Origin of the sequence: Pseudomonas sp. PA1(2017), from assembly GCF_001945375.1 — a bacterium.
Taxonomy (GTDB): Bacteria; Pseudomonadota; Gammaproteobacteria; order Pseudomonadales; family Pseudomonadaceae; genus Aquipseudomonas.
The window spans coordinates 204202-261227 of sequence record NZ_MSXU01000014.1; the positions used below are offsets into that span (position 1 = coordinate 204202).

At 64.2% G+C, this 57026-nt stretch carries 50 protein-coding genes (2 of these 50 only partly in view); 20 read left to right on the forward strand and 30 right to left on the reverse strand.

What is annotated here, in order from left to right:
• Together BVH01_RS20280 and BVH01_RS20285 are read right to left on the reverse strand one after the other, a co-directional pair.
• Positions 1-148, reverse strand: the 5' end (the start) of a protein-coding gene (locus BVH01_RS20280; RefSeq protein WP_256562810.1) for an APC family permease. 1199 nt of this gene lie to the left of the window's left edge; 148 of the gene's 1347 nt are visible here — the first part of the coding sequence; its start codon is at positions 146-148; the stop codon falls past the left edge of the window.
• A gap of 344 nt (positions 149-492) precedes the next feature.
• Complete coding sequence (locus tag BVH01_RS20285) at positions 493-1308, reverse strand: carbon-nitrogen hydrolase family protein (protein ID WP_075932047.1); 816 nt, start codon at positions 1306-1308, stop codon at positions 493-495.
• A 139-nt stretch (positions 1309-1447) separates the two neighbouring features.
• Here BVH01_RS20285 and BVH01_RS20290 point away from each other — a divergent pair, with 139 nt between their 5' ends.
• Positions 1448-2230 (forward strand): LuxR C-terminal-related transcriptional regulator, encoded by a 783-nt coding sequence (locus tag BVH01_RS20290; RefSeq protein ID WP_075932048.1) that lies wholly within the window; start codon positions 1448-1450, stop codon positions 2228-2230.
• Positions 2231-2254: 24 nt separating this feature from the next.
• On the opposite strand, the gene BVH01_RS20295 is transcribed toward BVH01_RS20290, so the two are convergent.
• The gene (locus BVH01_RS20295; RefSeq protein WP_075932049.1) at positions 2255-2473 is read right to left on the reverse strand and encodes a hypothetical protein; all 219 of its coding nucleotides are present in this window, start codon (positions 2471-2473) and stop codon (positions 2255-2257) included.
• 194 nt (positions 2474-2667) lie between these two features.
• On the opposite strand from BVH01_RS20295, the gene BVH01_RS20300 reads away from it, so the two are divergent.
• Positions 2668-2889: a hypothetical protein gene (locus BVH01_RS20300; protein ID WP_075932051.1), complete on the forward strand. Its 222-nt coding sequence runs from the start codon at positions 2668-2670 to the stop codon at positions 2887-2889.
• Here BVH01_RS20300 and BVH01_RS20305 read toward each other — a convergent pair.
• Both BVH01_RS20305 and BVH01_RS20310 read right to left on the reverse strand, forming a co-directional pair.
• On the reverse strand, positions 2886-3350 hold the full coding sequence (locus tag BVH01_RS20305) for a hypothetical protein (RefSeq protein WP_075932052.1): 465 nt from the start codon (positions 3348-3350) through the stop codon (positions 2886-2888). The two genes, BVH01_RS20300 and BVH01_RS20305, sit on opposite strands and share 4 nt — an antisense overlap.
• Positions 3351-3471: 121 nt before the next feature.
• Positions 3472-3963 (reverse strand): ProQ/FinO family protein, encoded by a 492-nt coding sequence (locus BVH01_RS20310; RefSeq protein WP_075932053.1) that lies wholly within the window; start codon positions 3961-3963, stop codon positions 3472-3474.
• 243 nt (positions 3964-4206) lie between these two features.
• Between BVH01_RS20310 and BVH01_RS20315 the strand changes: the two genes are divergently transcribed.
• Positions 4207-5838: a hybrid sensor histidine kinase/response regulator gene (locus tag BVH01_RS20315; protein WP_075932055.1), complete on the forward strand. Its 1632-nt coding sequence runs from the start codon at positions 4207-4209 to the stop codon at positions 5836-5838.
• Here BVH01_RS20315 and BVH01_RS20320 read toward each other — a convergent pair.
• The gene (locus BVH01_RS20320; protein WP_256562811.1) at positions 5819-6730 is read right to left on the reverse strand and encodes a response regulator transcription factor; all 912 of its coding nucleotides are present in this window, start codon (positions 6728-6730) and stop codon (positions 5819-5821) included. The genes BVH01_RS20315 and BVH01_RS20320 overlap by 20 nt on opposite strands.
• Here BVH01_RS20320 and BVH01_RS20325 point away from each other — a divergent pair.
• Together BVH01_RS20325 and BVH01_RS20330 are read left to right on the forward strand one after the other, a co-directional pair.
• Positions 6720-6977, forward strand: a complete 258-nt coding sequence (locus BVH01_RS20325) for a hypothetical protein (RefSeq protein ID WP_177344621.1) — start codon at positions 6720-6722, stop codon at positions 6975-6977. The genes BVH01_RS20320 and BVH01_RS20325 overlap by 11 nt on opposite strands.
• 163 nt (positions 6978-7140) lie before the next feature.
• Positions 7141-8130, forward strand: a complete 990-nt coding sequence (locus BVH01_RS20330; RefSeq protein WP_075932125.1) for an alpha/beta fold hydrolase — start codon at positions 7141-7143, stop codon at positions 8128-8130.
• 107 nt (positions 8131-8237) lie between these two features.
• Here the strand turns inward: BVH01_RS20330 and BVH01_RS20335 are convergent, their stop codons facing one another.
• Positions 8238-9407 carry an MFS transporter gene (locus tag BVH01_RS20335; RefSeq protein WP_075932059.1) on the reverse strand — a complete coding sequence of 390 codons (1170 nt, stop codon included), beginning with the start codon at positions 9405-9407 and terminating at the stop codon, positions 8238-8240.
• Positions 9408-9501: 94 nt separating this feature from the next.
• Here BVH01_RS20335 and BVH01_RS20340 point away from each other — a divergent pair, with 94 nt between their 5' ends.
• On the forward strand, positions 9502-10395 hold the full coding sequence (locus BVH01_RS20340) for a LysR family transcriptional regulator (protein ID WP_075932061.1): 894 nt from the start codon (positions 9502-9504) through the stop codon (positions 10393-10395).
• A gap of 88 nt (positions 10396-10483) precedes the next feature.
• Here BVH01_RS20340 and BVH01_RS25040 read toward each other — a convergent pair whose 3' ends face one another.
• The 3 genes from BVH01_RS25040 to BVH01_RS20355 form a co-directional block, all read right to left on the reverse strand.
• A complete protein-coding gene (locus BVH01_RS25040) occupies positions 10484-10612 on the reverse strand; it encodes a hypothetical protein (protein WP_256562812.1) in 129 nt (42 codons plus the stop codon).
• 83 nt (positions 10613-10695) lie between these two features.
• Positions 10696-10992, reverse strand: a complete 297-nt coding sequence (locus BVH01_RS20350) for a hypothetical protein (protein ID WP_075932064.1) — start codon at positions 10990-10992, stop codon at positions 10696-10698.
• A 14-nt stretch (positions 10993-11006) separates the two neighbouring features.
• Positions 11007-11504 (reverse strand): MarR family winged helix-turn-helix transcriptional regulator, encoded by a 498-nt coding sequence (locus tag BVH01_RS20355; protein ID WP_075932066.1) that lies wholly within the window; start codon positions 11502-11504, stop codon positions 11007-11009.
• An 85-nt stretch (positions 11505-11589) separates the two neighbouring features.
• On the opposite strand from BVH01_RS20355, the gene BVH01_RS20360 reads away from it, so the two are divergent.
• The 4 genes from BVH01_RS20360 (at position 11590) to BVH01_RS20375 (ending at position 16368) form a co-directional block, all read left to right on the forward strand.
• The gene (locus BVH01_RS20360; RefSeq protein ID WP_075932068.1) at positions 11590-12492 is read left to right on the forward strand and encodes a DMT family transporter; all 903 of its coding nucleotides are present in this window, start codon (positions 11590-11592) and stop codon (positions 12490-12492) included.
• Entirely contained in the window at positions 12489-13658 is a 1170-nt protein-coding gene (locus BVH01_RS20365) for a cyanate transporter (RefSeq protein ID WP_075932069.1), read from the forward strand. Before BVH01_RS20360 ends, BVH01_RS20365 begins: the two co-directional genes overlap by 4 nt.
• 251 nt (positions 13659-13909) lie before the next feature.
• Complete coding sequence (locus BVH01_RS20370; RefSeq protein ID WP_075932070.1) at positions 13910-15211, forward strand: Nramp family divalent metal transporter; 1302 nt, start codon at positions 13910-13912, stop codon at positions 15209-15211.
• A 131-nt stretch (positions 15212-15342) separates the two neighbouring features.
• A complete protein-coding gene (locus BVH01_RS20375; RefSeq protein ID WP_075932071.1) occupies positions 15343-16368 on the forward strand; it encodes a UV damage endonuclease UvsE in 1026 nt (341 codons plus the stop codon).
• A gap of 215 nt (positions 16369-16583) precedes the next feature.
• On the opposite strand, the gene BVH01_RS20380 is transcribed toward BVH01_RS20375, so the two are convergent.
• From BVH01_RS20380 to fadD2, 6 genes are all read right to left on the reverse strand, one after another.
• On the reverse strand, positions 16584-18020 hold the full coding sequence (locus tag BVH01_RS20380) for an efflux transporter outer membrane subunit (RefSeq protein ID WP_075932072.1): 1437 nt from the start codon (positions 18018-18020) through the stop codon (positions 16584-16586).
• Position 18021: 1 nt separating this feature from the next.
• Positions 18022-19080 (reverse strand): HlyD family secretion protein, encoded by a 1059-nt coding sequence (locus BVH01_RS20385; protein WP_177344622.1) that lies wholly within the window; start codon positions 19078-19080, stop codon positions 18022-18024.
• A gap of 16 nt (positions 19081-19096) precedes the next feature.
• The gene (locus BVH01_RS20390) at positions 19097-20584 is read right to left on the reverse strand and encodes an MFS transporter (protein ID WP_371915615.1); all 1488 of its coding nucleotides are present in this window, start codon (positions 20582-20584) and stop codon (positions 19097-19099) included.
• A 202-nt stretch (positions 20585-20786) separates the two neighbouring features.
• Entirely contained in the window at positions 20787-21695 is a 909-nt protein-coding gene (locus tag BVH01_RS20395; RefSeq protein ID WP_075932074.1) for a LysR family transcriptional regulator, read from the reverse strand.
• A 176-nt stretch (positions 21696-21871) separates the two neighbouring features.
• Positions 21872-23560: a long-chain-fatty-acid--CoA ligase FadD1 gene (gene fadD1, locus BVH01_RS20400; protein ID WP_075932075.1), complete on the reverse strand. Its 1689-nt coding sequence runs from the start codon at positions 23558-23560 to the stop codon at positions 21872-21874.
• Between the two features lie 582 nt (positions 23561-24142).
• The gene (gene fadD2 / locus BVH01_RS20405; protein WP_075932076.1) at positions 24143-25852 is read right to left on the reverse strand and encodes a long-chain-fatty-acid--CoA ligase FadD2; all 1710 of its coding nucleotides are present in this window, start codon (positions 25850-25852) and stop codon (positions 24143-24145) included.
• 305 nt (positions 25853-26157) lie between these two features.
• Between fadD2 and BVH01_RS24160 the strand changes: the two genes are divergently transcribed.
• The 7 genes from BVH01_RS24160 to codA all read left to right on the forward strand — a co-directional run bounded on the left by BVH01_RS24160 (position 26158) and on the right by codA (position 33797).
• Positions 26158-27450, forward strand: a complete 1293-nt coding sequence (locus BVH01_RS24160) for a class I SAM-dependent methyltransferase (RefSeq protein WP_168172933.1) — start codon at positions 26158-26160, stop codon at positions 27448-27450.
• Between the two features lie 245 nt (positions 27451-27695).
• On the forward strand, positions 27696-28658 hold the full coding sequence (locus BVH01_RS20415) for an alpha/beta hydrolase (RefSeq protein WP_075932078.1): 963 nt from the start codon (positions 27696-27698) through the stop codon (positions 28656-28658).
• Positions 28655-29125, forward strand: coding sequence for a MaoC family dehydratase (locus tag BVH01_RS20420; protein ID WP_075932079.1), 471 nt, complete (start codon positions 28655-28657; stop codon positions 29123-29125). Before BVH01_RS20415 ends, BVH01_RS20420 begins: the two co-directional genes overlap by 4 nt.
• Positions 29126-29336: 211 nt before the next feature.
• Positions 29337-29843, forward strand: coding sequence for a DUF1993 family protein (locus BVH01_RS20425; RefSeq protein WP_070885407.1), 507 nt, complete (start codon positions 29337-29339; stop codon positions 29841-29843).
• 212 nt (positions 29844-30055) lie between these two features.
• Positions 30056-31327, forward strand: coding sequence for a cytosine permease (gene codB, locus BVH01_RS20430; protein ID WP_075932080.1), 1272 nt, complete (start codon positions 30056-30058; stop codon positions 31325-31327).
• Entirely contained in the window at positions 31324-32565 is a 1242-nt protein-coding gene (locus BVH01_RS20435) for a PucR family transcriptional regulator (protein WP_075932081.1), read from the forward strand. Before codB ends, BVH01_RS20435 begins: the two co-directional genes overlap by 4 nt.
• Positions 32562-33797: a cytosine deaminase gene (codA, locus tag BVH01_RS20440; protein ID WP_075932082.1), complete on the forward strand. Its 1236-nt coding sequence runs from the start codon at positions 32562-32564 to the stop codon at positions 33795-33797. Before BVH01_RS20435 ends, codA begins: the two co-directional genes overlap by 4 nt.
• 771 nt (positions 33798-34568) lie before the next feature.
• On the opposite strand, the gene BVH01_RS20445 is transcribed toward codA, so the two are convergent.
• From BVH01_RS20445 to BVH01_RS20465, 7 genes are all read right to left on the reverse strand, one after another.
• Complete coding sequence (locus BVH01_RS20445; protein ID WP_075932083.1) at positions 34569-35420, reverse strand: efflux RND transporter periplasmic adaptor subunit; 852 nt, start codon at positions 35418-35420, stop codon at positions 34569-34571.
• Positions 35421-35430: 10 nt separating this feature from the next.
• Complete coding sequence (locus BVH01_RS20450; protein WP_075932084.1) at positions 35431-35634, reverse strand: DUF1656 domain-containing protein; 204 nt, start codon at positions 35632-35634, stop codon at positions 35431-35433.
• A complete protein-coding gene (locus tag BVH01_RS20455; RefSeq protein WP_075932085.1) occupies positions 35621-37606 on the reverse strand; it encodes an FUSC family protein in 1986 nt (661 codons plus the stop codon). The genes BVH01_RS20450 and BVH01_RS20455 overlap by 14 nt, the downstream gene beginning before the upstream one ends.
• A gap of 203 nt (positions 37607-37809) precedes the next feature.
• Positions 37810-37926: a cytochrome c oxidase subunit CcoM gene (ccoM, locus tag BVH01_RS25095; protein ID WP_305883381.1), complete on the reverse strand. Its 117-nt coding sequence runs from the start codon at positions 37924-37926 to the stop codon at positions 37810-37812.
• 595 nt (positions 37927-38521) lie between these two features.
• Positions 38522-38680 carry a hypothetical protein gene (locus tag BVH01_RS24715; protein ID WP_168177304.1) on the reverse strand — a complete coding sequence of 53 codons (159 nt, stop codon included), beginning with the start codon at positions 38678-38680 and terminating at the stop codon, positions 38522-38524.
• Positions 38677-39294, reverse strand: a complete 618-nt coding sequence (locus tag BVH01_RS20460; RefSeq protein WP_075932086.1) for an alpha-ketoglutarate-dependent dioxygenase AlkB — start codon at positions 39292-39294, stop codon at positions 38677-38679. The genes BVH01_RS24715 and BVH01_RS20460 overlap by 4 nt, the downstream gene beginning before the upstream one ends.
• Entirely contained in the window at positions 39294-39590 is a 297-nt protein-coding gene (locus BVH01_RS20465; protein ID WP_075932087.1) for an aspartate-semialdehyde dehydrogenase, read from the reverse strand. The genes BVH01_RS20460 and BVH01_RS20465 overlap by 1 nt, the downstream gene beginning before the upstream one ends.
• A gap of 175 nt (positions 39591-39765) precedes the next feature.
• Between BVH01_RS20465 and rapA the strand changes: the two genes are divergently transcribed.
• Positions 39766-42609 carry an RNA polymerase-associated protein RapA gene (rapA, locus tag BVH01_RS20470; protein ID WP_075932088.1) on the forward strand — a complete coding sequence of 948 codons (2844 nt, stop codon included), beginning with the start codon at positions 39766-39768 and terminating at the stop codon, positions 42607-42609.
• Between the two features lie 435 nt (positions 42610-43044).
• Here the strand turns inward: rapA and BVH01_RS20475 are convergent, their stop codons facing one another.
• Entirely contained in the window at positions 43045-43866 is an 822-nt protein-coding gene (locus BVH01_RS20475) for an aldo/keto reductase (protein ID WP_075932127.1), read from the reverse strand.
• 170 nt (positions 43867-44036) lie between these two features.
• Between BVH01_RS20475 and BVH01_RS20480 the strand changes: the two genes are divergently transcribed.
• On the forward strand, positions 44037-47147 hold the full coding sequence (locus BVH01_RS20480; RefSeq protein WP_075932089.1) for a transglycosylase domain-containing protein: 3111 nt from the start codon (positions 44037-44039) through the stop codon (positions 47145-47147).
• 475 nt (positions 47148-47622) lie between these two features.
• On the opposite strand, the gene BVH01_RS20485 is transcribed toward BVH01_RS20480, so the two are convergent.
• From BVH01_RS20485 to putA, 3 genes are all read right to left on the reverse strand, one after another.
• Positions 47623-47835 (reverse strand): VF530 family DNA-binding protein, encoded by a 213-nt coding sequence (locus BVH01_RS20485; protein ID WP_075932090.1) that lies wholly within the window; start codon positions 47833-47835, stop codon positions 47623-47625.
• A 101-nt stretch (positions 47836-47936) separates the two neighbouring features.
• Positions 47937-49427 (reverse strand): sodium/proline symporter PutP, encoded by a 1491-nt coding sequence (gene putP, locus BVH01_RS20490; RefSeq protein WP_075932091.1) that lies wholly within the window; start codon positions 49425-49427, stop codon positions 47937-47939.
• A gap of 269 nt (positions 49428-49696) precedes the next feature.
• Positions 49697-52873, reverse strand: coding sequence for a bifunctional proline dehydrogenase/L-glutamate gamma-semialdehyde dehydrogenase PutA (gene putA / locus BVH01_RS20495; RefSeq protein WP_075932092.1), 3177 nt, complete (start codon positions 52871-52873; stop codon positions 49697-49699).
• Positions 52874-53328: 455 nt separating this feature from the next.
• Here putA and BVH01_RS20500 point away from each other — a divergent pair, with 455 nt between their 5' ends.
• On the forward strand, positions 53329-54240 hold the full coding sequence (locus BVH01_RS20500; RefSeq protein ID WP_075932093.1) for a pyridoxal-phosphate dependent enzyme: 912 nt from the start codon (positions 53329-53331) through the stop codon (positions 54238-54240).
• Positions 54241-54285: 45 nt separating this feature from the next.
• Here BVH01_RS20500 and BVH01_RS20505 read toward each other — a convergent pair whose 3' ends face one another.
• The 3 genes from BVH01_RS20505 to bamC form a co-directional block, all read right to left on the reverse strand.
• Positions 54286-54882: a recombinase family protein gene (locus tag BVH01_RS20505; RefSeq protein WP_075932094.1), complete on the reverse strand. Its 597-nt coding sequence runs from the start codon at positions 54880-54882 to the stop codon at positions 54286-54288.
• A 346-nt stretch (positions 54883-55228) separates the two neighbouring features.
• Positions 55229-56095 (reverse strand): phosphoribosylaminoimidazolesuccinocarboxamide synthase, encoded by an 867-nt coding sequence (locus BVH01_RS20510; RefSeq protein WP_075932095.1) that lies wholly within the window; start codon positions 56093-56095, stop codon positions 55229-55231.
• Between the two features lie 153 nt (positions 56096-56248).
• On the reverse strand, positions 56249-57026 hold the 3' portion of the coding sequence (bamC, locus tag BVH01_RS20515) for an outer membrane protein assembly factor BamC (RefSeq protein WP_075932096.1). The gene runs 341 nt beyond the window's last position; only the last 778 of its 1119 coding nucleotides appear in the window; its start codon lies beyond the right edge, outside the window; it ends in the stop codon at positions 56249-56251.

Genomic DNA, 57026 nt, shown 5'->3' on the forward strand with positions numbered 1-57026 from the left:
GCACGGCGCCGCGAGTGATCTCGGCGAGAATGCCGAAGGTGCCGAGCACGATGATCGGCGTCATGTAGGCGATGCCGAACAGCACCACCGCGCCCAGGGAAAGGGATCGTTGCAGACGAGCCTTTAGGGTCTGTTGACGTTTCAGCACGAGCCGCGTTGCCGCGAGAAATCTCGCAAGGCAAGGCGGAGGACGCAGGGAATGGCGTTCCCTTTTCAAGTCCTCCAACGACGCATGGCGAGATTTCCCGCGCAACCCGAAGGGTCGGACCCGTTTTGTCGCGATGCGGCGTTTCTCGCCGGCTCATTTAGCCCACTAAACTTCGCGGCTCGTGCCTTGCCTCGCGACAAAACGGGTTCCGGCGCGGCCGTGCGTGAAACGTCAACAGACCCTAGTAGCTACTCCAGTTTTATACGTTGTTATGGCAGAGCCGAAGTCGGCAAAAGCACGCGGCGGGGCCGCAGCGGGCGCTTCGGTGGCGCCCAGCAGGTCAATCAGGGAATCAGTAGCTCACGCAGGCCGTTGGCGTGGTCGACACGCGTGCCCGGCAGCGCCATGCGCCGCTCTTCCAAGTAGCGGTAATCGCGGCGGGCTTCGGCCAGGCGCTGGAAGTCCAGGGTGATGCTTTGTCGGCACGGCTCGCGGCCGGCTTCCAGCAGCAGGCTGCCATTGGGGTCGACCACCGCGCTGCCGCCGGCGAACACCAGGCCGCCGTCGCCCTCGCCCACACGGTTGCTCATCACCGCGTAGACCTGGTTCTCCATGGCCCGCGCCATGATCGCGGTGCGGTGCGTCGGCCCGTACGGATCCATGTTGCCGTTGGTGACGATCAGCAGTTCGGCGCCCAGCTCGCCCAGGGCACGAGCGCTTTCCGGGAACTCGATGTCGAAGCACACCAGCAGGCCGACCCACACGCCGTCGAGCAACGCCGTGGCGTAGCGATCGCCCGGGGTGAACACGCCACGGTCGGACGCCCACAGATGGGTCTTGCGGTAGCTGAGCAGCAGGTTCTGCCCGTCCAGCAGCACCGTGGTGTTGTAGAAGGTGCCACCGTCGTTCTCGGCGAAGCCGATGGCCACTGCTAGCCCGCGTGCGGCGGCGGCCTGGCCGATGGCGGTCAGGCTGGGGCCATCCAGCGGCTCGGCCAGCGCGGCGATGTTGTCTGCGGTCGGGAAACCGGTCAGGTAGGTTTCCGGGAACACCAGCAGGCGCGTACCCGCCTGGCACGAGGCGATGGCCTCCAGGGCCTGGGCGAGGTTGTGGGCCGTATCACCGTCACGTCCGGTGAGCTGAGCGAGTTCGACTTGCATGACGGGGCTCCGTTCTTGTTGTTGCATCACGCGGGGGGCGCACACAGAATGCCGACACCGATGCGCCGGGGTTCGAGTATGGAGGCTGAGCCACCCAGGCGAAATCACGCACGCGGGGTAACCCCACAGGGGTAGACAGATGACCATGACCTTGCACGACATCGCCTTCCACCGCAGCGTGGCCGAGCTCATCGAGGCGCTGCACAGCCCGCCGTTCTGGCGCACCCTGGCCCGCACCCTGGCGCAATACGTGCACCATGACAGCTGGGTGGCGCTGATCTTCAGCGAAGGCCGCCCCCAGGTACTGGCCGAAAGCCCGGGCAACGACGGCGCGCCGGATCTGCTGTTCCAGGACTACCTGCACGGTCTCTACCTGCTCGACCCCTTCTACATCGCCAGCCGCGAGAGCACGCGTGAAGGCCTGGTGCACCTGAGCGAGGTCGCACCGGAATGCTTCGAGCAGACGGACTACTACCAGCGTTACTTCAGCCTCAACGTGGTCGCCGACGAGGTGCAGTTCAACGTTGCCTTGCCCGATGCACGTACCCTGTGCCTGTCCCTGGGCTCACGGCAACGCTTCCAGCCGGAGCAGATCGCCCTGCTCTCCCTGCTGCAACCCTGGGTGGCAGCGCTGATGCGCCAGCGTCTGGGCTTCGAGCCCGAACCCAGCGAGCCCGCCGCCGCACCGCCCTGGCAGGAGCGCCTGGAGCAGATGGCACATCAGGTGGAAACGGTGCTGACCGGCCGCGAGCTGGAAGTGGTGCGCCTGATGCTCGCCGGCCATTCCAGCAAGGAGGTCGCCCGCAAGCTGGCCATCTCCTCGGAGACCGTGAAGGTGCACCGCAAGCACCTGTACAGCAAGCTGGGAATCAAATCGCAGTCGGAGCTGTTCGCCCTGTTCCTGCAGGCGCAGCGCGGCTAGCCACAGCGACCTGCAGCCAGGCGATCAGCGAGGGTGAAGCGGGCTGCTCGGCTGGCTGCTGCCCGGCACCACCACCATCCGACAGGCGGGTAGTTTGCCGCGCAGGCGCGCGGGCATTTCCACGGCGAAGGCGATGCGCCAGTGGCTGCCCTCACGAATGGAGTCGAGCCGGTAACTGCCGACGTCCTCTTCCGAGAGGCCCAGATAATCGGCGAGTTGGCGATTGGTAGGTTTGGCGCTCATAGATAACCCTTTCCATGGATTTCGACAGGCACACAAGAAGGCAAGGCCGCCACTGTTTCGCGGCGTTATTGCAGAGTGGTTCATGTTCTGGCGATATGCAAAATAAAACCGGAACCATTTGCAACAGCCCATCTCGGATTTAGATCGCGTTCACACTTTCTGTGCCTGCAGCCACTTTCACGGAAGACAAAACAATGAATCTGAGCGAACACCCCGTCCAGGATCTTTCCGCCGACATCCTCAAATGTTTGCCCATGGGCATGGCTCCGCGCCTGGAAGCCCTGGTGGCTGCACAGAACTCGACCATCACCGACGAAATCATTCGCGCCATCGAAGCGCACCTGTGCAGGCAATCCAAGGCCAACATCCTGGCCATTGCCCGCGAAGCCAACGTGCTGCTGCAACGCGAAGCCTAGTCAGCAGCGCTGCGGTCACCTGGTTCGACCCGCTGCACCACCACTTCCTGCTGGGTGTACATGTCCGTCAGCACCACGTCGCCTTCGCTGAAATCCGGGGTGATCATCACCGAGCGGATCAGCCTCACCTCCTGCCCTTCGCGCTTCTGAATGTTTTCGAACGCCACCACGATCGACTTGTTGCGCCAGTGCCCGACATCGAAGCCACCGGCGGCGATGAACTGCCCGATATCGCGCTGATCGTTGAAGGCCGCTGCCGGCAATACCAGCGGCCGATCCCCGAGGAACACCTCGAAGTACTGGTGGCTGCTCGCCGGGAAGTTACGCACGATCACATGCTCGATGCGCCAGTGATACACCGAGTTCTCGTAGACCACCTTGCGCTCCACCGGCTTGCCGGTGCACGCAGTGAGCAGCGACAGGAGCAAGGCGCCGAAACACGGGCCTAGTTTACGCAGCATGAAGGATGGCTCCTCGCAAGGCATGGCGCTTCCCTGTACGAAAGGCTGACGCCATTCGCCCTGGCAGCGGTTCGCATGTTTTCGCTAACGCGGTAACGCTGAGCGCGCGGTGGCCGCGCTGTCAGGCATCGCTCTCAGCGGTTGCAGCCGGCTCTTTCGGCTTTTGCTGAGCGCGGCGCATCTGGCTGCGCTGCCGCCTGGCCTGCTGCTTGGCATGCAGCGCCTGGGCCGCGGTCACGGTACCAGCCGGCTGGCCGTTCAGATCCAGGCGCGGAGCATCTTCGACCATGCTGGCCCAGTAGCGACCGCCCCTGCACCAGGATGCCAGGCCGAGCTTGAGCTGCTCCTGGGTGATGCCCAGCTTCTCCAGATGCTGCTCGGCATCCTTGAGAATGCCTTCCTTGAGCGGCACCTTCGGCGCAGGGTTGACCGGGAAGGCCAGCGGGAAGTGCTTCTGCAACCGCCAGATCGCCTCCAAGGCAGGATCCTGGTCCTGAGGCTTGCGTGGCGCGGCAGGCTGGCGCTTGCGCTGCTTGGTACTCTCGGTCTTCACCTGCTCTTTCTTTTCAGCTCGCAGGCGGTCGCGTAGATCAGCTAGTTGCTCAAAACCCATCGTTCAGTTCACAGCTTGGTGGTTGATTAAAGGCGCAAGCTTATCCCATGCAGCCCTTCAGGGCAGCCCACAGGGGCATTTACTGTTGGCTTCGCCGTTGGGTACCTGCCAAAGCGAGCGCTCGAAGGGTTCGCGGAACACCCGCAAGAACCCTGTTTTCAGCCTTGCCAGTCCACCTGTGGCCCCTCTCGGCAATGAATTCCGCTAAGGTCGTCCGCTCGATCAGGTTTCGGAAGCCCCTTCATGAAGTCGCTGTTTCGCTTAGAGGATTTGGAGTTCAGCCAGGCGCAACTGCGCCTGGTGGTGGTTTTCGTCGTATCGCTCTATGCCGTGATCATGTATCCACTGGGGCTGCTCGACGCCGAGCTGCTCAAGGCCGTTCTGGTTACCGGCACGCTATTCACGCTGCTGTCGGTGCTGCTGCTCGCCCATCTCTGGTTCCTGCCGCAGCCCATGGTGTGGCGACGGGTTGCCGCCATGCTGCTGGACAACCTGGGCGCCTGCGCGGTGATGATCCTCGGCCAGGAGGCGCTGCTGCCCACGTTCTGCGTGCTTTTGAGCATGACGGTCGGCAATGGCGTACGCTTCGGCCGGCCCTATCTGATTCTGGCCACCACCTTTGGCCTTGCGTCCCTCACCCTCATCGCGTTCTTCGTGCCCTTCCTGCAGGAGCATCCGGCGGTTCTGGTGATGATGGTGCTGAGCATGCTGGTGCTGCCCACCTTCAGCTATTTTCTGCTGGGGCGTTTGCAGGAGGCCATGGCGGCCGCCAAGCGCGCCGACCAGGACAAGTCGCGCTTTCTGGCGCAGGCCAGCCACGACCTGCGCCAACCCATCCACGCCATCGGCTTGTTCACCACCTGCCTTCGCGGCACTCCGCTCAATGCCGAGCAGCATCAGCTGATCGACAGCGTCGACCGCTCCCTGCTCAGCGTCGAGCAGCTCTTCCGCTCGCTGCTCGACATCTACACGCTCGACCAACAGCAGGTGATGCCGCGCAAACAGACGGTGGACCTGCATCGGCTGCTGGTCGACCTGAAGAAGCAGAACGGCGAGGCCGCGCGCTGGGCCGGGGTGGATATCCGCCTACGCGGCGCCGCCACCCTGACCTACAGCGACCCCGCGCTGCTCGGCACCCTGCTGCAGAATCTGATATCCAACGCCATCAAGTACGCGCCGGGCAGACCGTTGCTCATCGCCTGTCGCCGGCGTGGTTCGACCCTCACCGTACAACTGCATGATCGCGGCCCGGGCATTGCCGAGGAGCACCTGCCGCACCTGTTCGAAGAGTTCTATCGCGTACGCCAGGAACGTGACCGCGATGTGGAAGGCATCGGGCTGGGGCTGAGCATCGTTCGGCGCATCGCCACCCTGCTCGACCTGCAGATCAGTGTCGCGTCGAGAGTCGGCCACGGCACCTCGATCACTCTGGCAGGCCTGCCCGCAGTCACGCCCCAACGGACCGCCCAGGCACTACCGTCAGCCGAGCCTGTCGCCGATCTGCAAGGCATTCACGTGCTGCTCATCGAGGATGACCGCAGCGTGCTGGAGGCGATGGCCAAGCTACTGCGCGCCTGGGGCTGCCAGGTGACCGCCATCGACGGCCCACCCAATGCAGCGTTGCCTTGCGATGTGGTGGTGACGGATTTCGATCTGGGCCACGAGGCCACCGGCATCGAGTGCCTGGCACAACTGGAAAAATGGCATGGCCGCCCGTTACCGGCCGTGATTCTCACGGGCCACGACCCGCAGAAAATCCGCTCGGCGCTACCGGATCCACGCATACCGCTGCTCTCCAAACCTGTTCGCTCAGTCGAACTGCAACGGGTCATCGCCGAATTGGCTGGGCGCCGGGTCAGCGCTCCCCTTCACTGACCTGAGCAGTGCGACTTGCAGCGCCCAGCCCATGTCGGGCGCCTAGCGCCGCGGCTGCCGAACGCGAACTCAGTTTGAGAACGCTGAGCAGCGCCGACACGTGAATACGCACGGTAAAGGGCGAGATGCGCAGAATCTGCGCGATCTCCTTGTTGCTCAGGCCATCGGTGATCAGCTGCAGCACCTCGAATTGCCGCGCCGTGAGCGACGAGAAACAGTCGGCGGCAGCCGGCGGCTCGTACGCGGTAAAGCTGCCCTGGGACGCACAGCGCACCACAGGCTCGCCATTCAGCGCGGCCGCAAGCGCCTCCGCGACTTCGCTCGGGGGAAGCGACTTGCCGATAAAGGCGCTGGCCCCCTGGTTCATCACGCGCTCGACCACCAGCGGGTCTTCGCACATCGACACCACCACCAGCAACGAGGCGGGAAACTCCAGGCGCCAGTCGGCAATGGATGCCCACGCGTTATCGCTCGAATACATCAGATCCAGCAGGATGCCCGCCGGAGCCTGCGCTCGCGCCAGTTGCAAAGCCTCGTCCAGCGTCGCCGCTTCCCTGATCATGGCCTCCGGTCGCGCCTGCGCGAGCAACCGCACCAGCCCATCACGAAAAAGCGGGTGATCGTCGGCGACGATGAAAAGATCATGGGGCATCTGCGTTGAGCATCCGGGCGTCTGTGGTCGACACCATACTCCATCGTCGTCGGCGTCGCAGCCTGGGTGTAGCTGGCCGATTTGCAGAAAACCGGCCATCTTTCGATTCAAGCGGCAACGCTTGCCGATCACGTAAGCGTCATCTGCGTCGCCTGGTAGGAGGCTTGCGTCGTTGGGCCGCCAGCTTGCGCGCCGACACCACTTAGCTTCTGCAAAAAGAGACTTGAGAATGGCAAACAAAATGGAGCTTCATGAGCGCTTGGATGAAATCAGGGACTCGGTAACCTTCCTGGAATTCGCGCAAGCCCTTGTAAAAGACAAAGGGGCCGATAACGGTGACTGGCAGAACATCTCGATAGAAGACTTTCTTGAGAGCGCTATTGCCTGGGCCGAGGACAGCGACTTTGGTTTGAAACAAGGGCTAGCGTCATCCAATCCGTGGCAACAGTTCGCGGTCTTTCTGTACTGCGGGAAGATTTATGAGTGATGCGCTGTGCTGTGTAGCGAATTGTGCAGATCAGCATTAAGGTACGAGTCAGAGCCCATGAATCTGGTATTTCGCGTTGTAGCACCGTACATACGCGCTAGCCATAACCGAGATAAATATGCCGCGTAATAATCTCGGCCGTTGGCCAGGCCGCTGCAAACGGATGTTACTCACCCTCACGCTGCTGGCGACGGCCCTTTACGCCGGGCTCAGCAGTGCTGCTCCCTATGTAATGCGCCTGGGCCAGAACGCGCCCTATGATTTTCTCACTTACGCCAATGCCGACGTGACGAGCGCCAGCCGCGCTTCACGGGCCGTGGTGCTGGTGCACGGGGTGCGGCGCAACGCCGACGACTATTTCGAAACGGGCCTCAAACTGCTGAATAACGCAGGCCTCGATGCCAACGACAACCTTCTACTGTCGCTCAACTTCCTGACCGCCGAGGATCGCCGCGCAGGTAACGACATGCCTCTGTGGGCGCGGGACAAATGGATGCACGGCACGGCGTCGGAGCAAGGTCGGCCGGGAATCGAGGCATTTGCGGTGCTCGATGACGTGCTGGCGTACCTGGCGGATCGCAAGCGCTTCCCTGCACTGAAGGAAGTGGTGCTGATCGGCCATTCGGCCGGCGGCCAGCTGATGCAGCGCTACGCCGTGCTTGGCGAAGGCGATGGACGCCTGGCGCGCCAGGGCATTGCGGTGCGCTATGTGATTTCCAGCCCTTCGTCGTACCTATATCTCGACGGCGACCGGATGCAGGCGGGCAATATCGGGCCCGTTTCCGTCGCCGACTGCCCGGATTACAACCGCTACCGCTATGGCCTTGAGGCAGCACCGCCGTACCTGGCGCGCCAACATCTGGGTGTCGAGCAGTTGGTTCGCCGCTACGCTGCCCGCGATGTGATCTTCATGGTCGGCGAGCGTGACGACAACCCCGAACACCGCGTGCTGGATCGCTCCTGCGCCGCCGCGCTCCAAGGCCCCAATCGGCTGGAGCGCCAGCGCAATTACCTGCGCTACGAGGCGTATCTCTCGCAAAAGTGGGGCGTCGCCATCCATCATCCGCAGATAACCGTGGCTGGCGTAGGCCACGACGCGGCGAGGCTTTTAACGCGGGATAGCGTTGCCAGGCGGTTGTTTCCCGAACACTAGGCTCACAAGCCAAAACAGCGCGAACTCAGGAGCGCCAGCGGACGGTCTGCCTGCCAAGGCAAAAGACGTACTGCTTAGCCCCTACGCTCTAGCCGCCCTGCCCCCAATCAACGGCATATCGCCGCAGCCACCGCCCTGGATCGCCAGGCAAACCCCAACACCATCAGCAGCCCGAGCGCCGCCATCGCCGCGCCGGCCAGGGAAATTGCCGGGTAACCGAGACCCGCGCTGATCACCGCGCCACCCAGGGCCGCACCAACGGCGTTGCCGAGGTTGAAGGCGCCGATGTTCACGGCCGAAGCCAGGTTGGGGGCGTCCTTGGCGGCTTCCATCACGCGCATCTGCAGCGGCGGCACGATAGCGAAACTGGCGATACCCCAGATGAGGATGGCCACGGCGGCCGGCAGCGGCCAGCGCATCAGCACCGTGAAGGCCAGCAGCACCAGGATCAGCGCGCCCAACGAGGCGATCAGGGTGCGGTCGATGGAGCGATCAGCCGCCTTGCCGCCCCACATGTTGCCCAGCGTCAGGCCCACGCCGTAGAGCACCAGCATGGCGGTGATGAAGCCGGTGGAGGCATGGGTCTGGGTGCTGAGTATCGGCGCGATGTAGGTGAACACGGTGAACATCGCACTGGAGCCGACCACGGTCAGGGCCAGCGCGGCGAGTACCGGGCCACGACCCAGCACGCGGATTTCGGCGAGCACGCCATCGCTCTTCGGCAGCTCGACGTTGGGCAAGGCGAACCACAGCGCGAGCATGGTGATCAGGCCCAGGCCGGCAATGCCCCAGAACGCCGTGCGCCAGCCGAGCAGCTCGCCGAACCAGGCAGCCAGCGGCACACCGCCGATGGTCGCCAGGGTCAGGCCCATGAACATCGCAGCGACTGCGCCAGCCCGTTTGTCCGGCGCGACCAGGCTGGCGGCGACTACCGAGCCGACGCCGAAGAAGGCGCCGTGGTTGAGCGAGGTGACCACCCGGGCGATCAGCAGGCTGGTGTAGTCGGTGGCCAGGGCGGACATCAGGTTGCCAAGGGTGAAGATCGCCATCAGCCCGATCAGCAGGTAGCGCCGGGGAATCTTGCCGGTGGTAAGGGTCATCAGCGGCGCGCCGATCAGTACGCCGATGGCGTAGGCGCTGACCAGCAGGCCGGCAGCGGGAATCGACACGCCCAGATCGCTGGCGATGCCGGGCAACATGCCCATGGGGGCGAACTCGGTAACGCCGATGCCGAAAGCACCGATGGCGAGCGCGACGAGCGGTGGATTGATACGCATGAGAGGCTCCTTATCTATGCCGCAAATGCTACGATCCCGCTCTCACGGGCGGTAGACCGCATTTCTGGCAAACACCTTTGCCTTGGAGGCACAAGTGGACGTAGGCGGCCGATCAGGCGAAATGGAGGTACTGGTGCGCGTGGCGCAGGAAGGCAGCCTGTCGGCGGCGGCGCGCACACTGGGCCTGACGCCTTCGGCGGTCAGCCGCATCATCGCCCGCACCGAACAACGCCTGGGCACCCGCCTGTTGCTGCGCACCACCCGGGCGATCACTTTCACGGCCGAAGGCGAGGCTTACCTGCGTGGCGCCCGGCGCATCCTCGCCGACCTGGCGGAGGTCGAGGACGCCATCGCCGACCAGAGCGTGCCCAAAGGGCGCATCCGCGTCAGCGCTGCGCTCGGTCATGGCCGGCTGGCCATCGTGCCGCTGGTGGCAGCGTTCAGCGCGCGCTACCCGAACATCGTGGTGGACCTGACCCTGGGTGACGAAGTGGTGGATATTCTCGGCGGCGTGGCTGATGTGGCGGTGCGCTTCGGCCCGCTGCCGGACAGCCCGTTGACCGCCCGCAAGATCGGCGACACCGGCCAGGTGGTGGTGGCCTCGCCCGATTACCTGGCGCGCCACGGCACGCCCCAGGTGCCGGAAGATTTACTGCAGCACAACTGCCTGCGCTTCAACTTCCGCCGCGCCGAACCCAACTGGCCCTTCGTGCGTGAAGCCGAGGTGTTCTCCCTGAAGGTGTGCGGCAACATCGAATGCAGCAGCGGTGAGGCCCTGGCACAACTGGCCCGGGTCGGCGCCGGCATCGCCCGCATCGGCGCCTTCACGGTCAACGAGGACATCGGCCGCGGCGACCTGATACCGCTGCTCGAAACGTACAACCCCGGCGAACGGGAACCGATCCACGCCGTGTTCGTCGGCGGCCCGACCATGCCGGCGCGGGTGCGGCTGTTCGTGGATTTTCTGATCGAGCATCACCAGCTGTAGGTGACTGTCGTGCGGCAGACAATGCGCTGCTTGTTCGCCGTTGCGGTTTCGCAGTGGTCGATGGGTCAAACGCTGCTTACCCTAGATGCTAGGCGAGCAAAAAGATGCAAAGGATGGTGATCGACAGGACAGTGAAGATCACGAAGCCGATGAAAGTCGGCAGGAAATACAGGTAGCTGTTGGTGTCCTTGTAACGACCACCTGTCAGTAGCTTCAATATCCATAATCCGAATAGCCGGAAGCCGCGCTCGACTAATCCGCCAAGGTAGTTCACAACCTCATCCATGATGCCCTGCCCACTCACCGATTCAGGCACAGCACGAACAGCAAATAAAGCCCGAACCCCACCACCGGCACCAAATGCCAGAGATTGGACAGCCAGGGCGCCGAGCTCAGGTAGCCGACCACCAGTAGGCCGGCGGTAGCCAGCGAGATGCTGGGGAGCAGCAGCATCAGGGTCGCCAGCAGGCGATCCTGGAAAGGTGTCAGCTCGCTGTTGTTGGCAATGGCGGCGCCCGAGAAGACCACGATCAGGCCTTGCAGGCCGGCGAAGAACAGTTGGGCGAATACGCCAATGATCAATGTCGTGAGGGACATGGGTTCGATTCCTTTCATTCACCCGGTTGCAGGTTGGCCAGCAACTTGCCGGTGAGCGCATGCAGCTGCTGTTTTTCCTCGTCACTGAGGGCTGCGAGTAGGTGTTGCAGGTTAGCAACATGGGCGGTGAGCATGCTGTCGATCAGTTCAAAGCCCGCTGGCGTCAGCGCTACCAGTATGCCGCGGCGATCGGTGGGGTGCTTGCGCCGCTCGATCAGCCCGGCTTTCTCAAGGCGGTCGATGCGGCTGGTCATGCCCCCGGAAGAAATCATCGCGCTTTCGTACAACACCGTGGGCATCAGCGCATAGGGCTCACCAGAGCGGCGCAGGGTGGCCAGCACGTCGAACTCGCCGGCCTGCAGGCCATGGCTGGCGAAAAACGGCAGCAGGTGATCGCGGCTAAGCACCTGGGTCAGTTCGCCCAACCTGCCCATAACTGCCATGGCGAAGCCGTCCAGATCCGGGCGTTGTTCACGCCACTGCTCGGCAGCCAGTTGTGCTCGATCCTGCATATCGCCCTCGATTTATCTTGCCATCAAGATACTTTTCAAAAAGAATGTTTGCATCCTAGCGTATCCAGCCCAAGGAGGCACCTGCATGGCAGGCACGCAGCATCGACCCGTTATAGCCCTGGCCCTGCTGTTCACCGTCGGCACGCTGATGGGGCTCACCAGCATTCTGGTCAAACTGGCCGGCAGCGCCGGCTGGCAGCCGATGGCCTATCTGCTGTGGGGCCTGCTGGGCGGTGGCCTGCTGCTGTTGCTGTTCGCCTGGTGGCGGGGCGAGCGACCTGGCATGAGCCTGTCGCAACAACGCTACTACCTGGCCTCGGGCCTGCTCAGCATCGCTGTACCGAACGGCCTGCTGTTCAGCTCCATCGGCCATGTCGGCGCCGGTTTCGCCTCGATGTGCCTGGCCTTCCCGCCCCTGTTCACTTACCTGCTGGCCCTGGCGCTGCGCATGGAAGCGCTCAGCCGCATCCGCTTGCTGGGCATCTGCATCGGCTTGTCCGGCAGCCTGCTGCTGGCCCTGGGCAAACTGCACGGCGGCGACAGCCCGGCTTTGTGGGTGGTGGCGGCGCTGTGCGTGCCGGTATTCCTGGCGCTGGGCAATATCTACCGAGCCCGATACTGGCCCAGCGGCGCCACGCCGCTGTCGCTGGCGCCCGGCATGCTGCTGGGCGGCGCGCTGCTGTTGGGGCTTACGGCGCTGTTTGGCGTGGACTTCTCGCCCAACCTGAACAGCCCCTTGGCCGTCGGCCTGATACTGGTGCAGATGCTACTGTTCGCAGCGGTCTATGCGCTGTTCTTCATCCTGCAGAAGCTGGCGGGTACGGTGTTTCTCAGCCAGATCGGCTCGGTGGCGGCAATCACGGGCGCGGCCATGGCCATCGGCCTGCTCGGCGAGCAGGGCAGCCTGAGCCTCGCGCTGGCGGCGCTGTGCATTGTGGTCGGCGTACTGCTGGTGGCCTGGCGTGGTGCCCAGGAGAAAGCGCAATGAAACGGCAAACCCTGTTGCTGCTGGCGATCATTCTGCTGGGCCTGAACCTGCCACCGGTACTCGCGGCCGTGGGCCCTCTGCTCGACCGCATCCAGCTGGACACGCACCTGGGGCATGTGGGCGCCAGCCTGCTGACCAGCCTGCCGATCGTGATCATGGGCCTCGGCGCGCTGGCTGCGACCTTTCTGCGTGGATGGCTCGGCGAGCGACGCGGCATTCTGCTCGGCACCCTGCTGATCGCCCTCGCCTGCCTGGCCCGCGGCCTGCTGCCGAACGCCACGCCGCTGTTGGTCAGCGCCCTGCTGGCCGGCGCCGGCATCGCCTTCGTACAGGCGTTGCTGCCAGGCTTGATCAAGGCGCGCTTCAGTCATGATGCCGGTCGACTGATCGGTTTCTACAGTTGCGCGATCATGGGCGGCGCGGCCTTCGGTGCTGCGCTGACGCCCTGGCTCGCGCAGTGGCTGGGCTGGGCCTGGGCACTGGCGGCCTGGGCAGCACCGGCCCTCGTCGCCTGCGCGGTGTGGAAGCGCGCCGCGCCGGCGGACGAGCCAAACGCGAACAGTTCGGTGGCACCACTCAACCCCTGGCGCTCGCCGCGCGCCTGGCTGCTGATGGCGTTTTTCGGGGTCGGCACCGCGGGTTATACGCTGGTGCTCGCGTGGCTACCGCCCTACTACACCTCGCTGGGCTGGAGCGCCGAATCCAGCGGCCTGCTGCTGGCCGCCCTGACGCTCTGCGAAGTGGCGGCCGGCCTGTTGGCCTCGAGCCTGCTGGCACGCTACCCCGATCGCCGGGTGCTGCTGGGTTTCGTGCTGACGTGCCTGCTGCTCGGGCTGATCGCCCTAGTGGTCGCACCCTTGGCGCTGGTGACGGTGATCTGCGTGCTGATCGGCATCGGTATCGGCGCGCTGTTTCCGCTGTCACTGGTAGTCGCCCAGGACCATCTCGACGACCCACGCCAGACCGGCGACCTGCTGGCCTTCGTACAAGGCGGCGGTTACCTGATCGCCGCCACCTCGCCACTGCTCGCCGGCCTGCTGCGCCAATACACCAACGACCTGCGCCTGAGCTGGCTGATGATGGCCGCAGCCACACTGCTATTGATGATCATGACCGCGCGCTTCAAGCCGGGCAGCGGGCATTTCCATACGCGACTCTGCACGTGACCGGGCTCGGAAACGCCAAGACGTAAGGCGGACTCGGAAGCGTCAGCGAACAGTCCCCATTGCGACGCTAGGCGTACTGCTTCGCGGGTGCGCCGTATGGTGCGGCTTCGCGAAGTAAAGAAGCGAGCGAGTCGGCAGGCCGCCCCCGCGCACGCCCTGCAACACTTTTCATCTTCCGCTCCTGTGCAAAACGTTTCGGGCGCTATCTAAGCTCCATGAAAATGCCCTAGCGGCGCCCACAGGATGATGCCATGAACGACAACAACGAGACGCGCGCACCGTCGATGGAAGAACCCTCCCAGTCAGCCCCGCCAAGCAGCACGGCGGCGCGCTGGAAGCTCATCGGCCCGGGCATCGTGGTCGCGGTCACCGGGGTCGGCGCCGGCGATCTGGTGGCGACCCTGATCGCTGGCTCGCGCTTCGGCTATGCCTTGCTCTGGGCCGCGGTGGTGGGCTGTATCGTCAAGATCGCCCTTGCCGAGGGTTCGGCGCGCTATCACCTGGCGACCGGCTCGACGATTCTCGAAGGCTGGCGCTCGCTGGGCAAATGGACGTACTGGTACTTCGGTATCTACATCGTGATCTGGGGCTTCGTTTACGGCGGCACGGCGATGAGCGCCACGGCATTGCCGCTGGCCGCGCTGTTCCCGGACGTGATGCCGTTCTGGATGTGGGGCGCATTGTCGGGGATCGCCGGCGCGGTGTTCGTGCTGTTCAACCGCTACAGCGCCTTCGAGACGGTCATGAAGCTGTTCATCGGCATCATGTTCGTCGTAGTGGTCGGCCTCGCCATTCTGGTCATGCCCAACCTCGGCCAGGCAGTGACCGGCCTGGTGCCGAGCATTCCCGAAGGCTCGGCGATCTATACGCTGGGCCTCATCGGCGGCGTTGGCGGCACCATCACCATGGCCTCCTACGGTTATTGGGTGCAGGCCAAGGGTTGGCGCACCCCGGCCTGGATGGGCATGATGCGCCTGGACAACCGGGTGGCCTACATCGCTACCGGCATCTTCGTGATTTCGATGCTGATCGTCGGCGCCGAGCTGCTCTATACCGCCCAGGTCACTCTGGCAGGCGGTGACCGCGGCCTGCTCGACCTCGATGAAATCCTGCGCGAGCGCTTCGGCAGCGTGGTGTCCACCCTGTTCCTGATCGGCTTCGCGGCGACCACTTTTTCCTCGATCCTCGGTGTCTGGCACGGCGTGTCGCTGTTGTTCGCCGACTTCGTGCGCCAGGTGCAGGGCGGCGAGCAGGCCAAAGGTGCCCGGCAAGACCTGGAAAAAACCCCGGCATTCCGCTTCTACGTGCTCTGGCTGACCTTCCCGCCGATGCTGCTGCTCACCCTGGGGCGGCCATTCGGGCTGGTGATCGCCTACGGCGCCTTCGGCGCGTTCTTCATGCCGTTCCTGGCGCTCACGCTGATCTGGCTGCTCAATTCGCAACGGGTGCCGGCAGAGTGGCGCTCGGGCTGGCTGTCCAACGGCCTGCTGGGAATTGCCGCGGCGCTTTTCGTGGTGCTCTGCCTGAACGAGTTGGCCCGCCTGATCGGCTAGGCCCACACCAGCCGCCGCGGGGGTTGGTGGCGCCGTGTTGCAAGGGGCACCGGCTGCGCAATTAATCCGGGAGCGTCGCAGCGCTGACCGCGGTCTGAAACTCCCTGCACAGCTGATTCCGAGACTCGCCCATGTCCACACCCCGCATTGGCTTCGCCTGCCAGTACCGCCACCCCGACCGCAGCCTGTCGGCCGGCGAGCTGAAAACCATCGAGGCGGCCTTCAACCCGCGTACCACCACCCTGCGCTGGATGGACAGCGTTGCGCCGGCCGTGGCCCATGAGAAGCTCGCGGAGATCGTCGAGCACAACCTGCTGGCCCAGTTACGATTGCTCGCCTATGTGGTCACCCTGCCCAAACCGTTGCAGATGCTGCGCCTGAGCAGCGACCTGCTGCCGTTCTACAGCCACCCGAAAGTCGCCGCGTTCTACCAGCGACCCGAGATGCAGCAGCGCCTGATCGAAGGCTTCGCAGCCATCGGCGAAATGGCACGTACAGCCAACATTCGCCTGTCCATGCACCCCGGCCAGTACTGCGTGCTGGGCTCCGATCGCCCGGACGTGGTGGAGAACAGCCTCGCCGAGTTCGAATACCACGCCGACATGATCCGCATGATGGGCTACGGCCGCACCTTCCAGGACTTCAAGTGCAACCTGCATATCGCCGGCAAGCTGGGCGGCGATGGCATCCGCGCGGTGTGGCCGCGGCTGTCCCATGAAGCGCGGCAGTGCATCACCTTCGAGAACGACGAGAAGACCTACGGTGTGGATGCCTGCCTGGCGCTGGCCGATCTCGCCCCCGTGGTGCTCGACGTGCACCACTGCTGGATCCACGAGGACGATTACATCGACCCGCACAGCGAGCGCGTGGCGCGGATCATCGACAGCTGGCGCGGCGTCCGCCCGACCATGCACCTGTCGCAACCCCAGGAGCGCTTGCAGGAGCTGGGGCTGAGTGCCGAGCAAAAGCTGGAAATGCCTGAGGTGCTGAAGGTCGCGCCCAAACGTGAGCTGTACGGCCACAGCGCACGCATGTGGAACGAGTGGACGAACCGCTATGTGCTGCAGTTCCTGGACCGCTTCGACATCATGTTCGAATCCAAGGACAAGAACGTGGCGACCGTGGAGTTCTACGAGCGTTATCTGAAAAACGCCTGAGTCGACGCCAGGCGCTACTCGGCACCGCGTTACTCACCGACCGATGGGAGCCGCGGCGAATGGCTCGGGCAACCTGGATAGCAAGGTGCGTCGGCCATTCTCCCCGGGTCGGGGCTCGCACTGGTAGGCAGCGGTTTATCCGGTGCGGTCGGATCGATTCAGTTGCCCAGCAGATCGTCCTGAGTATCGTCGCGCTCGATCCGGCCTACGCCGGCTCAGGCACCCTCGCCTTGTCGTTCCCAGCCGCCACCCAGCGCACGGTACAAGCCAACCAGCGCCAGCGCGGTAGCCTGGCGGCTGTCGAGCAGTTCTTCCTCGTTGCTCAGCAGGGCCTGCTGCACGCTCAGCACGTTGAGGTAATCCACCGTGCCTTGCTGGTATTGCAGCTCGGCATTGTCGAGCGCCACCCGGCTCTGCTCGACCGCTTCGCCCAGGCGATCATGACGGCGTTGTTGGGCCTGGTAGGCGGCCATGGCGTCGTCCACTTCGTGCCAGGCGCCGAGCACGGTGCGCTGGTAGGCGATGGCCGCTTCCTGCTGCTGCGCCTCACGCAATTGCAGGGTGCCGCGCCGGCGCCCGCCATCGAACAGCGGCACGCTGATCGCCGGGCCGATGGCGAAGCGATGGGCGGACCAGCCGTCCAGATCGCTGAGCTGCAACGCCTGTAGGCCAAGATCGCCGGACAGCGTGATGCGCGGATAGAAGTCCGCCTCGGCCACGCCGATGCTGGCGGTGGCCGCGTGCAATTGAGCTTCGGCCTGACGGATGTCCGGGCGGCGGCTGGCCAGTTCGCTGGGCAGGCCGACCGGCACGCGAGGCGGCCCCTGGGGGATGTCGGCCGGCGCGCCCCACTCCGCCTGCAGGCTGCCGGGCGCCTGGCCGAGCAGCAGCGCCAGGGCATTGCCCAGCCGCCGTTCGCGCAGGCGCAGCGGCTCCAGGCGGGCCTCCAGTGACGCCACACGGGAGGCCGCCTCGGCGACTTCAAGGTGGGTAGCCACGCCATCGTCCAGGCGGGTCTGGTTGAGAGTCAGGCTGCGCTGGGCGATCTGCAGGTTCTGCTCGGTGATCAGCCGCAGTTGCTGGGTGCCGCGTAGCTGGATGTAGTCGCTGGCGGTTTCCGCCAGCACCGACAGCGCCACGCCGTCGCGCAGGGCCTGGCTACCGCCGAGTTGCGCATCGGCAGCCTCCACTTCCCGGCGCACGCGGCCCCACAGGTCCAACTCCCAGCTGGCGCCAAGGCCGGCCTGCCAGAGGTCGTAGTCGTCCTTGCCGGCGTTGCCGGACGGGTCGTTGAGGCCTACCTCGCTGTTACGGGCACGGCTGTAACCGGCCCCGCCATTCAGGCTCGGCGCCTGCGCGGCGCCGCTGCTCAGGCGTACGGCGCGGCTCTGCTGGACGCGGCTAGCGGCCAGTTGCAGGTCGAAGTTGCCGGCCACGGCGCGCTGCAGCAAAGCTGAGAGTTGCCCATCGGCGAAGCTTTCCCACCAGCGCGCCTGCATGCTGGCCGCCTCGGGCTGGCTGCGTACCGGGCCTTGCTGCAAGGCCCAGGCTTCCGGCAGATGGGCATCGGGGCTGCGAAAATCCGGGCCCAGGGTGCAGGCGCTCAGGGCGACGCTCAGGCCAAGCAGCGTCAGTCGATGAAATCCCTTCATGTCAGTGCGCCTGCGCCAGCTGTCGGTCATCGAGTTGGTGGGTGTCGATGCTCGCCTCCACCGACATGCCGACGCGCAGATAACCCACCACCGGCTGGTCGGCATCGAGCACGATCTTCACCGGGATGCGCTGCACAACCTTGGTGAAATTGCCGGTGGCGTTGTCTGGCGCCACGGCGGCGAAGGTCACCCCAGTGGCCGGCGCCAGGCTCTCGACGTGGCCGCGCAACTGCAGATCCGGGTAGCTGTCGACGCTGATGCTCACCGGCTGGCCCGGGCGCACGCGGTTGAGCTGGGTTTCCTGGAAGTTGGCGACCACGAAGGCCTGCTCCAGCGGCACAACCGCCAGCAGCTCGTTGCCGGGGCTGACGTAGGCACCGACGCGCAGGGCGCGGCGACCTACCATGCCGTCCATGGGCGCACGCAGTTCGGTGTACGACAGATCCAGTTCGGCACGCTGCAATTCGGCGGCAGCCCGCTCGACCGCCGCGGCGGCCGCATCGCGCTGGGCGATGAGGATCGCCGTCTGCTGCCGAGTGGCGGCCAGTGCCGCCTGGTTCTGCTGCTGGCGCGCCAGGGCGGTATCGAAACGGCTCTGCGCCTGCTGGGCATTCTGCAGGGTGCCGGCGCCCTGCCCGGCCAGGTGTTTGTAGCGCTGCAGTTCATGCTCGGCGAAACGCACTTCGGCCTGATCGGCCTTGACCGTGGCGGCCGCCTGGTCGATCACCGACTGCTGGCGCTGCACGCTGGCCTCGGCATTCACCCGCTGCGCCTCGGCGCTGGCCACGCCGGCCTTGGCCACATCCAGCGCGGCACGGTAATCGCGGTCGTCGATGCGCGCCAGCAGTTGCCCGGCCTTGACGCGCTGGTTGTCCTCGACCAGCACCTCGCTGACGAAACCGGCGATCTTAGGTGCCACGAGGGTGAAGTCAGCGCTGATGAAGGCGTCATTGGTGCTTTGCTGATAGTGCTCGGCGAACAGCAGTTGCCAGGCGCCCCAGAGCAGCAGGCCGGCGACGGGCAGACCGATCAGCAGAGCGGGTTTGCGCAGGGTATTCATGGTGGTGTCCATCGGTTCAGTGGGCGGCACGCGGCGGATAGATGCGCGTGGGCACGAAGGGAATGATCAGGATCAGCGCGAAGGCGACCAGCGCCACGCACAGGTAGAGGTCGGCGTAGGTCAGCACCAGGGCCTGCTGATGCAGGCGGCTGGCCAGGTGGCTCGCAGCACCGTCGGGCAGCAGCGGCTGGTTGCCGAGGCGGTCGACCAGATTGTTAGAATGCAGATGCAGGCGCGCGGTGGTCAGCAGATCGAGAACCGCGGTGGCCACCACGGCGGCCAGGCCCTTGACGGTATTGAACCAGGCCGAGGCGAACGGCCCCTGGATCGGCTGGATGCTGCCGGTGGCGAGCATCAGCAGCGGCAGAACCGACATCGGTTGGCCAAAGATCTGCAGCAGCTGGATCAGCAGGAAGTCGTCACGAATCCACGCCGAGGTCAGCTGCGAGCCGAGCACGCAGGCCAGCCCCATCATTCCCAACCCAGCCGCCAGCACGTAGCGGCAATCGACCTGACGCAGGTTGCACAGCGCCGCCACCAAGGGCAATGCGAGCAGTTGCGGCACGGCCACCCAGAGCAGCATCGGTGCGGTTTGCAGCGGCCGGTAGCCCTGGACCTGGGCCAGGTAGGACGACGGAATCAGGCTCGCGGCCAATAGCACCAGCAACACCCCGGCCAGGGTGAACAGTGCGAAGGCGAGGTTGCGCGACTTGAGCAGTTGCAGCTTGAAGAACGGCAGCGGATGGTGCCATTCGTTGAGCAGAAACAGCACCAGCAACAGGCAGCCGCCGCCGAGTAGGCTGACGATCAGCGGCGAGTGCAGCCAGTTCAGGCGCTCGCCCTGGAGTAGGCCGATGACCAGCAGATTGATCGCCGACAAGCCGAGCAGCAGGCCGCGCCAGTTGAACTGGGCGAAGCGCTCCAGGCGCAGCGGGTCCTGGGGCAGACCCCAGGCAACGGCGGCCATGGCCAGCAGACTGCCGGGGATGATCTGCCAGAACGCCCACTGCCAGCCAGCGTACTCCACCCAGAAAGCAGCCAGCGGCGTGCCCATGCTGGGGCCGAAGGTCGCCGTCAGCGCATAGGTGCCCAGGCCGTAGAGCTTGATGTTGGCCGGCAGAAAACGCAGCGCCACACTCATCAGCATTGGCGGCAGCGCCCCGCCGGCCAGCCCCTGCAGCGCGCGCAACAGCATCAGCACACGTTCGTTGGGCGCCAGCGGCGACAGCAGGCCAAGTAACATGAAGGCGCCGATGGCGCACAGGGTGAAGCGGCGGATCGACAGGGTTACCGCGAACCACGGTGCGAACGCCATGGCGCTGACCGAGGCGGCCATGTAAAGCGCCAGCAGCCAGCTACCTTCGTCATGGCCAATGCCCATGGCGCCGCGGATATCGACCAGGGCGATCTTGGTGACGTTCTCGTTGAAGCCCGAAACCAGCACCGCCAGCAGCACACCGAGCAGGCCGACGACGATGCGCAACCCGAACGGGGTCGCCTGCATCGGCGCGGCTTGAGGGCTGGGAGGCGCGGCAAGGGACGCGGGGGCGAGCGCAGGTGCGTTCATGACGATGCGCACCCGCCCGCGTGGCAGGAGCCAGGCATGCAGAAATATCCAGTAACGTGTTTAGCCCGGCAGTCTAGGGAAAACGACCATTACCGAAAATTGCAATGTTTCTAATCAATGATTGCGTGAAACGCAGCTATCAGACGCCCAGCGCATTCTCTTCGCAGCAGCGCTTGATCAACCCCCTCAGCCAGCGATGGGCCGAGTCGTTGTCGAAACGTGGGTGCCAGGACTGATGGACCCGTACCGGCGACAGCGGCAAGGGGATCTCGAAGCTGCGCAAGGCCAGGCCAAGCTGGTTGCACACGGCGACCACCGGATTGGGCATCGGCAGGATCAGGTCCGAATCGCGCAGCGCCAGAACCGCGGAGAAGAAGCTTGGCGACACGGTGACCACGCGGCGCGATAGACCCTGCTGTTCGAGCACCTTGTCGATAGGCCCGCGAGCCAGGCCACGGCGCGACACGCTGATCTGGTCGAAGGCGGCGAAGCGCTCGGCGTTGATCATCTCGTCGAAGATCGGATGATCGGCCCGCGCCAGGCCCACGAAGCGGCTCATGAACAGGCCCTGATGCTTGATTTCCGGCGGCAGTTGTAACGACGCGCCGATGGCCAGGTCGATGCGCCCGGCACGCATGGCGTCGTCGTCGCCATCGATTTCCGGCACGAAGCGTAGCATCACGTTGGGCGCCTGCTCGCGAACCAGTTCGACCAGCCGCCCGCCGTAACAGACCATGAAGATATCGTTGGTGCGGATATTGAACGCCCGATCGAGGCTGGTCAGCTCCACCTCCTGGGAACGGAATATGCCGCTGGCCTGCTCGACCAGATCGCGCACTTGCTCGCGCAGCTCCAGGGCCCGCGGCGTCGGCACCAGGCCGCGGCCGGCACGCACCAGAATCGGGTCACCCACCGCTTCGCGGATGCGCGTCAGGGTGCGACTCATGGCTGGCGGGCTGAGATGCATGCGCCGGGCGGCGCCGACCACGCTGCCCTCCTCCAGCAACACATCGAGGGCGACCAGTAGATTGAGATCGGGTAATTGCATCACAGACACGCCTCGAGTGCTGACCAGTGCACAGAGCACAATTCTAGGCATTATTGCTCGGAGGGAAGAGATTTGGGTATCGCAGGGCTCGACCCAGGCCACGGGAGTCGGAAGTTTGCTCTCCACAACGCAAAAGGCCCTGCAAAGCAGGGCCCTTCTATGCGGCGTGACGGCGGTTACTTCTTGCCGAGCTTCTTGAGCTCTTCGTCGCGCAGTTCGCGGCGCAGAATCTTGCCGACGTTGGTGGTCGGCAGGCTCTCGCGGAACTCGACCTGCTTGGGTCGTTTGTAGCCGGTGAGGTTGTCATGCATGTGCTGCATGACCTGTTCCTTGGTCAGGGTCATGCCCGGCTTGACCACCACGAACACCTTGATCGACTCGCCCGAGCGCTCGTCCGGCACGCCGATGGCCGCGCACTGCAGCACGCCCGGCAGGGTCACCAGCACTTCTTCCAGTTCGTTCGGGTAGACGTTGAAGCCGGACACCAGAATCATGTCCTTCTTGCGGTCGACGATGCGAATGTAGCCGTCGGGCTGGATGATGCCGATGTCACCCGTCTTGAACCAGCCGTTGGCATCGATCACTTCGTCGGTGGCCTCCTGGCGCTGCCAGTAGCCCTTCATCACCTGCGGGCCCTTGATGCACAGCTCGCCGGTTTCGCCCATTGCCAGGTCGTTGCCTTGGTCGTCGATGACCTTGAACTGGGTCGACGGTGCGGGAATGCCGATGGTGCCCATCTGGTTGCAGGTGACCGGGTTGACCGACGCCACCGGGCTGGTTTCGGTCAGGCCGTAACCTTCGCAGATGGCGCAGCCGGTGACTTGCTTCCAGCGCTCGGCGGCCGCCTGCTGCAGCGCCATACCGCCGGACAGGGTGACTTTGAGCTTGGAGAAGTCGAGCTTCTGGAACCCTTCGTTGTTGCTCAGCGCCACGAACAGCGTGTTGAGACCGACGAAACCGCTGAACTGGAACTTGGCCAGGTCCTTGACCATGGTCGGCAGGTCACGCGGGTTGGTGATCAGGATGTTGTGGTTGCCGCAATGCATCATCGCCATGCAGTGAAAGGTGAAGGCGTAGATGTGGTAGAGCGGCAGCGGCGCGACGATGATCTCGCAGCCCTCGCCCAGGTTCGAGCCCATCAGCTCGCGGCACTGCAGCATGTTGGCGATCAGGTTGCGGTGCGTGAGCATAGCGCCCTTGGCCACGCCAGTGGTGCCACCGGTGTACTGCAGCACGGCGACGTCCTGGGAGGCGGGGCTGGCTTCGCTGACCGCCTTGCCGCGGCCCTGGCCCAGGGCGTCGGTGAACTTGACGGAGCCCGGCAGGTTGTAGGCCGGCACCATCTTCTTCACGTACTTGACTACGGCGTTGACTAGCAGGCGCTTGAGCGGCGGCAGCATGTCGCCGACTTCGGTGACGATCACCGTCTTCACGCCGGTCTTGGGCACCACCTGCTCGGCCAGGTGCGCCATGTTGGCCAGGCACACCAGCGCCTTGGCGCCGGAATCGTTGAACTGGTGTTCCATTTCCCGCGCGGTGTACAGCGGGTTGGTGTTGACCACCACCAGGCCGGCACGCATCGCGCCGAATACCGCCACCGGGTACTGCAGAACGTTGGGCAGTTGCACGGCGATGCGGTCGCCGGGCTTGAGATCGGTGTGCTGCTGCAGGTACGCAGCGAAGTGACCGGACAGCTCGTACAGCTGGCCGTAGGTAATCGTCTTGCCCAGATTGGTGAAAGCGGGCTTGTCGGCATAACGCTGGCAGGACTGCTTCAGCACCGCCTGAACGTTGGGGTACTGGTCGGGATCGATCTCGGCCGCGACCCCCTCGGGATACTTGTCCGTCCAGAAGTTTTCGGTCATGGACACCCACTCCTAAGCAACAGCTTGTCGTCACCGCCGAGGCGGTTGTTTGTTGTATGTATGCCTGGCTGTTCGCCCCTGTGGGGCGCAAAGCGGGCCGAGATTAGCAGAGTTGCCGGATACCGACCAGAGCCATAAAAGGCCGATCGGTATCAGAAATGACCACATCAAAAAAATTGGTCACGAGGCAGTTGCGTGTAAAACCGGCTGACAGAGATTGCCAATCGGCAGGCAATGCCCATGATAGACGCCTGCGGCCTTTTTTGCCGGGCCCGATCGGCAATTGGAGAAGGTGATGCTAGCCGGCGCCTGGCGACGCCGGTACGCGCTTGCAGCCTGGGTCGAGCAAAGCGACACCCGGGAAACAGCTCTAAGAAACTGTCCAAAGTCTTTTATGCGCATGAAGGCAACTACGAGGCAAAAAGCGGACATCGTTGCTTTACCTATGGGAACGGGCGGCAAAAGCATGCTGCAAGCAAGTCACGGCGTACTGCCTTCGGCAAGTACGCCAGACGGTAAGTGCAAATACGCGCACGTTCAAAGACGTGATGCAGAGCCCTTGGGGCCGAATCACGCCGCGGGCTAGGCTTTGCCAGCCGCCTTCAACGCTTCGTCGCGCAGTTCGCGGCGCAGAATCTTGCCGACGTTGGTCATGGGCAGCGACTCCCTGAACACGATCTGCCGCGGCACCTTGTAGGCGGTGAAGTTTTCCTTGCAGTAGGCCTTGAGTTCCTCGACGGTGAGGCTGTCGTCGCGCTTGACCACGAACAGCTTGACCGCCTCCCCGGACTTCTCGTCCGGCACGCCGATGGCCGCGCAGCTGGCCACCTTGCTGTGGGCCATCACCACGTCCTCGATCTCGTTGGGGTACACGTTGAAGCCGGAGACGATGATCATGTCCTTCTTGCGGTCGACGATGCGCACGAAGCCCTCCTCATCGATCACCGCGATATCGCCGGATTTGAACCAGCCTTCGGCATCCAGCACTTCAGCGGTGGCTTCCGGGCGATTCCAGTAGCCCTTCATCACCTGTGGGCCCTTGATGCACAGCTCGCCCCGCTCGCCCAGCGGCAGCTCGTTGCCGTCATCATCGATGACCTTGAACGCCGTGCCCGGCACCGGAACGCCGACGGTGCCCAGGCGAGCCAGGTCGCCACTGGGGTTGGCGCTGGCGATCGGCGAGGTTTCGGTCAGCCCGTAGCCCTCCACCACCGTACAGCCGGTCAGTTGCTTCCAGCGCTCGGCAGTGGCCTTGACCAGCGCCGTGCCGCCCGAATTGGTGACCTTGAGGTGGCTGAAATCGAGCTTGGCGAAATCCGGGTGATCCATCAGCGCCACGAACAGGGTGTTGAGTCCCAGCAGCGCGGAAAACTCCCATTTGCCCAGTTCCTTGACGAAACCAGGAATGTCCCGCGGGTTGGTGATCAGCACGTTGTGGTTGCCGTTGACCATCATGCACATGCAATTCATGGTGAAGGCGTAGATGTGGTACAGCGGCAGCGGCGCGATCATCACCTCCTGGCCGCGCTTCATCAGCGGCGTGCCATCGGGGCCGTGCTGCGACATGCAGGCATTGGCCTGCAGCATGTTGGCGATCAGGTTGGCATGGGTAAGCATGGTGCCCTTGGCCACGCCCGTGGTGCCACCGGTGTACTGCAACACGGCGATGTCGCCTTGCGATGCGCTGACCGGCCGCACGTCGAGCCGCGCACCGTCGGCCAATACCTGCTTGAACGACATCGCCTGGGGCAGATGGTAGGCAGGCACCATCTTCTTGACCTTCTTGACCACCGTGTTGACCAGCCAGCCCTTGAGCGTGGGCAACAGATCGCCCATGCGCGCCTCGATCAGGTACTCGATCTCGCTGTCGGGCAACACCTCCTGCACCAGCTTGCCAAACATGTTCAGGTACACCAAAGCGCGCACGCCGGCGTCCTTGAACTGGTGGCGCATCTCGCGGGCGGTGTACAGCGGGTTGGTGTTGACCACGATCAGCCCGGCGCGCATCGCGCCGAACACGGCGATCGGGTACTGCAGCAGGTTGGGCATCTGCACTGCGATGCGGTCGCCGGGTTGCAGATCGGTGTGCTGCTGAAGGTAGGCGGCAAAGGCGGCGGACAGCCTGTCCAGCTCTCCGTAGGTCAGGGTTCGGCCCAGATTGCTGAAGGCGGGGCGGTCGGTGAACGTCTTGCAGGAGCGTTCGAACACCTCGACCACCGACTGAAAGGCGTCCATGTCGATGTCGCTGGCCACGCCGGGGGCACGTTTATCGTTCCAGAAATCGGGCTGCATTGTTGTTATCCCTTGTTTTCCGAAGATGCGTGATGTCACCGAATGAACTTAGCAGCCGGCCACGGCCCGGCAAAGCCACAATCAATACCGTGAATTTCAGTACGTGCGAATGCCCTGGCAAGGCCCATGACAGGCCGGATATCTGGGGGCTCGACGCTGGGTGTGCGGGAACCGACAGGCCAAGACACACCACTCAACCCGTGGCGCCCGACTCTTTGAACGCCTGCCGTCAGCAGAGCGCGCCGCCCCTGCGTCTTATCGTTCCGGTCGCCAGACCGCCCCGGCCAGCCCGCGAGGACAGCCCCATGCAACCTGTTGCACCCGCCTCAAGATCCGCACAGTTTTCGCAGATTCAAGCCGACTCCAATACCGCATCCGCCGCCCCGGGTAGTGCCGCTGGAGGCAGGGCCGCCTCGCTACCGGAATTCATCCGTATCGGTGACATGGTCGTCGGCCTTGGCAGACTCAATACCAGTCTGTCCAGCGCCCAAAAGGAGCTACTTGATGCGGTATTACGAGCCGGCCCCGAGACCTTCCGCCAAGAGCTTCAAAGCGACTCGACCCCGGGTGTACACGCTCGCACCGTAGCGACGAAAGATCTGTTTCCCACTGACGCTCCAGCCCGGGATCTACCGCCGAAACTTCGCGCGTCCTTTGAGCTTCATGCTTCCCCAGGCACGCCATCCACCTCGTTGGCGCGACTGCAGATCACCGACCTGAAAAGTAACAACCTCTATTGTAATGCGGGCTTCGAGCCGGTGGCGGCAGCCGGGCAAAGGGCATCTTCCCCATCGGACAATGCCTTACCCGCGACGACCTCGGCGCGACAGCCGAACAGCGATGATACGAGCAAGCGCACGCACCTGATCAGTTCACTTCTAAGCTGCTTCGTGGGCAAGGCCGAACCATCGAACGATCAGCCAATGCGCTCGCTGCCGGCCTCGACCAATGCGCCCACGGCCACCAGCCGCTCGTCTGCAAGCGTTGTTCAAGCAACGCGGCACTTCACAACACCAACCCCTGGCATGAACTTTTTCACCAACCGTATCGGGGAACAGTATTTCGCTCAATCAGTGCCCAGGGTGGCTGTAGATCTGGGGGCGGGCGGCGGGCGCGACACACGTTACCTTGCCGGGAAAAACTGTCGAGTAAACGCGGTCGATCCCGATCCCCAGATGGAAGGCGCGTTAGCTGCCGAAGCAGGGCCTCGGTTGCGAACCATCACCAGCACGCTGCGAGGGGCAGCCTTCGAGAACGACTCGATTGACCTGATCAACGCGCAACGCGTCCTGCCCTTCATTCACGGGGAGGATCTGAAGGCCGACCTGCGCGAAAGCTTCCGTATTCTCAAACCGGGCGGCCATTTGAACGCCTCGTTTTTCGAGACCGGTCACTCTTGGAACAAGCAGAACAATCCCAAGATCCACTTCGACTCGGAGGCCACGGTTCGCTCGCTTTTGCGCGATGCAGGCTTCGAGATGGGGCCTGATGATTGCCATGTCAACAATGTCAGGAACCACAAGTCTGCCAGCGGGAAGATCGTGGAGAACTGGAAGGAAATCTGGGTCGTCGCGACCAAGCCGCAAGCGTCGTCCTGATGCGCCTCATCGACTCGGAACCTAGGCGGCGGACCTTGATTCCGGCCTCAGGTCTTCATGCGCCAGCCGGGCCTGGGCTGACTGGCGAGCAGAAAGCACCGCCGGACGATCAATGTGACGAGGCGAGAACGAACAGGGCATTACGCCCACCAGTGCCGATCTTGCGCAGCGACACTGAAGGCGGGCTGTAAAAGCCACAGACCTGCTTCTACAATGGTGCATTGGCTCAGCCCAAGGATCTCGCCATGCAGCACGACAGTCTGTGGCTCAATGGCAATGACGCCTCACCGTTTTTCGTCAATTGCTGGTCACCCGACAAGGAACCCAAAGCGGTTGTCATGCTCGCTCACGGCATGGCCGAGCACAGCGGCCGCTATGCGCGCCTGGGCGCTGCATTGGTCGCTGCAGGCCATGCGCTCTACGCGCTTGACCACCGCGGCCATGGGCAGACGGCGCAGCACGGCCTGTTCGGCCATTTCGCCGACGAAAACGGCTGGAGCCATGTGGTCGGCGACCTCTCCACGCTCAACCATCACATTCGCCACCAGTGGCCGCAGACGCCGATCATCCTGCTCGGCCACAGCATGGGCAGCTTCATCGCCACCGCCTACCTGATGCACCACAGCAGCAGCGTGCAGGGCGCCATTCTCAGCGGCTCCAACCACGGCAAGCTGGGCACCTATCGGGCTGCGGCGCTGGTCGCCCGCTTCGAGCGCTGGCGCCAGGGTGCGACCGGACGCAGCGCGCTGCTCCACCGGCTGTCGTTCGGTTCTTTCAACCAGGCCTTTGCACCTGCGCGCACGCCGTTCGACTGGCTCAGCCGTGACAACGACGAAGTCGATCGTTACATTGCCGACCCCCTGTGCGGTTTTCGCTGCACCAATGGGCTGTGGCTCGACCTGCTGGATGGCCTGCAGCGCATAACCCCGCGCGCATCGCTGAAACAGATCGCCCCGCAGTTGCCGATCCTGATCATCGGTGGCGATCAGGACCCGGTCAGCCGAGGCGGCGGCCTGCAACGCCTGGCCGATGCCTTGAGGCAAGCCGGACACAACCGCACCACATTGAAATGCTATTCACAGGCCCGCCACGAACTGCTCAACGAAACGAACCGTGACGAGGTCACCCAAGACCTGATCGACTGGCTGGAACAGACGCTCGCACAGCCCCAGCAGCGACCATTACATCCTCAGGAACCCAACCCATGACGCAAAGCAGCAACACGCCTTACGAAGCCCTCGAAGTCGGCCAGACCGCCAGCTATAGCAAGACCGTTGAAGAACGCGACATCCTGCTGTTCGCCGCAGTTTCCGGTGACCACAACCCGGTGCATCTGGACGCCGAATACGCCGCCACCACCATGTTCAAGGAGCGCATCGCCCATGGCATGTTCAGCGGCGCGTTGATCAGTGCGGCAGTGGCCTGCACCCTGCCCGGCCCCGGCACCATCTACGTGGGCCAGCAGATGAGTTTCCAGAAACCGGTGAAACTGGGCGACACCCTGACCGTACGCCTGGAAATCCTCGAGAAGCTGCCGAAATTCCGCGTGCGCATCGCCACCCGCGTGTTCAACCAGCACGACGAATTGGTGGTCGACGGCGAAGCTGAAATCATCGCGCCACGCAAAGCCGTTACCGTCGAGCTGGCCACTCTGCCGCCGATCAGCATCGGCTGACAGGCTGATGAAAAACTACCTGCGTTGCCATCACTGCGTTAAAAACAGGCTCAAAATGCTCATGTACTACTCGTACAGTCGATCGCAACCCCGGTCGCTTTCTCGCCTGTTTTTGCGGGGCCGCCATCGGTATTGCGCTGGCGGCCTCGCCTACGTTTTTCAATCGCCTGTTCGTTTCATATCTTAAGGTTTACTGCTTTCTGGAGCCTCCATGCCTCTTTCCATGCATTCCATTTCCATCCCGGTGTTCACCCGCCAGCTGACCAACCTGTCGACCATCCTCGGCATCGCTGCCGCCAACGCCGAAGCCCGCAAGATAGAGCAGAGCGTGCTGCTCGCCTCGCGTCTGGCTCCGGACATGTTCCCGCTCAGCCGCCAGGTGCAGATCGCCTGTGACACCGTCAAGGCCGGTGCAGCCCTGCTGGCCGGCGTCGAAGCGCCGAGCCATGCCGATGACGAAACCAGCTTCGCCGAGCTACAGGCACGTATCGCCAAGACCCTTGAATTCGTGCAGGGCATCAGCGCCGCACAGCTCGACGGCAGCGAAGACCGCACCGTGACTCTCAAGCGCCGTGACAAGGAAACCCACTTCCAGGGCCAGGCCTTCCTGCTCGATCATGTGCTGCCCAACCTGTATTTCCACATCACCACCACCTACGCCATCCTGCGCCACAACGGGGTGGAACTGGGCAAGCGCGACTTCCTCGGCACCCGCTGAGAACGTTCGTGACCTCTTGGTGCGTGCCCGTCCGGCAGCGCACCAAGACAGGTCAGCCATGGTGACAACTCACAAAGAAATCGCATCTATTCGCTGAAAATCCACGCCTGATTGTGCACTTCGCACAACCGATACTGTACGCGCCACCCAAACCATAGGTTGGCACGTCGCCTGCTATAGCCATGGCTTCCCTCACCCTGTGGAGCCAGGCCATGACTCATCCCACCACCGACAGCGACTACCCTTTGAGCGAAGTGCCGGCAGGCGCCCGCAAGGGGCTGTTCTCCACGTCGATCATGCTGTTCTCCTTTACCTTCTTCACCGCCACCATGTTCGCCGGCGGCAAGATCGGCATGGCCTTCGACTTCACTACGCTGATCTGGGCCGCGGTGATCGGCAACCTGCTGCTCGGTGCCTATGCCGCGATCCTCGGCCTGATCGCCTGTCGCAGCGGCCTCAATTCGGTATTGATGGGCCGCTTCTGCTTTGGCGAGGCCGGCAGCAAACTCTCCGACGTGCTGCTCGGTTTCACCCAGATCGGCTGGTACGCCTGGGGCACCGCCACGGTAGCCATCGTGCTGGTGAAAATTCTCGGCCTGCCGCAAGGCCTGACCATTCCCCTGATGGTGCTGTTCGGCTTCGCCTTCTGCATCACCGCGTTCATCGGCTACAAGGGGCTGGACATCCTGTCGCGCATTTCCGTGCCGGCGATGCTCGCCCTGCTGGTCTGCTCGCTGTGGATCGCCACCGACGACATCGGCGGCCTGAGCGCGCTGATGGCCATCGAGCCGACCCAGAGCATGACCCTGAGCGTGGCCATCACCATGGTCTTCGGCACCTTCGTCAGCGGCGCGACGCAAGCCACCAACTGGACGCGCTTCGCCCGCACCGGACGCATCGCGGTGATCGCCAGCATGGTCGGTTTCTTTCTTGGCAACGGCCTGATGATCGTCGCCGGGGCTTACGGCGCCATCGTCTACCAGCAGCCGGACATCGTCGAAGTACTGGTGCTGCAGGGTCTGTCCATGGCCGCGGTGGTGATGCTGTTCCTCAACCTGTGGACGACCCAGGACAACACCATCTACAACTTCGCCGCCGCCGGCTGCAACCTGCTGCGCACCGGCCGGCGCAAGACGGTGACCGTGGTCGGCGCCGGCATCGGCACGCTGCTGGCCATCGGCGGTATGTACGAGATGCTGATTCCGTTCCTGATCCTGCTCGGCTCGATCATCCCGCCGATCGGTGGTGTGATCATGGCCGACTATTTCTACGGCCATAAGAGCCGCTACCCGCTGCTCGCCGAGGCGCGCATCCCCGCTTTCAACTGGGTCGGCCTGGGCGCTTACGGCGTCGGTTCGCTGTGCGCCTACTTCTCGCCCTGGGTCGCGCCACTGGTGGGCATTGTCGTCGCCGCCGTGGTGTACATCGTGCTGTTCGAAGCGAAGAAGCTCTTCGCCGCCGGCGACGTGGTCGTCCGCGCATGAGCCTGAGCGTCGCCGATGTCCTGGTCCTGCCCGGCCTGCACGAGCTGCGCCTGCGCGCTGGTCGGGCAGCGCTAGGCAATCCGGTGCGCTGGCCGTACGTGGCCGAGAACGAGGACATCGCCGCCTGGGTGATGGGCGGCGAGCTGGTGTTCGTCACCGGCATCAACCACCCGCGCGACGAAGCCAACCTGCTGCTTCTGGTGCGCCAGGCAGTCGAGCGGGCCACCGCGGGGCTGGTTATTCTCACCGGCGCCGAATACATCCAGGCGATTCCGCCGGCGGTGATCGCCGAGGCCGAGCGCCTGGGCCTGCCGCTGCTGGAACAGCCCTACGGATTGAAGATGGTTGTGGTCACCCAGGCGATCGGCACGGCGCTGGTGCAGCAGCAGATGCTCGGCAGCTCGCGCCAGCATGTGTTGGAGCAACTGCTGGAAGGCGATTACCAGTCCCTCGACGTGCTGCTGCAACGTGCTGCCAGCCTCGACCTCCCGCTAAGCGTGCCGCGCCAGGTCGCCCTGTTGCGCCTGCAGAACAGCGAGCAGCTGTTCGACGGCGAGGCAGCGGCCAGCGGCGAACGCCTGCTGCGCGACAACCGCCAATGCCTGCAGCAGTACCTCGAGCAATGTCTGCAACAGTTGGGCGCAGCCCTGCCGCTGATCAGCCAGGGCGAGCACTGGATCGCCCTGCTGCCCTGCACCGGTAGCCACGACGAGCAGCGCAACCGTCGGACATTGATGGATTTACTCGGCGAGCTCGACGAACGTCTGCAACCGCAGCGCCTGTTTATCGGCCTGAGTAGCGGCAATCACCACCCCGAACATTTCGCCAGGGCGCTCGGCCAGGCCCGCCAGGCGCTGGTCGCCGCCCAGGCCTTTCCAGAACGCCTGGGGCTGTGCAGCTTCAGCGAGCTGGGGGTAATCGAACTGCTCGCCGCGATCCGCGACCGCAGCCTGCTCGAGCGTTTCGTCGAGCGCACCTTGGGGCCGCTGATCGGCGATGATTCACGCCACGAGCCAGTGCTGATGCCGACCCTGGAAGCCTGGTTCTTCGAGAACGCCAACCTCGCCCTGGCCGCGCAACGCCTGGGCGTACACCGCAACACCCTGAGCTACCGTGTACAACGTATCGAAGCGCTGACCGGCTGCTCGTTCGATGACCCTCACGACCGGCTGAACATCAGCATCGCCCTGCTGATCCGTCGCCTGTCGTCTCATAGCCTGCCAAGGAGTACCCCATGAACATCGTCAACGCCCGCCTGCGTGGCCGCGAAGGTCTTTTCCACATCGCACTGGACGGCTCGCAAATTGCCGCCATCACCGCACAATCCACAGAGGTCAGCGCCAGCGAAGGCGATCTCGACGCCGCCAATAACCTGGTGGTCGCGCCCTTCGTCGAGCCACACATTCACCTCGATGCCACCCTGACCGCCGGCGAGCCGAACTGGAACATGAGCGGCACGCTGTTCGAGGGTATCGAGCGCTGGGCCGAGCGCAAGGCGCTGGTCACTCACGAAGACACCAAGACCCGCGCCAAGAAGACCATCGACATGCTGGTCGACCATGGCATCCAGCACGTGCGCACCCACGTCGACGTCACCGACCCGACCCTGGCCGCCCTCAAGGCGATGCTCGAAGTACGCGAGGAAACCCGCCACCTGATCGACCTGCAGATCGTCGCCTTTCCCCAGGAGGGCATCGAGTCCTACGCGGGTGGCCGTGCGCTGATGGAACAGGCGGTGGAACTGGGCGCCGACGTGGTGGGCGGCATTCCACATTTCGAGAACACCCGCGACCAAGGCGTGTCGTCGATCAAGTTCTTGATGGACTTGGCCGAACGCACCGGCTGCCTGGTGGACGTGCACTGCGACGAGACCGACGACCCGCAATCGCGCTTTCTCGAAGTGCTGGCCGAAGAGGCCCGGGTGCGCGGCATGGGCGCGCGGGTCACCGCCAGCCATACGGTGGCCATGGGCTCCTACGATAACGCCTACTGCTCCAAGCTGTTTCGCCTGCTGAAAATGAGCGGCATCAACTTCGTTTCCTGCCCCACCGAGAGCATTCACCTGCAGGGACGCTTCGACAGCTACCCGAAACGCCGCGGCCTGACCCGCGTGGCCGAGATCGATCGCGCCGGCATGAACGTCTGCTTCGGCCAGGATTCCATCGTCGATCCCTGGTACCCGCTGGGCAACGGCAACATCCTGCGCATTCTCGAGGCCGGCCTGCACATCTGCCACATGCTCGGTTACGAAGACCTCAAACGCAGCCTCGACCTGATCACCGACAACAGCGCCCGCACCCTGCACCTGGGTGAGCGCTATGGCCTGGAAGTGGGCCGCCCGGCCAACCTGCTGATTCTTTCGGCGCCCGACGATTACGAGATGATCCGCACCCAGGGCCATGCGCTGGTTTCGGTGCGCCACGGCGAAGTGCTGATGCGTCGCACCCCGGCGAGCGTACAGCGCGGTTGAGCCGACTGCACCGGCAAATGGCTGCTCAGGCGTAGGAGCCCCGAGCCGGGGCGAATTCGAGGGTGGCCTTGCGGCAAAACCGCCGTCGTACCCACGATTCGCCGCGGGTCGCGGCTCCTACAATAATCGCAGGCAACCGCCTGTCTGTGTGGGAGCGCCGACCCGGCGCGAAATGATCGCGGCCTTGCTGCAAAACCGGCGTCGTACACAGGATTCGCCGCGGGTCGCGGCTCCTACAATAATCGCAGGCAGCCCACTGTCTGTGTGGGAGCGCCGACCCGGCGCGAAATGATTGCGGCCTTGCTGCAAAACCGGCGTCGTACCCACGATTCGCCGCGGGTCGCGTCTCCCACAATGATCGCAGGCAGCCCACTGTCTGTGTGGGAGCGCCGACCCGGCGCGAAATGATTGCGGCCTTGCTGCAAAACCGCCGTCGTACCCACGATTCGCCGCGGGTCGCGGGTCCTACAATAATCGCAGGCAGCCCACTGTCTGTGTGGGAGCGCCGACCCGGCGCGAAATGATTGCGGCCTTGCTGCAAAACCGGCGTCGTACCCACGATTCGCCGCGGGTCGCGACCACACAGGGCGGAACACCATGCGTGTGCGGTCGAACCTCATCGATAGCCTGGCGTTACGCGAAGCGGCCTCCTGGGAATGTCCCGGGTGTCGCTACGCTCGACCTGGGCTACGAAATCGTGGCAGGGGCTTTAGCCCCGATACGCCGTGAAGCGCTCGGGGCTAAAGCCCCTCCCACAATTAAGAAAGCGCCCTACTTCACCCGCACGCTGGCAGTCATGCCGGCGCTCAGTTGCACGTTCTCCGGCACCGCATCGAGCTTGATGCGCACCGGGATGCGCTGGGCCAGGCGCACCCAGTTGAAGGTCGGCTCGACGTTGGCCAGCAGTTGGCCGTCCGGGCTGGCGTTGCGGTCGGTGATGCCGCGACTGATACCTTCCACTTCGCCGCGGATCTCCTGTTCGCCACCCATCAACCAGATTTCCACCGGTGCACCGACCTTTATGCGCGGCAGTTTGGTTTCCTCGAAATACGCCTGCACATAGAACGAGCCGGTATCGACCAGAGCCATCACCGCTTGCCCGGCCGTCACGTAGTTGCCCTGGGCCAGCCTCAGGTTGGTGACCTGGCCGTCGCGCGGCGCGCGCACTTCGCTGCGCTCCAGATTAAGCTGGGCGATACGCAGGTCGGCCTGGGCCTCGCGGTATTCACTGCGAGCCATCTCGGCGTTGATCTGCGCGTTCTCACGCAGCTCGGCGCTGATCGCCTGACTGCCCAGGCGCGCACGACGGGAAGCTTCGTGCTCGCGAAGGCTGAGCTGCTGCTTGCGGATGTCGACCACGGCCTGGGCCTTTTCCAGCGCGGCCTGGTAGCGGTCCCGGTCGATGGTCATCAACAGGTCGCCAGCCTTGACCTGCTGGTTGTCGTGCACCTTGAGGTCGAGCACCCAGCCGGACACGTCCGGCGCGATGGTCACCACATCGGCGCGCACCCGGGCATCCCGGGTCCAGGGCGAATACATGTAGTGCTGCCAGATCCACGAGCCGGCGAGAACCGCCACCGCCACCATGGCCAGGGTGATGCCGACGCGAATGGTCGAACGCATGCTTTTCTCCTCAAGTCGCCAGGACGGCAATCACCGCCGCCAGGACGCAAACAAACAGGGCGCAGTCGAACAGCGCTTCATGCCAGATCCACTGTGCCAATCCAACGCGCTGCAGCCCCAGGCGGATCACGCCGGTGAGCAGCAGCGCCAATACCGCGTAGGCCGCCATGGGACTCAGCAATACGCCGCCCAGCGACCATTCATGTAAACCCATTAGCCTCTCCTCTGAGCTGGCACCAGTGGCGCCAGCCGTTCTGCAACTGCAACAGCGCCGCTTCGGCGAGGCGCTTGTCGATGCTCGGCGTGCAGGCACGCAGGGCTTGCTGCAACTCGGCCACCGGGGCGTTCAGGTCATCCTCGCGGCCCGGCGCCGGGCCGCGCTCCAGCGCATCGTCGAGGCGCTCCAGAAACCGTCGCTGCGAGCGCGCCAGGCCGGCATCGGCCTTGGCCAGACAGGCGCGCAGGTGCAGCAGCTCGTCACCCAGGTCCAGGCCAGCAACGCCTTCGTCCCAGCGGCTGCGCGCCTGATCCGGACGCGCCGGGTAGTGCCGCGCCAGCTGCAGCAAGCGGTCGGCCATGCGACCACCAAACCAGTTTTCCGCACGGCCCAGGTCACGGCGTGTCAGCCGGCCAAGGTCGACCAGCACGGCATGCACCAAGCGCCGGCCATGCCACACCGGGTTGCGCAACACGATCACGCGAAACGCCATGACCGCCACGGCCACGCCCATGAGCATGCCCGGCGCCTCGTTGAGGAAGAATTCGACGTTGTAGCCAACCCCCGGCGCGGGCAGGCACAGCACGATGAAGTGCAGGCAGAAGGCCGTCGAGGTTGCGGCCACCGCCGGCTTGGCCATACCCAGCACGCCAAAGAACAGTGGTACGCCGAGCACCATGCAGAGCATCACGAAACCGTCGATCTGCGGCATCAGAATCTGCCCGACGAAAAACGCCACCGGCAGCGCGTAGAGAATACCGCGCAAAAACATCATGCCGATCTGCGGCGCCGCCTCCAGTCGCGCGAACAGGCTGCACACCACGCAGGCCAACAGCATGGCGCCGGTGGCGTGGGTCCAGCCGGTGGCCAGCCAGAAGCTCGCCAGGGTCAGAAACGCCAGGGCGCTGCGTGAACCGAACACCAGCGCGCTCTGCCAGTCGTAGTGCCAGGACAACGCCCGCGGCGCATCGGCCGGCGCCCGCCCCCGTTCGACGGCCTGCAGCGCGCGGCTGGCGTCCTCGATACGCATCAGCAGCACGGCCATGCGCTCCAGGCACAGTTGCTGGCCGCCATTGAGTTCATCGTCCGCGGCGGCCTGGCGCAGGCGCTCGATCAACTGGGTTCTGTCCTCGGCATCGTCCTGCAGGCGCTCGTCCACTTCCTGCAGCCAGGGCGCCACGGCCTCGGCCTCGCGGCTGTTCAATTGCCGCCACTGGCGTGCCACGCCACGCGCTAGGCGCAGCACGCCCAGCAGGTCGCGACTGAGCACGCGCAAGGCGATGGCCCGCTGGCGACCGCGCTCGCCTTCGAACCAGGCGTGTTCTCGCTGGGCGTCCACGGCGACGATTCTCGACAGCGCTTCGAGCAGGCCCTTACGCGCCTCCTCCTCGCCGGTCAGCGCCTGGCGTGCGGCCTTGAGGCCGGTCTGCCAGGCATCGCGGGCCTGCTGCGCCAATTGGCGCTCGACCCGCTGCGGCCACAGCAGCGCGCTGCTCAACGTGGCGCAGACGATGCCCAGGCAGATTTCCGTGGAGCGGGCGATGGCTTCATCGAAGACCACCTGAGGTTTGCCGATGGCCGGCAGGCCAATGATCGCCACCGTGTAACCGGCCAGCACGAAGGCGTAAGACCAGGCACTGCGCAACATGGTCGACGCGGCCGTGCACAGGCCCAGCCACAGGGCGAAGGCCAGCACGAAGAGCAGTGGCATCTGCGCGAACAGCGCCATCATCACCACGGCCATGAAGGTGCCGACCAGGGTGCCTAGCAAGCGCGCCAGCCCTTTCTGCACCACCATGCCGGACAGCGGCTGCGCGACGATGAAGGCGGTCATCAGCGCCCATTGCGGCTGTTCCAGCCCCAGACGCAGGGCGAGCCAGAGCGCCAGACCGCCGCCGAGCAGGGTCTTGATCGCGAACTGGAGGGCTTGGGTGCTTGGCGCGACGAACGCCAGCAGGGAATCACGCACGGTGCTTACCTAAAAGGGTCTCAGCTCTGAACATAGCCGTAGCCAAAGGGTTCCGCCTCCGTGCAGAAGGCAAATTATTAGCTAGCTAAGTATATGCTGTCCAGAGGGTCGCGACCTTTAAGTGTTTCCGTGGCTGGAACGGGGAACGAAAAAAAGGGCGACCGAAGTCGCCCCAATGCCTTGCGTGCTCGTAAATCCGGATTTCAGTGCGGTTTTTTCTTGTTCGCATCCTTCCAGACGAAATACGTAAACCCGGCGCCAAACAGAATCATCAGTCCAACGGTGCCGATACCGGCGAGAACCACCACATCTAAGAACATGCTGCCTCCTTGCACCTGCTGCTCGGGTATGGCGCTACGTTAACAGCCACACGCCGCCCGCCATTGACCCAGGTCAACGGCCAAGCACACACGAGCGTCAGCGCCAGACAGCGACTGATCTGCGTCAATTTAGACAGGCTTGGGCAACGCGGACGGATACGCAGCGAAGCCGCGTTGGCGTCTGTTCGCAGTCTTTTATAAGTGCGTAAACAGCAGAAATGGCAGGTGGGCAGAGCGCGTTATGGGTAGGAGAGGCTTTAACCACGAGCTATTTTTAGGAGCAAGAGGCTCACGGCCAAAACGGAGCGCGGCCCGCCCCTGCTACAAGATCGTGACCGAATCGCAGGCTCCTAGAGCCTGTTCAAAGTCTTATCTGCGTATGAAGAGGCAACTACAAGGCAGGAGCAGACACTCAAACCAACCTGTGGGAGCCCCGACCTCGGGGCGAAACGATTGCAGCCTGACTGCCTATTTCGGCGGTGCCTGAGCGATTCGCCGCGAGGTCGCGGCTCCCACAATGGATCGGATAACGGCCGCTACCGCCACTTAGCCGCCAAAGTCGCCGAACCTGGGCTTAAAGATCATGAACAGGTTCTTAGCGTTTCTTCGGCTTGTTCTTGGACTTCTTGCCCTTGGGCAGCGGCAGGGCCTGTTCGAAGGCATTGCGCATCTCTTCGAGCTTCTTGTCGCGCAGGTCGTGGATGCGTTTGTCGCGCTCGGCGGCGAAGTCGATCAGTTTCACATCATTGCTCATAGCGGCGTCCGGATCAGACGAAACGTCAGGTTCAGTCGGGGGGCACAAGGCTTGCGCGTCTTGGCCACCTGGTGCTGCCAATGATGCTGCGTCTGGCCGCCCATGACCAGTAGCGAACCATGGGCGAGTTGCAGCGAATGCTCGATGCGCGTGGCGCCCTTGCGGCGCAGGTCGAAGCGCCGCTCGCCGCCCAGGCTCAACGACGCCACCAGCGGCTCGAGGCCCAGTTCACGCTCGTCGTCGCTGTGCCAGCCCATGGAGTCCTGGCCATCGCGATAGTAGTTGAGCAGCACGCCATTGAGCGGCTGGCCAAGGCTGTCGACCAGGCGCTGGCGAATCTCGGCCAGCAGTGGCGTCCAGGGCAGCGGCTGATGGGTCATGCCGGAATAGCGGTAACTGGCTTCGCGATCCCCATACCAGGCCAGCAGGCGCGGCACCGGATGATGACGGCCGAACAGCAGCACCTCGGGTTGCTGCCAGGGCGTCTGTTCGACCAGCCGCCGCAGCCAGTCATCGGCCGTCACGGCGTCGAGCCAGTGGGGCTGATAGGTGAGCTCGGCATCGGCAAGCTGCAGCGCGCCGCCGTCGAACAAGCCACCCTGAGCGCCGGGCATCAAACCTCCACGTCCACCCAGAGGCCTTGGCGCGGAAGCTGGTCGATGGCCGGCTCATCCGCCTCGTCGATTTCACCCTCGGCCAGCTCGGCCGCCGTGTAGCCACGTCGCTGCCGACGGCGCTGCTCTTCGCGCAAGCGCTCTTCCACCTCCTGGGGGTGGCGCTTGTCGAGCCCGACCGCATCCTCCTGAGCCGCCTCGGCGGTCGGCGTCACCGGCGCGATGTCCGGACGCGGCTTGACCACGTCCTGCTGGGCGGTGACGGGAATCAGGCTGTGAGGAATCGGCGGCAGCATGGATGACCTCTCTTTGCAGCGTTATCGGCCATACGGCGGGCGACTTTATGGCTGCGTTACTACACTGTCTGACCGGACGCGTGTCGGTAAGTGCCAAAACAGGCGTGATGCGCCTTTGGTCAAGCCTGGCACTGCGGTAACATAGCCGGCTTTTTCACAGGTGGAGACAGGCAGCATGGCGGAGTATCAACCGGGGCAACGCTGGATCAGCGACAGCGAAGCGGAACTGGGCTTGGGCACCATCCTGATGCAGGATGGCCGCATGCTCACCGTGCTCTACCCTGCCACCGGCGAAACCCGTCAGTACGCGGCCCGCAATGCGCCGCTGACCCGCGTGCGCTTCTCGCCGGGCGACGAGATCACCCATTTCGAAGGCTGGAAGCTGACCGTGCGCGAAGTCGACGACGTCGATGGCCTGCTGGTCTATCACGGCCTCGATGGCAAGAACCAGGCCGTCACCCTGCCGGAAACCCAGCTGTCCAACTTCATCCAGTTCCGCCTGGCCAGCGACCGCCTGTTCGCCGGGCAGATCGACCCGCTGCCGTGGTTCTCGCTGCGCTACCGCACCCTGGAGTTCACCAGCAAGCAGGTGCAATCCTCGCTGTGGGGCCTGGGCGGTGTGCGTGCACAACCTATCGCTCACCAGCTACACATCGCCCGTGAAGTGGCCGACCGTATCGCCCCACGGGTATTGCTGGCCGACGAAGTGGGCCTGGGCAAAACCATCGAAGCCGGCCTGGTGATCCACCGCCAGTTGCTCTCGGGGCGCGCCAGTCGCGTGCTGATCCTGGTGCCGGAAAACCTGCAGCACCAGTGGCTGGTGGAGATGCGCCGCCGCTTCAATCTGGAAGTCGCCCTGTTCGATGCCGAGCGCTTCATCGAGAGTGACGCCAGCAACCCGTTCGAAGACGCACAACTGGCGCTGGTCGCGCTGGAGTGGCTGTGCGAGGACGAGAAGGCCCAGGACGCGCTGTTCGCTGCGGGATGGGACCTGATGGTGGTCGACGAAGCCCACCATCTGGTCTGGCACCCGGAAAAGGCCAGCCGCGAGTACAGCCTGGTCGAGCAACTGGCCGAAGTGATTCCCGGCGTGCTGCTGCTCACCGCCACCCCGGAGCAACTCGGCCAGGACAGCCACTTCGCGCGCCTGCGCCTGCTCGACCCGAACCGCTTCCATGACCTGGAAGCCTTTCGCGCCGAAAGCGCCAGCTACAAACCGGTGGCCGAGGCGGTACAGGAACTGCTCGACCAGGGCCAGCTCAGCGCCCAGGCCCGTGATGCCATCGGCAGCTTTCTCGGCGATGGCAGCCGCGAATTGCTGGATGCTGCCGACGGCGGCGACACCGACGCCCGCGCCCGCCTGGTACGCGAGCTGCTCGACCGTCATGGCACCGGCCGCCTGCTGTTTCGCAACACCCGCGCCGCGGTACAAGGCTTCCCGGAGCGCGAGCTGCATCCCTACCCGCTGCCGAGCCCGGACGAATACATGGAGCTGCCGCTTGGCGAGCACGCCGAGCTGTACCCGGAAGTCAGCTATCAGGGCCAGGCCGACATCGAGGAAGACCAGCGCTGGTGGCGCTTCGACCCGCGCGTCGAGTGGCTGATCGACACCCTGAAGATGCTCAAGAAGTTCAAGGTGCTGGTGATCTGCGCCCACGCAGAGACCGCCATGGACCTGGAAGACGCCCTGCGCGTGCGCTCCGGCATTCCGGCCACGGTGTTCCACGAGGGCATGAGCATCCTCGAGCGTGACCGCGCCGCTGCCTACTTCGCCGATGAAGAATTCGGTGCTCAGGTGCTGATCTGTTCGGAAATCGGCTCCGAAGGCCGCAACTTCCAGTTCGCCCATCACCTGGTGCTGTTCGACCTGCCGGCCCACCCGGACCTGCTCGAGCAGCGCATCGGTCGCCTCGACCGCATCGGCCAGAAGCACAAGATCCAGTTGCACGTGCCGTACATGGAAAACAGCCCCCAGGAGCGTCTGTTCCAGTGGTACCATCAGGCGCTGAACGCCTTCCTGGCCACCTGCCCGACCGGCAACGCCCTGCAGCACCAGTTCGGCAGCCGCCTGCTGCCGATGCTGGAAAACGCCGACGACGGCCAGTGGCAGACGCTGATCGACGAAGCCACTGCCGAGCGCAAGCGTCTGGAAGGCGATTTGCACGCCGGTCGCGACCGCCTGCTGGAACTCAACTCCGGCGGTGCCGGTGAAGGCGAGGCGCTGGTCGAAGCGATCCTCGAGCAGGACGATCAGTTCGCCCTGCCGATGTACATGGAGCAGCTGTTCGACGCCTTCGGCATCGACAGTGAAGACCATTCCGACAACGCCCTGATCCTGCGCCCCAGCGAGAAGATGCTCGATGCCAGCTTCCCGCTCGGCAACGACGAAGGCGTGACCATCACCTACGACCGTGATCTGGCCCTGTCCCGCGAAGACATGCAGTTCCTCACCTGGGAACACCCCATGGTGCAAGGCGGCATGGACCTGGTGCGCTCCGGTTCGATGGGCAACACCTCGGTGGCGCTGATCAAGAACAAGGCGCTCAAGCCCGGCACCGTGCTGCTGGAGCTGCTGTACGTCAGCGAAGTGGTAGCGCCACGCAAGCTGCAGCTCGGCCGCTACCTGCCGCCCGCTGCGCTGCGCTGCCTGCTCGACGGCAACGGCAACGACCTGGCATCGAAGGTCTCCTTCGATACCCTCAACGACCAGCTCGAAGCCGTGCCGCGCGCCAGCGCCAACAAGTTCGTGCAGGCCCAGCGCGATGCACTGACGCCGAAGATCGCCGCTGGCGAAGCCAAGATCTCGCCGCGCCATGTCGAGCGCGTCACCGAAGCCAAACGCCGCCTGGCTGCCGAGCTGGACGAAGAACTGGCCCGCCTGACCGCTCTGCAGGCGGTCAACCCGAGCGTACGTGACAGCGAACTGGATGCCTTGCGCGAGCAGCGCGAACAGGGCTTAGCCATGCTCGACAAGGCCGCTCTGCGCCTGGAAGCCATTCGGGTGCTGGTCGCGGGTTGAGGTCTCGCCGCACCTCCAGTGCTGGCTGTGTCATTCGCCGCGGGTCGCGGCTCCTACAGAATCGCGTGTGTCAGCAATCTGTGGGAGCCCCGACCTCGGGGCGAATCGATGATGGCCGGCGCGCGATCTGGACACCCGATCCTTCGATGGATCGCAGCCGCACCTCCAGTGCGGGCTGCGCCATTCGCCGCGGGTCGCGGCTCCTACAGGATCGTGCGTACTGGAGACCTGTGGGAGCCCCGTCCTCGGGGCGAATCGATGATGGCCAGCACGCGATCTGGACGCCCCATCCATCGATTGATCGCAGCCGCACCTCCAGTGCTGGCTGCGCCATTCGCCGCGGGTTGCGACGCCTAAAGGATCGCGTGTGTCAGCGATCTGTGGGAGCCCCGACCTCGGGGCGAATCGATCGCGGCATTCACGCCCCATCGCCCCTTACACCATCTGCAATCGCTGCTTGCGCGTCGGCGCCGGGTAGGCGCTGTCGATCGCCTGAAGATCGGCGGCGCTGAGCTGCAGCTCGGCGGCTGCGGCGTTTTCGGCCAGGTGCCGGGGATCGCTGGCCTTGGGAATCACCAGTACGTTGGGTTGACGTAACGCCCAGGCCAGAGCGACCTGGGCAGTGGTCGCACCATGCTGCTGCGCCACCTGCTGCAGCGCGGCGTCCGCCAGCAGTGCACCGCCCTGCCCCAGCGGGCAGTAGGCCATCAGCGGCATGTTCTGGCGCTGTTGCCACGGCAGCAGGTCGAACTCCACGCCCCGCGCCTCGGGGTTGTAGAGCACCTGGTTGGTCACGCAGGCCGGCTCGCCGAGCTCCTGCAGATCATCCAGATCGAAATTGGAAACGCCCCAGCGGCCGATCTTGCCCTGCTCACATAGGCGCTCGAAGGCCTCGACCGTTTCGTCCAGCGGGTACCGGCCGCGCCAGTGCAGCAGATAGAGGTCGATATGTTCGGTGCCCAGGCGCCTGAGGCTACGCTCGCACGCCGCCGCCACGCCATTGCGGCTGGCATTGTGCGGATAGACCTTGCTGACCAGAAAGACCTGATCAAGCTTGCCGGAAATAGCCTCGCCGACAACCTCTTCGGCTCCGCCTTCGCCATACATTTCGGCAGTGTCGATCAGCCGCAGGCCGCGCTCGACGCCTTCACGCAGCGCGGCGACTTCGCCTTTGCGCCGATCACGGTTTTCGCCCATACGCCAGGTGCCCTGGCCTATCACCGGTACCTGAGTGCCGGCCAATTCGAGTGTGCGCATCATGCTTCCTCCTGGTGATTGCATCCTGACCGGCTGGTATGGCTCAGGTTCAGGCCAACGACGCGGGGCTAGGTTTATGTAAAGACAGGATTTTTTTGACCGATCGGTCGGACAGCGCGTCGCTCAGCGGCTACGCTGTGAAGGAAAGGACAAGCCAGGGCCAGTTAACCATGGGCGCACTATGGCGATCCGACTCCGCACCGCCTGTACGCGAACACAAGGTCGCTACCGCGGTGCCGCGCAACCCCCAGCCCCGCAAGCACCCTGTGCGCTGGGTGGTCGGCTCGACGCTGTTGCTCGGGCTGGTCGGAGCGAGTGGATTGCTGATCTACGAACTGCGCACCGCCCATTTCCAGTCCAGCGAACTGAGCCGCTACGCCGCCACGCTCACCTATGAAATCGAAGACGGCCCCAGTGACGCCATCGTCTATCCCGATAGCGGCCCCTTCGATCAACGCCAGGGCTACAGCCGCCTGCCGACCTTCATCGAACGCCTGCAGGGCCGCGGTTTCGAGGTACTGCAGCAAGCCCGTTTCTCGGCTGCACTGACCAATTACACCGAGCACGGTTTCTTCCCGCCCTTCGCCGAGAAGGCGCAAACCGGTGTGAACATCGAGGATTGCCGCGGCACACCCTTCTACACCGTGCGTAACCCACGCCAGCGCTACACCGACTTCACCGCCATTCCACCGCTGGTGGTCGGCAGCCTGCTGTTCATCGAGGACCGCCAGTTGCTTGCTGCCGAGCCGGCCGAAGCCAACCCGGCGGTGGACTGGCCGCGCTTCGTGAAAGCGGCGCTATCCCAGGTCGGCAAGTACGTCGGTATGCAGGATCAGTCCGCCGGTGGCAGCACCCTGGCCACCCAGCTGGAGAAGTACCGCCACTCCCCGGACGGCATTACCCATGCGCCGGCCGAGAAACTGCGCCAGATGATCTCCGCCAGCGTACGCGCCTACCAGGGCGGCCCGCAGACACTCGTGGCCAGGCAGAACATCGTGCGCGACTACCTCAACAGCGTGCCGCTCTCGGCCGCCCCCGGCCATGGTGAGGTGCACGGCCTGGCCGATGGCCTGCGCATCTGGTTCGGCGTGGATTTCGTCACCACCAACCGTCTGCTCGACGCCGAGCAGGCCAGCGATGCCAACCTGGCCGAGCGGGGCCTGGCGCTGCGCCAGGTGCTATCGCTGATGATCGCCCAGCGCCGGCCCTCGTATTACCTCGCCCAGGGCCGTGCAGAACTGGCCGCGCTGGTCGACAGCCATCTGCGTCTGTTGGCCGACGGTGGCGTGCTGGACAGCAAACTGCGCGACGTGGCCCTGGCCCAGCAGGTGACTTACCGCGACTGGCAGACCGATCCCAACCTGCAGCGCATCGACAGCGACAAGGGCATCAGCATGGCGCGGGCACGATTGGCCGGCCTGCTCAATCTGTCCTACTACGAACTCGACCGCCTCGACCTGGAAGCCCGCGCCAGCCTCAACTCGGACCTGCAGCAACAGGTCAGCCTATACCTCGAACAGCTTGCCGACCCCGCCTTCGCCGAAGGCGTCGGCCTGTTCGGCGATCGCCTGCTGTCGCCCAGCAAGACCGGCGACGTGCGCTACAGCTTCACCCTGTTCGAGCGCACGCCCAATGGCAACCAGGTACGCGTGCAGACCGACAACACCCACCAGCCCTTCGATATCAACGAGAGCAGCAAGCTGGAGCTGGGCTCCACCGCCAAGCTGCGGGTCATGGCGACCTATCTGGAAGTGATCGCCGAACTGCATGGCCGGCTGGCGGGTATGAGCCCGGCGCAACTGAGCGGGCAGGACGTGGCCGATCAGGATCTGCTCAGCCGCTGGGCCATCGACTACCTGCAGGCGAACCCGGGTGCCGACCTGGCCGGCATTCTCGACGCCGCGCTGGAGCGCCGTTACTCGGCGAACCCCGGTGAGCGCTTCTTCACCGGCGGCGGCCTGCATACCTTCGGCAACTTCCGCCGTGAGGACGATGGCAGGCGCCCCACCCTGCGCGAATCGCTGCGTGAATCGATCAACCTGCCTTTCGTACGCCTGATGCGCGATCTGGTGCGCTACAGCACCTACCAGGCACCGAGCAACAGCGCTGCCCTGCTCAAGGACGATAAAGATCCACGGCGCCAGGAATACCTGAGCCGTTTCGCCGACCGCGAGGGCACCACCTTTCTGCTGCGCTTCTGGCGCAAGTACCAGGGGCAATCGGCCCAGGAGCGCCTGGACACCTTCATCGGCGGCCTGCGCCTGACCGATACGCGCCTGGCGGCCGTGCACCGCTACCTGATGCCGGAGGTCGATCAGGCCACCTTCGCCAACTTCATCCGTGCTCACTTGCCCGGCACGCGAATCAGTGACAAACGTATCGACGAGCTTTATCGGCGCTACGGCCCCGGCGCCTTCAGCCTGCCGGACCAAGGCTATATCGCCCGCGTGCACCCGCTGGAGCTTTGGCTGCTGGCCTACCTGATCGACCATCCCCAGGCCGCCTTCAATGACGCGGTGACCGCCAGCGCCGAGCAGCGCCAGGAGGTCTACGGCTGGCTGTTCAAGAGCCGCCACAAGAGCGCCCGCGACAGTCGCATTCGCATCATGCTGGAGGTCGAGGCGTTTCTGGATATTCACCAGCGCTGGCAGAACCTGGGCTACCCGTTCGAGTACCTGGTGCCGTCCCTGGCCACCGCTCTGGGCAGCTCGGGTGATCGCCCTGCGGCCCTGGCCGAGCTGATCGGCATAATCCAGAACGACGGCATCCGCTTGCCCACGGTACGCATCGACAGCCTGCATTTCGCCAGCGGCACGCCCTACGACACACGCCTGGGGCACGTGCCCGAAGCGGGCAAGCGGGTGATGGCCCCGGAGGTCGCCGCGGCGCTGCGCGAAGCCCTGTCACAGGTGGTGGATGGCGGTACCGCGCGGCGCTTGCAGGGCACTTTCACCCTGGCCGACGGCAGCCCGTTGACCCTGGGCGGCAAGACCGGCACCGGCGATAACCGCATGACCAGCGTCGGCCGCGCAGGCCAGGTGATCAGCTCACGGGTGCAGAACCGTACTGCCACCTTCGTGTTCTTTCTCGGGCCGGACCACTTCGGCACCCTAACGGCCTTCGTGCCAGGCCGCGCCGCAGAGAATTTCCGCTTCACCTCGGCACTGCCGGTGCAGGTGCTCAAGGGCATGCAGCCGATTCTGGCGCCCTACCTGCAGACCGGCACCCGCACGCAATGCGCGCCGCCACCGCAGCAGCAAACGGCGCAGGTGGTTCGCTAGAGGCGGCTGCGATTCAAGCTGTCGCTACATGGCACGAGCAGCAGGTCGACCGCTTTGGCTTTCTGGTGCTCCTCGTGCCGCAAAATTAGCAGACGATACCAATCGCCCCTTCAGGAGGCCGAACGAAATCGTTGTGGAGAGGGTTGAGCGGCATGGATGCCGCGAGAGCCGCGATGGGCCAGGGATGGCCCTTCGCGGCGTGCCCTCGGAGCAATGATGGAGCGAGGGAACCCCAGCGAAGCTGGGGCCGGATGTCGGGGCTAGACTTTTTGGTTTCTTTTGGGGCGATGCCAAAAGAAACCCGCTCGTCAGAGCGGAACCGAACGCATGAACAACGCGATAACGCTGGTAAACCACAGCTCATGTATAGCGTGTAGAACGTAAAGAGCTCGCGGCTAAAGCCCCTCCTACCAGATAAACTCTGCTTACCGTCGGCTGCGGCCTTGCTCGCGCCTTTCCCTATCGCCAGCGAACCCTAGCGCTTCTGCCTCAGATACAACGCCTCCACCTTCTCCCGCGCCCAGGGCGTTTTGCGCAGGAAAGTCAGGCTCGACTTGATGCTTGGGTCGCTCTTGAAGCAGCGAATGTCGATGCGCTGGGCCAGGCCTTCCCAGCCGAATTGCTCGACCAGTTCGGTCAGTATGGCTTGCAGGGTGATGCCGTGCAGCGGGTCTTTGGATGAGGTCATGGCGAGTTCCTGATGGCTGGGCCGCAAGCTTACCAGCAGGCACCAATGAAAAGGCCCGGACAGAGTCCGGGCCTTCGTTCGACGAAACTACGCAAGCGCGATCAGATGTGCGCGTCCTGGTATTCCTTCTCGGCTTCGTCGAAGCGCTTGACCATCGCTGGCGAGGCCGGGCGACCGATCTTGCTGAACACGACGATGGCCAGGGTGGCGAGGATGAAGCCCGGGATGATCTCGTACAGACCCAGACCGATGAACTCCTTCCAGATGACCACGGTGAACGCACCGACCACCATGCCGGCCAGGGCGCCGTTACGGGTCATGCCCTTCCACACCAGCGACAGGATCACCACCGGGCCGAAGGCCGCGCCGAAACCAGCCCAGGCGTAGGACACCAGGCCCAGCACCTTGCTTTCCGGGTTGTAGGCAATGGCGATGGCGACGATGGCGATCAGCAGCACCATCAGGCGGCCGACCCAGACCAGTTCTGTCTGGCTGGCGCCTTTGCGCAGGAAGGCCTTGTAGAAGTCTTCGGTCAGGGCGCTGGAGCACACCAGCAGCTGGCAGCTCAGGGTGCTCATTACCGCCGCCAGGATGCCCGACAACACGATACCGGCGATCCATGGGTTGAAGAGGATCTTGGTCAGTTCGATGAACACGCGTTCGCCGTTCTCACTGACCGGGCCAGCCAGGTCGGGGTTATTGGCGAAGTAGGCGATGCCGAAGAAGCCGGCCGCCACGGCACCTGCCAGGCACAGGATCATCCAGATCATACCGATACGGCGCGCCGCCGGAATCGACTTGACCGAATCGGCCGCCATGAAGCGCACCAGGATGTGCGGCTGGCCGAAATAGCCCAGGCCCCAGCCCAGCAGCGACACGATGGCGATGAAGGACAGGCCGCGGAACATGTCGAAGTTGGCCGGATTGGCCTGCTCGATGGTGGTCATCGCCGCATCGAAGTCGCCCAGGGCAAGAATCACGAACACCGGGGTGATCAGCAGCGCGAAGATCATCATGGTGGCCTGCACGGTGTCGGTCCAGCTCACCGCCAGGAAGCCGCCTACGAACACGTAGAGAATGGTGGCCGCTGCGCCAACCCACAGTGCGGACTCGTAGCTCATGCCAAAGGTGGATTCGAACAGGCGCGCACCGGCTACCACGCCCGAGGCGCAGTAGATGGTGAAGAACACCAGAATCACCAGCGCCGAGAAGATACGCAGCACCTTGCTGTTGTCTTCGAAACGGTGGGTGAAATAGTCCGGCAGGGTCAGGGCGTTGTTGTTGTGCTCGGTGTGCACGCGCAAACGACCGGCGACGAACAGCCAGTTCAGCCAGGCACCGATGATCAGGCCGATGGCAATCCAGCTTTCCGAGATACCGGCGATGAAGATGGCGCCCGGCAGGCCCATCAGCAGCCAGCCGCTCATGTCCGAGGCACCGGCGGACAGCGCCGTCACGAAGCTACCGAGGCTACGACCGCCGAGGATGTAGTCGGAGAAGTTCTTGGTCGCACGGTAGGCAACGAATCCGATCAGCACCATGGCCAGGATGTAGACCACGAAGGTGACCAGCATGGGAGTACTTGCAGTCATTGGGGAAAGCCCCTCTCGTTTGTTTTTATTCAAACCGGGGATTAGCCGGTCCAGTTGGCACATCACGACCAGGCTCTGTACGAAAAGTACCTGCGCTCGGAGACTTTTCGGACAGACCCTAAGGTCGTGCTCCAGGTACGCCACTCTCATGGCGGCGTTACCGATTCAGGGCGTTAGCCCCAATAGGGCACCTCTGAAAACTCAGTGGTTTTTCGAGGTTTCCAATAGCAAAACGGGCAGAAATCTCATCGATTCCCACCCGTTGTCTGTTACTCGTCGCCCAGCGACAGCAATGAGGCGTTTCCGCCCACCGCCGTGGTGTTCACCGAGGTGGTGCGCTCGTTGACGAAGCGCAACAAGTAGCTCGGGCCGCCGGCCTTCGGGCCGGTGCCGGACAGGCCGCAACCGCCGAACGGCTGCACGCCGACCACCGCACCGATCTGGTTGCGGTTCACGTACAGGTTGCCGACACGCGCCAGGGCTTCGATGCGGGCGGCAGTTTCCTCGTTTCGGCTGTGAATGCCAAGGGTCAATCCGTAACCGGTGGCGTTGATGGCTGCCACGACCTTCTCCAGATCGCCAGCGTCGTAGCGCACCACGTGCAGCACCGGGCCGAACTGTTCTTTCTTCAGTTCGTGAATGCCGCCGATCTCGAAGGCCACCGGCGCGACGAAATAACCGTTCAGGTCGCCTGCCACCGCAGCCTCGGCGATCAGCTTACCCTCACCTTTCAGCTGGTCGATATGCACCAGCAGGCCTTCGCGGGCCTCGGCATCGATCACCGGGCCGATGTCGTTCTCACGCAGGTGGGTCGGGCCGATCTTCAGTTCGGCCATGGCGCCCTTGAGCAGGTCGATCACGCGGTCGGCGATATCGCGCTGCACGTACAGCACGCGCAGGGCCGAGCAACGCTGGCCGGCGCTGGTGAAGGCCGAGCCGACGGCATCCTTGACCACCTGCTCGGGCAGTGCGGTGGAGTCGACGATCATCGCGTTCTGGCCGCCGGTCTCGGCGATCAGGGTGGCGATCATGCCGTCCTTCTCGGCCAGTTGGCGGTTGATGATCCGCGCCGTATCGGTGGAGCCGGTGAAGCACACGCCGGCCACGCGCGGGTCGCGGCAGAACACGCCGCCCAGGGTGGCACCGTCGCCCGGCAGAAAGGCGATAACGTCCTTCGGCAAGCCAGCTTCGAACATCAGTTCCAGGGCACGGGCAGCGATCAGGCTGGTCTGCTCGGCCGGCTTGGCCAGCACCACGTTGCCGGCCACCAGAGCAGCAGTGATCTGACCGAGGTAGATGGCCAGCGGGAAGTTCCAAGGGCTCACGCAAACGAAAATGCCGCGGCCTTCATGGAACAGCTCATTGCGCTCGCCGGTCGGGCCCTTGAGTTCTTCGCGACCCAGTTTCAGGCGCGCCTGCTGGGCGTAGTAACGGCAGAAGTCGACTGCCTCGCGCACCTCGTCGATGCCGTCCTGCATCGACTTGCCGGCTTCCACGGTGCACAGCGCCATCAACTCGGCACGGTGTTTTTCCAGCAGGTCGGCCAGGCGCTCGAGCACGCTGGCACGGGCGTCGATGGTGGTGGCATTCCAGTTCGGCCAGGCAGCGCTCAGGCCATCCAGCGCCTGGGCGGCCTGGGCGGCGGTGGCGAACTGGGCGGTGCCGACCACCTTGTTCAGATCATACGGGCAGCGAACCTCCTGAGCGGTGCCGCTCAGGGTCTGGCCATTGATCACCGGCGCCGCCTGCCACTGGCGATCCAACTGCGGACGGTAGGCGTTTTCGAGTTCGGTCAGCGATGTCTGGATGTTCATGTTGATGCCTTGGGAGTTTTTCCGTGTGGCCCCGTACAGCGCAGGCGGCAGCGGGATTTTGTTATTGGCGAGGCTGGCGAACTTGCGCAGCTGGGTGACCGGGTGATCGATCAGCGACTCGACCGGTACGCTCGGGTCGACCAACTGGTGCACGAACGACGAGTTGGCACCGTTCTCCAGCAGGCGTCGCACCAGATACGGCAGCAGATCCTTGTGGGCGCCGACCGGGGCGTAGATGCGTACGGTCTTGCGGTGCTTCTCCAGCACCGTGTCGTACAGCGCGTCGCCCATGCCGTGTAGGCGCTGGAACTCGAACTCGCGCGGCGACGCCTGCTCGGCGGCCATGGCCAGGATGCAACTGACGGTATGGGCGTTGTGGCTGGCGAACTGCGGGTAGATGACGCCGCGAGTGAAATCGCTGAGCAGATAGCGCGCGCAGGCCAGATATGAGGTGTCGGTGCCCTCCTTGCGGGTGAACACCGGGTAGCCGTCGAGGCCCCACACCTGGCACTGCTTGATCTCGCTGTCCCAGTAGGCGCCCTTGACCAGACGCAACGGCATTTTCTCGCCCAACTCGCGGCCCAGCAGGGTCAGCCACACCAGCACCGGCAGGCAGCGCTTGGAGTACGCCTGGATCACCAGGCCGAACTCGCCCCAGCCGGCGATGGCCGGATCGCGCAGCAGCTTTTCGTAAAGCTCCAGGGACAGTTCGAGGCGATCCGCCTCTTCGGCGTCCACCGAGATGCCGACGTTGAGCTTGCGCGCGCGGATGGCCAGCTCGCGCACGTTGGCGAACAGCTCGCTGAGCACGCGCTCGCGCTGGGCCGTTTCATAACGCGGGTGTAGCGCAGAGAGCTTGATCGAGATCGACGGCTTCGGGCCGGGGCCGACCTGGGGCTCGGCGCCGACGGTGTCGATGGCCTTGCGGTAGTCGGCCATGTATTTCTCGGCGTCTTCGGCGGTCAGGGCCGCTTCGCCAAGCATGTCGAAGGAATAGGTGTAGCCCTTTTCGCGTTCCGGGCGACCGTTCTTCAGCGCCTCGCTGATGGTGCGACCGAGCACGAACTGCTTGCCCATCAGCTTCATGGCCTGGTTCATCGCCGCGCGAATCACCGGCTCGCCGGAACGCTGGATAAGGCGGCCGAGCACCTTCTTCGGGCGCCCGTCGGCAGCGTGCGGATCGACCACCTTGCCGGTCATCACCAGGCCCCAGGCCGCGAAGTTGACCAGCACGTTGTCGCTCTTGCCCAAGTGCCGTTCCCACTCGGCGGCGCTGAGCTTGTCGCGAATCAGCGCATCGGCGGTGCTGGCATCCGGCACGCGCAACAGCGCCTCGGCCAGGCACATCAGCATCAGGCCTTCCTGGGTATCCAGGCTGTACTGGCGCAGCAGTGCATCGAGGGTGTCGACCGCATTGTCGCGGCCGCGCACGTCCTGAATCAGGCTACGCGCCTGCTGACGGATGCCCTCGATGCCGGCGGCACCGGGATCGGCGAGCTTGAGCAGCTCCTCCAAGTACGCCGTCTCGTCGACGTTGTAGTTGGCACTGATGGCGGGAAAGAAATCGGCGGCTTTGGCGGCGGATATCTGCGCGAGAAACTCCGGCTGCAAGACCTGGCTGGCTTTGAACATCACGCCCATCCTCTTGTAGGGATTATCTATGGGGTACCCCTGCTTTGGGTCTAGCCCAGATACGAGGATCTGGCGATCACAGGCTTGCAGAAGCGGATGGCGGAATTTAGAGGCAGAACGATGACGGCTTCTTGCGGAAAGCTCTGGAGTTTTTGCAGAAAACTCCGAATAGCCCGTCAGCCCAGGGCTGACGGAGCGACACGGCTGTTTGCGGAAGAGATGAGAAGTGACGCCAGGACTCTCGTGGCCGCTGTCGAAGTGAACCTGCCCAGCTTATCCCTCTGCAGATGAGCAAGTATTCTTGTCGCCACTTCCTGTCGACGCGTTATCGTGTCGGCCTTGAAAAATCCTGGAAAAACGCAGGCCCGCGCTCGACGAACGAGGCGAGAATCCAGCTGTAAGTATCACATCCGCAGGCCATGAACCGAGTTAAGCCATTACACGGAGTTGAAAGCATGTCGCTGAGCATCAAGACCCCTCTTCTGGAATCGCTGCCCCTGAGTAACCGTGTCGGTACCAAGGTGTGGATGAAGATGGAGGCCATGCAACCAGGCGGGTCCTTCAAGATTCGCGGCGTTGGCTTCGCCTGTGAGCAACACCATGCAAGGGGTGCCGAGCGCTTCATTTCGTCCTCGGGCGGCAATGCCGGGCTCGCCGTCGCCTATGCCGGGCGTCGCCTGGGTGTACCGGTTATCGTGGTCGTTCCGCAGACGAGTTCGGAGCGCGCACGAACCCTGCTCAAGCTGGAAGGGGCTGAAGTGATCGTTCACGGCGAGTCCTGGTTCGAGGCCAACGAGCTTGCGCGTTCCTTGCAGACGGCAGCTGACGCCTTTATCCATCCCTTCGACGATCCGCTTCTGTGGACCGGTCATGCATCGATGATCGATGAGGTCGTCGCCGATGGCCTACGCCCGGATGCCGTTGTGCTCTCTGTCGGCGGTGGCGGCCTCCTGGCCGGCGTCGATGAAGGCTTGCGTCGCAATGGCCTCGTCAATGTGCCGATCTATGCGGTCGAGACACAGGGAACCGCATCGCTGCAGGCCTCCATCAGCGCAGGCCAGCTCGTGGAGATCCCGGCGGTTTCCGGGGTCGCGACCTCCCTTGCAGCGCGTCAGGTTTGCCGAAGAGCCTTCGAAGTGTCAGAAGAGCGGCCCGTGATACCTGTTCAGGTCTCGGATCGAGAGGCCGTGGAGGCTTGCCTGGCCTACCTGAACGATCACCGCACCCTGGTCGAGCCAGCCTGTGGCGCAGCCCTGGCAGTGCTGTATGGAAGCAAGACTTCCCTGGCTGAGTTGAACAACGTACTGGTCATCGTATGCGGTGGCTCCACCGCGACCATCGAGTCGCTGCTCGCCTTGCGAGGCTGATGCCCGACTTATAGGCACATGCGCGAGTGGATAGCGTTCTTGGGGTTACTGCTTCTCCACCCGCCGCAGCGCGCGATAAAGCGTGGAGCGATGCACGTTGAGCGCCTTGGCCGCTTGATCGACCGACTGGCCTTCCTGATCGATCAGCCGTTTCGCCTCGTCGATCTGCTCGTTGGTCAGCGTCGGCTTGGCGCCGAATTTCACGCCGCGCGCCTTGGCCGCCTCACGGCCGTCCTTGGTTCGCTCGAGAATCAGAGAGCGCTCGAATTCGACGATGCCGGCGAAGACTGCCAGCACGGCCAGGCCATTCTCGGTAGTGGTGTCCGCCCAGGGTTCGGACAGGCTGCGCAGGCCTGCGCCACTGATATGAATGCGCTCGGCGATTTCCAGCAGCTCCCGGGTGCTACGCGCCAGGCGATCGAGCTTGGTGACGGTGAGCACGTCGCCAGGGCCCAGTTCGCTGAGCAGGCGGGTCAGTTCCGGGCGGTTGCGCCAGTTGTTCTTGGTCTGCTCGGACACCAGCCGGGTACAACCCGCCAGTTCCAGGCCGAACAGCTGGCTGAGCAGATTGGGGGTCTCACTGGCGCGCGCGTAGCCGAGATAACGGGGACCGCTTTCCTGGTCCGACTCCAACTGGCTCATCGCTCGGCGGCTCCCATCGAGGCTTCAGTGCGAGTCTGGGAAACGGTGAAAAACATGTGCGGATGCAAGGGAAAGAACTGGCGAGAGAAGGCTGGAATCATGCGGCGTGTGCTCTGCGCTGGCGGCCCGACCAGCACGGAAATGAACCTGCCTTGCCGCAACTGCGGTGGCACCCACGCACTAACCTACACCAAGCGCCACGGCGAGAAAAGGCTGCGACGCGGCCCTCGCGAACGCCAAACTCGCAAGCTGCAGGAGGCACCAGCTGGATTGGGCTTGCGGGTGAGCAAAACGCAAACGCCGCCGCTCCCTTTCGGCAACGGCGGCGTCTGCGTTGAACGCGTGATCAGGCGGTGAGCCGGGTCAGCGCTTCGCGGTACTTGTCGGCGGTCTTCTGGGCGACATCGGCCGGTACGGCCGGGGCCGGCGGCTCCTTGTTCCAGCCGGTGGACTCCAGCCAGTTGCGCACGAACTGCTTGTCGAAACTCGGCGGGTTGGTGCCTTCGGCGTAGCTGTCGGCAGGCCAGAAGCGGCTGGAATCAGGCGTCAGCACCTCGTCCATCAAGGTCAGGGTGCCGTCTTCGTCGAGGCCGAATTCGAATTTGGTGTCGGCGATGATGATGCCGCGGGTGGCGGCGTATTCCACCGCTGCCTTGTACAGGGCGATGGAGGTGTCACGCACCTTGGCAGCCAGCTCGGCACCGATGATCGTTTCGCACTGGGCGAAGCTGATGTTCTCGTCATGGTCGCCCACGGCGGCCTTGGTCGACGGAGTGAAGATCGGCTCGGGCAGCTTGGCCGCTTCCTTCAGGCCGACCGGCAGCGCGATGCCGCACACGGTGCCGCTCTTCTGGTATTCCTTCCAGCCGGAGCCGACGATGTAGCCGCGCACGATGGCTTCCACGGCGACCGGTTTCAAGCGTTTGGCGACCACGGCGCGACCCTGGACAAGCGGCAGTTCGGCAGCCGGCACCACGTCTTCGACGCGATCACCGGTGAAGTGGTTGGGCACCACGTGGGCGAGCTTGTCGAACCAGAAATTGGAGATGGCGGTGAGGATCTTGCCCTTGTCCGGAATCGGCTGCTCGAGGATCACGTCGAAGGCCGACAGGCGATCAGTGGCGACCATCAGCATGCGCTTGTCGTCGATCTCGTAAAGGTCGCGGACTTTGCCCGAATAGATCTTTTTCAGGCTCAGGGAAGGTGTGGTCATGTCGAGATCCGCCTCGTCGCGTGAATGTCGCACCGCACGGCGTCGAACGGACGCGCCACGGCTTAAGGGTCGACAGGGAAACGCCCTGCCTGTGAAAACAAAAGGCGAAACCCCATGGGGTTTCGCCTATCGCCAACCGCGTGCCAGGAATGCCTAGCCGAGGTTCTCCTGGATCATGTCCAGCACGCGGCGGGCCACGTCGGCCGGCGCCACGGTGTTGATGTCCTTCTCGACGGTCACCTGCACGGTGTCGCCTACGGCGGTCAGGCGTACCTGATAGCGCTCGGCGCGTGCCTCGATGGCGTCCTTGTCTTCCGAACCGCCGAACATGCGCTTGAAGAAGCCAGGCTTCTCGTTGCTGCGCTGCGGGCCTTCGGCGAGGTTGACGTAGTACACGCCCAGCGTGCGGTTGATGTCGTCGACGCGCAGGTCGGCCATGCGCAGCGAACGGCCGACACCAGACCAGGCGCGGTCGAAGTCGGTGCTCAGGTTGAGGATCGGGTTACCGTTGCCATCCTGCGACAGCGCTACGCGGTTCGGCGCATCGAAGTCGCGGCCGGCCAGCAGCGAAACCGAACCGCCCTGCTCCGTGCTGCGAGTCAGGCTCGCCTGCAGTTCGTCGAGCAGTGCGGCGTCCAGGGTCTTGTTGACGCTGCGTTCGGTGAACGGCACGTCGGTATTGCTACCTGCCGGGCGCTGCGCGGTAACCACGAAGATTTCGCTGGTATTGCGCTGCACGCCAGGCTCGAGGCGTACGTGCACGCGGGTTTCGGTGTTGCCGTCCAGGCCACCGACGCGGCCGGTCAGGCGGCTCTGCATGCTGCTGGACAGCGCGTCGAAGCGCTGCCAGTCGGTGCTGAATTCACCGGTCTGCGGGCGCTCGTCGACGATGCGGAAGCCGCCGTCTTCGAAGAACTGACGAGCACCTGGC

Bases quoted from the DNA above. Each gene is read 5' to 3' on its own strand.
- BVH01_RS20380 (WP_075932072.1), bottom strand. From the start codon at position 18,020: ATGAAGGGATTTCATCGACTGACGCTGCTTGGCCTGAGCGTCGCCCTG.
- BVH01_RS20510 (WP_075932095.1), bottom strand. From the start codon at position 56,095: ATGACCACACCTTCCCTGAGCCTGAAAAAGATCTATTCGGGCAAAGTC.
- BVH01_RS20310 (WP_075932053.1), bottom strand. From the start codon at position 3,963: ATGGGTTTTGAGCAACTAGCTGATCTACGCGACCGCCTGCGAGCTGAA.
- BVH01_RS20365 (WP_075932069.1), top strand. From the start codon at position 12,489: ATGAAACGGCAAACCCTGTTGCTGCTGGCGATCATTCTGCTGGGCCTG.
- BVH01_RS20385 (WP_177344622.1), bottom strand. From the start codon at position 19,080: ATGAATACCCTGCGCAAACCCGCTCTGCTGATCGGTCTGCCCGTCGCC.
- BVH01_RS20480 (WP_075932089.1), top strand. From the start codon at position 44,037: ATGGGCGCACTATGGCGATCCGACTCCGCACCGCCTGTACGCGAACAC.
- BVH01_RS20395 (WP_075932074.1), bottom strand. From the start codon at position 21,695: ATGCAATTACCCGATCTCAATCTACTGGTCGCCCTCGATGTGTTGCTG.
- BVH01_RS20445 (WP_075932083.1), bottom strand. From the start codon at position 35,420: ATGCGTTCGACCATTCGCGTCGGCATCACCCTGGCCATGGTGGCGGTG.
- codA (WP_075932082.1), top strand. From the start codon at position 32,562: ATGAACATCGTCAACGCCCGCCTGCGTGGCCGCGAAGGTCTTTTCCAC.
- BVH01_RS20375 (WP_075932071.1), top strand. From the start codon at position 15,343: ATGTCCACACCCCGCATTGGCTTCGCCTGCCAGTACCGCCACCCCGAC.
- BVH01_RS20305 (WP_075932052.1), bottom strand. From the start codon at position 3,350: ATGCTGCGTAAACTAGGCCCGTGTTTCGGCGCCTTGCTCCTGTCGCTG.
- BVH01_RS20460 (WP_075932086.1), bottom strand. From the start codon at position 39,294: ATGCCCGGCGCTCAGGGTGGCTTGTTCGACGGCGGCGCGCTGCAGCTT.
- BVH01_RS20500 (WP_075932093.1), top strand. From the start codon at position 53,329: ATGTCGCTGAGCATCAAGACCCCTCTTCTGGAATCGCTGCCCCTGAGT.
- BVH01_RS20335 (WP_075932059.1), bottom strand. From the start codon at position 9,407: ATGCGTATCAATCCACCGCTCGTCGCGCTCGCCATCGGTGCTTTCGGC.
- BVH01_RS20485 (WP_075932090.1), bottom strand. From the start codon at position 47,835: ATGACCTCATCCAAAGACCCGCTGCACGGCATCACCCTGCAAGCCATA.
- BVH01_RS20330 (WP_075932125.1), top strand. From the start codon at position 7,141: ATGTTACTCACCCTCACGCTGCTGGCGACGGCCCTTTACGCCGGGCTC.
- BVH01_RS20325 (WP_177344621.1), top strand. From the start codon at position 6,720: ATGGCAAACAAAATGGAGCTTCATGAGCGCTTGGATGAAATCAGGGAC.
- BVH01_RS20415 (WP_075932078.1), top strand. From the start codon at position 27,696: ATGCAGCACGACAGTCTGTGGCTCAATGGCAATGACGCCTCACCGTTT.
- BVH01_RS20450 (WP_075932084.1), bottom strand. From the start codon at position 35,634: ATGGGTTTACATGAATGGTCGCTGGGCGGCGTATTGCTGAGTCCCATG.
- BVH01_RS24160 (WP_168172933.1), top strand. From the start codon at position 26,158: ATGCAACCTGTTGCACCCGCCTCAAGATCCGCACAGTTTTCGCAGATT.
- codB (WP_075932080.1), top strand. From the start codon at position 30,056: ATGACTCATCCCACCACCGACAGCGACTACCCTTTGAGCGAAGTGCCG.
- putP (WP_075932091.1), bottom strand. From the start codon at position 49,427: ATGACTGCAAGTACTCCCATGCTGGTCACCTTCGTGGTCTACATCCTG.
- putA (WP_075932092.1), bottom strand. From the start codon at position 52,873: ATGTTCAAAGCCAGCCAGGTCTTGCAGCCGGAGTTTCTCGCGCAGATA.
- BVH01_RS20425 (WP_070885407.1), top strand. From the start codon at position 29,337: ATGCCTCTTTCCATGCATTCCATTTCCATCCCGGTGTTCACCCGCCAG.
- BVH01_RS20355 (WP_075932066.1), bottom strand. From the start codon at position 11,504: ATGCAGGATCGAGCACAACTGGCTGCCGAGCAGTGGCGTGAACAACGC.
- BVH01_RS20390 (WP_371915615.1), bottom strand. From the start codon at position 20,584: ATGCAGGCGACCCCGTTCGGGTTGCGCATCGTCGTCGGCCTGCTCGGT.
- BVH01_RS20295 (WP_075932049.1), bottom strand. From the start codon at position 2,473: ATGAGCGCCAAACCTACCAATCGCCAACTCGCCGATTATCTGGGCCTC.
- BVH01_RS20505 (WP_075932094.1), bottom strand. From the start codon at position 54,882: ATGAGCCAGTTGGAGTCGGACCAGGAAAGCGGTCCCCGTTATCTCGGC.
- BVH01_RS20370 (WP_075932070.1), top strand. From the start codon at position 13,910: ATGAACGACAACAACGAGACGCGCGCACCGTCGATGGAAGAACCCTCC.
- BVH01_RS20350 (WP_075932064.1), bottom strand. From the start codon at position 10,992: ATGTCCCTCACGACATTGATCATTGGCGTATTCGCCCAACTGTTCTTC.
- BVH01_RS24715 (WP_168177304.1), bottom strand. From the start codon at position 38,680: ATGAGCAATGATGTGAAACTGATCGACTTCGCCGCCGAGCGCGACAAA.
- fadD1 (WP_075932075.1), bottom strand. From the start codon at position 23,560: ATGACCGAAAACTTCTGGACGGACAAGTATCCCGAGGGGGTCGCGGCC.
- BVH01_RS20360 (WP_075932068.1), top strand. From the start codon at position 11,590: ATGGCAGGCACGCAGCATCGACCCGTTATAGCCCTGGCCCTGCTGTTC.
- BVH01_RS20420 (WP_075932079.1), top strand. From the start codon at position 28,655: ATGACGCAAAGCAGCAACACGCCTTACGAAGCCCTCGAAGTCGGCCAG.
- BVH01_RS20290 (WP_075932048.1), top strand. From the start codon at position 1,448: ATGACCATGACCTTGCACGACATCGCCTTCCACCGCAGCGTGGCCGAG.
- BVH01_RS20465 (WP_075932087.1), bottom strand. From the start codon at position 39,590: ATGCTGCCGCCGATTCCTCACAGCCTGATTCCCGTCACCGCCCAGCAG.
- BVH01_RS20300 (WP_075932051.1), top strand. From the start codon at position 2,668: ATGAATCTGAGCGAACACCCCGTCCAGGATCTTTCCGCCGACATCCTC.
- fadD2 (WP_075932076.1), bottom strand. From the start codon at position 25,852: ATGCAGCCCGATTTCTGGAACGATAAACGTGCCCCCGGCGTGGCCAGC.
- BVH01_RS20285 (WP_075932047.1), bottom strand. From the start codon at position 1,308: ATGCAAGTCGAACTCGCTCAGCTCACCGGACGTGACGGTGATACGGCC.
- BVH01_RS20475 (WP_075932127.1), bottom strand. From the start codon at position 43,866: ATGCGCACACTCGAATTGGCCGGCACTCAGGTACCGGTGATAGGCCAG.
- ccoM (WP_305883381.1), bottom strand. From the start codon at position 37,926: ATGTTCTTAGATGTGGTGGTTCTCGCCGGTATCGGCACCGTTGGACTG.
- rapA (WP_075932088.1), top strand. From the start codon at position 39,766: ATGGCGGAGTATCAACCGGGGCAACGCTGGATCAGCGACAGCGAAGCG.
- BVH01_RS20435 (WP_075932081.1), top strand. From the start codon at position 31,324: ATGAGCCTGAGCGTCGCCGATGTCCTGGTCCTGCCCGGCCTGCACGAG.
- BVH01_RS20315 (WP_075932055.1), top strand. From the start codon at position 4,207: ATGAAGTCGCTGTTTCGCTTAGAGGATTTGGAGTTCAGCCAGGCGCAA.